General features: G+C 39.4%; 54 protein-coding genes and 4 tRNA genes. 15 read left to right on the forward strand and 43 right to left on the reverse strand.

Annotated features, from left to right (window positions below; genetic code table 11):
* Positions 1-150 precede the first annotated feature (150 nt).
* Entirely contained in the window at positions 151-765 is a 615-nt protein-coding gene (locus ACH8JV_RS13660; protein ID WP_396521806.1) for a TetR/AcrR family transcriptional regulator, read from the reverse strand.
* A 691-nt stretch (positions 766-1456) separates the two neighbouring features.
* Here ACH8JV_RS13660 and ACH8JV_RS13665 point away from each other — a divergent pair.
* Entirely contained in the window at positions 1457-1873 is a 417-nt protein-coding gene (locus tag ACH8JV_RS13665; protein ID WP_032014965.1) for an NF045616 family extracytoplasmic (lipo)protein, read from the forward strand.
* A 53-nt stretch (positions 1874-1926) separates the two neighbouring features.
* Here ACH8JV_RS13665 and ACH8JV_RS13670 read toward each other — a convergent pair whose 3' ends face one another.
* The 4 genes from ACH8JV_RS13670 to ACH8JV_RS13685 form a co-directional block, all read right to left on the reverse strand.
* On the reverse strand, positions 1927-2418 hold the full coding sequence (locus ACH8JV_RS13670; RefSeq protein WP_032014964.1) for a flavin reductase: 492 nt from the start codon (positions 2416-2418) through the stop codon (positions 1927-1929).
* Between the two features lie 188 nt (positions 2419-2606).
* Positions 2607-3650, reverse strand: a complete 1044-nt coding sequence (locus tag ACH8JV_RS13675; RefSeq protein WP_031982493.1) for a methionine synthase — start codon at positions 3648-3650, stop codon at positions 2607-2609.
* A 21-nt stretch (positions 3651-3671) separates the two neighbouring features.
* Positions 3672-4658 (reverse strand): DUF1852 domain-containing protein, encoded by a 987-nt coding sequence (locus ACH8JV_RS13680; RefSeq protein WP_396521809.1) that lies wholly within the window; start codon positions 4656-4658, stop codon positions 3672-3674.
* A gap of 370 nt (positions 4659-5028) precedes the next feature.
* Positions 5029-5901, reverse strand: a complete 873-nt coding sequence (locus ACH8JV_RS13685; protein WP_396521811.1) for a LysR family transcriptional regulator — start codon at positions 5899-5901, stop codon at positions 5029-5031.
* 249 nt (positions 5902-6150) lie between these two features.
* Here ACH8JV_RS13685 and ACH8JV_RS13690 point away from each other — a divergent pair, with 249 nt between their 5' ends.
* The 7 genes from ACH8JV_RS13690 (at position 6151) to tcuB (ending at position 13970) form a co-directional block, all read left to right on the forward strand.
* Positions 6151-6759, forward strand: coding sequence for a LysE family translocator (locus tag ACH8JV_RS13690; RefSeq protein ID WP_396521813.1), 609 nt, complete (start codon positions 6151-6153; stop codon positions 6757-6759).
* A 117-nt stretch (positions 6760-6876) separates the two neighbouring features.
* On the forward strand, positions 6877-7806 hold the full coding sequence (locus ACH8JV_RS13695; protein WP_086496553.1) for a LysR family transcriptional regulator: 930 nt from the start codon (positions 6877-6879) through the stop codon (positions 7804-7806).
* A 278-nt stretch (positions 7807-8084) separates the two neighbouring features.
* Positions 8085-9395, forward strand: a complete 1311-nt coding sequence (locus ACH8JV_RS13700; RefSeq protein ID WP_191000678.1) for an MFS transporter — start codon at positions 8085-8087, stop codon at positions 9393-9395.
* A gap of 86 nt (positions 9396-9481) precedes the next feature.
* A complete protein-coding gene (locus tag ACH8JV_RS13705; RefSeq protein WP_396521815.1) occupies positions 9482-10276 on the forward strand; it encodes a substrate-binding domain-containing protein in 795 nt (264 codons plus the stop codon).
* A gap of 131 nt (positions 10277-10407) precedes the next feature.
* Positions 10408-11337: a LysR family transcriptional regulator gene (locus tag ACH8JV_RS13710; RefSeq protein WP_396521817.1), complete on the forward strand. Its 930-nt coding sequence runs from the start codon at positions 10408-10410 to the stop codon at positions 11335-11337.
* Positions 11338-11440: 103 nt separating this feature from the next.
* Positions 11441-12847 (forward strand): FAD-dependent tricarballylate dehydrogenase TcuA, encoded by a 1407-nt coding sequence (gene tcuA / locus ACH8JV_RS13715; RefSeq protein ID WP_396521819.1) that lies wholly within the window; start codon positions 11441-11443, stop codon positions 12845-12847.
* Positions 12837-13970, forward strand: a complete 1134-nt coding sequence (tcuB, locus tag ACH8JV_RS13720) for a tricarballylate utilization 4Fe-4S protein TcuB (protein WP_396521821.1) — start codon at positions 12837-12839, stop codon at positions 13968-13970. Before tcuA ends, tcuB begins: the two co-directional genes overlap by 11 nt.
* Positions 13971-14047: 77 nt before the next feature.
* Here tcuB and ACH8JV_RS13725 read toward each other — a convergent pair whose 3' ends face one another.
* Positions 14048-14581 (reverse strand): HPP family protein, encoded by a 534-nt coding sequence (locus ACH8JV_RS13725; RefSeq protein ID WP_396521823.1) that lies wholly within the window; start codon positions 14579-14581, stop codon positions 14048-14050.
* Positions 14582-14678: 97 nt separating this feature from the next.
* On the opposite strand from ACH8JV_RS13725, the gene ACH8JV_RS13730 reads away from it, so the two are divergent.
* Entirely contained in the window at positions 14679-15227 is a 549-nt protein-coding gene (locus ACH8JV_RS13730; protein WP_396521825.1) for a TetR/AcrR family transcriptional regulator, read from the forward strand.
* A gap of 14 nt (positions 15228-15241) precedes the next feature.
* Entirely contained in the window at positions 15242-15901 is a 660-nt protein-coding gene (locus ACH8JV_RS13735) for a VOC family protein (RefSeq protein WP_396521827.1), read from the forward strand.
* An 85-nt stretch (positions 15902-15986) separates the two neighbouring features.
* On the opposite strand, the gene ACH8JV_RS13740 is transcribed toward ACH8JV_RS13735, so the two are convergent.
* The 3 genes from ACH8JV_RS13740 to ACH8JV_RS13750 all read right to left on the reverse strand — a co-directional run bounded on the left by ACH8JV_RS13740 (position 15987) and on the right by ACH8JV_RS13750 (position 20037).
* Positions 15987-17216: a CaiB/BaiF CoA-transferase family protein gene (locus ACH8JV_RS13740; RefSeq protein ID WP_280007687.1), complete on the reverse strand. Its 1230-nt coding sequence runs from the start codon at positions 17214-17216 to the stop codon at positions 15987-15989.
* Between the two features lie 51 nt (positions 17217-17267).
* On the reverse strand, positions 17268-18590 hold the full coding sequence (locus ACH8JV_RS13745) for an MFS transporter (RefSeq protein ID WP_396521829.1): 1323 nt from the start codon (positions 18588-18590) through the stop codon (positions 17268-17270).
* Positions 18591-18816: 226 nt separating this feature from the next.
* Positions 18817-20037 (reverse strand): acyl-CoA dehydrogenase, encoded by a 1221-nt coding sequence (locus ACH8JV_RS13750; protein WP_017393219.1) that lies wholly within the window; start codon positions 20035-20037, stop codon positions 18817-18819.
* A gap of 245 nt (positions 20038-20282) precedes the next feature.
* On the opposite strand from ACH8JV_RS13750, the gene ACH8JV_RS13755 reads away from it, so the two are divergent.
* Complete coding sequence (locus ACH8JV_RS13755) at positions 20283-21230, forward strand: LysR substrate-binding domain-containing protein (protein WP_001254614.1); 948 nt, start codon at positions 20283-20285, stop codon at positions 21228-21230.
* A gap of 89 nt (positions 21231-21319) precedes the next feature.
* Here ACH8JV_RS13755 and ACH8JV_RS13760 read toward each other — a convergent pair whose 3' ends face one another.
* The gene (locus ACH8JV_RS13760) at positions 21320-22495 is read right to left on the reverse strand and encodes a zinc-binding dehydrogenase (protein ID WP_396521832.1); all 1176 of its coding nucleotides are present in this window, start codon (positions 22493-22495) and stop codon (positions 21320-21322) included.
* A gap of 403 nt (positions 22496-22898) precedes the next feature.
* Between ACH8JV_RS13760 and add the strand changes: the two genes are divergently transcribed.
* Positions 22899-23894 (forward strand): adenosine deaminase, encoded by a 996-nt coding sequence (gene add / locus ACH8JV_RS13765; RefSeq protein ID WP_396521834.1) that lies wholly within the window; start codon positions 22899-22901, stop codon positions 23892-23894.
* Between the two features lie 178 nt (positions 23895-24072).
* On the opposite strand, the gene ACH8JV_RS13770 is transcribed toward add, so the two are convergent.
* From ACH8JV_RS13770 to rpe, 14 genes are all read right to left on the reverse strand, one after another.
* Positions 24073-24149, reverse strand: a tRNA-Pro gene (locus ACH8JV_RS13770).
* A gap of 4 nt (positions 24150-24153) precedes the next feature.
* Positions 24154-24229: transfer RNA gene (locus ACH8JV_RS13775), tRNA-His, on the reverse strand.
* A gap of 33 nt (positions 24230-24262) precedes the next feature.
* A tRNA-Arg gene (locus tag ACH8JV_RS13780) sits at positions 24263-24339 on the reverse strand.
* 56 nt (positions 24340-24395) lie between these two features.
* Positions 24396-24472, reverse strand: a tRNA-Pro gene (locus ACH8JV_RS13785).
* A gap of 142 nt (positions 24473-24614) precedes the next feature.
* Positions 24615-25679, reverse strand: a complete 1065-nt coding sequence (nadA, locus tag ACH8JV_RS13790; RefSeq protein ID WP_024433993.1) for a quinolinate synthase NadA — start codon at positions 25677-25679, stop codon at positions 24615-24617.
* A gap of 145 nt (positions 25680-25824) precedes the next feature.
* Positions 25825-27045, reverse strand: coding sequence for a bifunctional glutamate N-acetyltransferase/amino-acid acetyltransferase ArgJ (gene argJ, locus ACH8JV_RS13795; protein ID WP_396521836.1), 1221 nt, complete (start codon positions 27043-27045; stop codon positions 25825-25827).
* A gap of 136 nt (positions 27046-27181) precedes the next feature.
* Positions 27182-27661, reverse strand: a complete 480-nt coding sequence (locus ACH8JV_RS13800) for a methylated-DNA--[protein]-cysteine S-methyltransferase (RefSeq protein ID WP_100192885.1) — start codon at positions 27659-27661, stop codon at positions 27182-27184.
* Between the two features lie 11 nt (positions 27662-27672).
* Positions 27673-27993, reverse strand: a complete 321-nt coding sequence (locus ACH8JV_RS13805) for a multidrug efflux SMR transporter (protein ID WP_002050323.1) — start codon at positions 27991-27993, stop codon at positions 27673-27675.
* Positions 27994-28142: 149 nt separating this feature from the next.
* Positions 28143-29138 carry a cation transporter gene (locus ACH8JV_RS13810; protein WP_396521839.1) on the reverse strand — a complete coding sequence of 332 codons (996 nt, stop codon included), beginning with the start codon at positions 29136-29138 and terminating at the stop codon, positions 28143-28145.
* A 28-nt stretch (positions 29139-29166) separates the two neighbouring features.
* Complete coding sequence (locus ACH8JV_RS13815; RefSeq protein WP_396521841.1) at positions 29167-29922, reverse strand: copper resistance protein B; 756 nt, start codon at positions 29920-29922, stop codon at positions 29167-29169.
* Positions 29909-31891, reverse strand: coding sequence for a multicopper oxidase domain-containing protein (locus ACH8JV_RS13820; RefSeq protein WP_396521843.1), 1983 nt, complete (start codon positions 31889-31891; stop codon positions 29909-29911). Before ACH8JV_RS13820 ends, ACH8JV_RS13815 begins: the two co-directional genes overlap by 14 nt.
* A gap of 40 nt (positions 31892-31931) precedes the next feature.
* Positions 31932-32324 (reverse strand): hypothetical protein, encoded by a 393-nt coding sequence (locus tag ACH8JV_RS13825; protein WP_311070526.1) that lies wholly within the window; start codon positions 32322-32324, stop codon positions 31932-31934.
* 101 nt (positions 32325-32425) lie between these two features.
* Entirely contained in the window at positions 32426-33247 is an 822-nt protein-coding gene (locus ACH8JV_RS13830) for a Cof-type HAD-IIB family hydrolase (RefSeq protein WP_396521845.1), read from the reverse strand.
* 436 nt (positions 33248-33683) lie between these two features.
* Positions 33684-34370, reverse strand: coding sequence for a ribulose-phosphate 3-epimerase (gene rpe, locus ACH8JV_RS13835; RefSeq protein WP_019456697.1), 687 nt, complete (start codon positions 34368-34370; stop codon positions 33684-33686).
* 184 nt (positions 34371-34554) lie between these two features.
* On the opposite strand from rpe, the gene ACH8JV_RS13840 reads away from it, so the two are divergent.
* On the forward strand, positions 34555-34827 hold the full coding sequence (locus ACH8JV_RS13840) for a DUF2218 domain-containing protein (protein WP_000843452.1): 273 nt from the start codon (positions 34555-34557) through the stop codon (positions 34825-34827).
* Between the two features lie 3 nt (positions 34828-34830).
* Here the strand turns inward: ACH8JV_RS13840 and fghA are convergent, their stop codons facing one another.
* The 6 genes from fghA to ACH8JV_RS13870 form a co-directional block, all read right to left on the reverse strand.
* Positions 34831-35676 carry an S-formylglutathione hydrolase gene (gene fghA, locus ACH8JV_RS13845; protein WP_396521847.1) on the reverse strand — a complete coding sequence of 282 codons (846 nt, stop codon included), beginning with the start codon at positions 35674-35676 and terminating at the stop codon, positions 34831-34833.
* Complete coding sequence (locus tag ACH8JV_RS13850; protein WP_396521849.1) at positions 35645-37096, reverse strand: C13 family peptidase; 1452 nt, start codon at positions 37094-37096, stop codon at positions 35645-35647. Before ACH8JV_RS13850 ends, fghA begins: the two co-directional genes overlap by 32 nt.
* Positions 37097-37232: 136 nt before the next feature.
* Positions 37233-38024, reverse strand: coding sequence for a class I SAM-dependent methyltransferase (locus ACH8JV_RS13855; RefSeq protein ID WP_396521851.1), 792 nt, complete (start codon positions 38022-38024; stop codon positions 37233-37235).
* Positions 38025-38035: 11 nt separating this feature from the next.
* Positions 38036-38701, reverse strand: a complete 666-nt coding sequence (gene tsaB, locus ACH8JV_RS13860) for a tRNA (adenosine(37)-N6)-threonylcarbamoyltransferase complex dimerization subunit type 1 TsaB (RefSeq protein ID WP_396521853.1) — start codon at positions 38699-38701, stop codon at positions 38036-38038.
* 132 nt (positions 38702-38833) lie between these two features.
* On the reverse strand, positions 38834-39361 hold the full coding sequence (locus ACH8JV_RS13865) for a gamma carbonic anhydrase family protein (protein WP_114253416.1): 528 nt from the start codon (positions 39359-39361) through the stop codon (positions 38834-38836).
* Positions 39362-39383: 22 nt separating this feature from the next.
* On the reverse strand, positions 39384-40010 hold the full coding sequence (locus ACH8JV_RS13870) for a CoA pyrophosphatase (protein WP_396521855.1): 627 nt from the start codon (positions 40008-40010) through the stop codon (positions 39384-39386).
* A gap of 114 nt (positions 40011-40124) precedes the next feature.
* Here ACH8JV_RS13870 and ACH8JV_RS13875 point away from each other — a divergent pair, with 114 nt between their 5' ends.
* The gene (locus ACH8JV_RS13875) at positions 40125-40673 is read left to right on the forward strand and encodes an NUDIX hydrolase (RefSeq protein WP_396521857.1); all 549 of its coding nucleotides are present in this window, start codon (positions 40125-40127) and stop codon (positions 40671-40673) included.
* Positions 40674-40713: 40 nt separating this feature from the next.
* Here the strand turns inward: ACH8JV_RS13875 and ACH8JV_RS13880 are convergent, their stop codons facing one another.
* From ACH8JV_RS13880 to ACH8JV_RS13905, 6 genes are all read right to left on the reverse strand, one after another.
* A complete protein-coding gene (locus tag ACH8JV_RS13880; RefSeq protein WP_396521859.1) occupies positions 40714-42732 on the reverse strand; it encodes a protein FilF in 2019 nt (672 codons plus the stop codon).
* Between the two features lie 18 nt (positions 42733-42750).
* Entirely contained in the window at positions 42751-43992 is a 1242-nt protein-coding gene (filE, locus tag ACH8JV_RS13885; protein WP_396521861.1) for a putative pilus assembly protein FilE, read from the reverse strand.
* Between the two features lie 14 nt (positions 43993-44006).
* A complete protein-coding gene (locus ACH8JV_RS13890; RefSeq protein WP_396521863.1) occupies positions 44007-45671 on the reverse strand; it encodes an OmpP1/FadL family transporter in 1665 nt (554 codons plus the stop codon).
* 12 nt (positions 45672-45683) lie between these two features.
* A complete protein-coding gene (locus tag ACH8JV_RS13895; protein ID WP_396521865.1) occupies positions 45684-46868 on the reverse strand; it encodes a hypothetical protein in 1185 nt (394 codons plus the stop codon).
* A 44-nt stretch (positions 46869-46912) separates the two neighbouring features.
* Positions 46913-47746, reverse strand: coding sequence for a C39 family peptidase (locus tag ACH8JV_RS13900; protein ID WP_017393200.1), 834 nt, complete (start codon positions 47744-47746; stop codon positions 46913-46915).
* Between the two features lie 298 nt (positions 47747-48044).
* Positions 48045-48893 (reverse strand): DUF6160 family protein, encoded by an 849-nt coding sequence (locus ACH8JV_RS13905; protein ID WP_263612971.1) that lies wholly within the window; start codon positions 48891-48893, stop codon positions 48045-48047.
* A 318-nt stretch (positions 48894-49211) separates the two neighbouring features.
* Here ACH8JV_RS13905 and ACH8JV_RS13910 point away from each other — a divergent pair, with 318 nt between their 5' ends.
* Positions 49212-50600, forward strand: coding sequence for an anthranilate synthase component I family protein (locus tag ACH8JV_RS13910; RefSeq protein WP_396521867.1), 1389 nt, complete (start codon positions 49212-49214; stop codon positions 50598-50600).
* 3 nt (positions 50601-50603) lie between these two features.
* Here ACH8JV_RS13910 and hisC read toward each other — a convergent pair whose 3' ends face one another.
* From hisC to ACH8JV_RS13945, 7 genes are all read right to left on the reverse strand, one after another.
* The gene (hisC, locus tag ACH8JV_RS13915) at positions 50604-51689 is read right to left on the reverse strand and encodes a histidinol-phosphate transaminase (RefSeq protein ID WP_396521869.1); all 1086 of its coding nucleotides are present in this window, start codon (positions 51687-51689) and stop codon (positions 50604-50606) included.
* Between the two features lie 70 nt (positions 51690-51759).
* Positions 51760-53049 carry a histidinol dehydrogenase gene (hisD, locus tag ACH8JV_RS13920; RefSeq protein ID WP_311086376.1) on the reverse strand — a complete coding sequence of 430 codons (1290 nt, stop codon included), beginning with the start codon at positions 53047-53049 and terminating at the stop codon, positions 51760-51762.
* Between the two features lie 105 nt (positions 53050-53154).
* On the reverse strand, positions 53155-53838 hold the full coding sequence (hisG, locus tag ACH8JV_RS13925) for an ATP phosphoribosyltransferase (protein ID WP_311070517.1): 684 nt from the start codon (positions 53836-53838) through the stop codon (positions 53155-53157).
* Positions 53838-55094 carry a UDP-N-acetylglucosamine 1-carboxyvinyltransferase gene (gene murA, locus ACH8JV_RS13930; protein WP_311070520.1) on the reverse strand — a complete coding sequence of 419 codons (1257 nt, stop codon included), beginning with the start codon at positions 55092-55094 and terminating at the stop codon, positions 53838-53840. Before murA ends, hisG begins: the two co-directional genes overlap by 1 nt.
* A 6-nt stretch (positions 55095-55100) precedes the next feature.
* Positions 55101-55352, reverse strand: a complete 252-nt coding sequence (gene ibaG, locus ACH8JV_RS13935) for a BolA family iron metabolism protein IbaG (protein ID WP_002050455.1) — start codon at positions 55350-55352, stop codon at positions 55101-55103.
* A 138-nt stretch (positions 55353-55490) separates the two neighbouring features.
* Entirely contained in the window at positions 55491-55829 is a 339-nt protein-coding gene (gene hpf / locus ACH8JV_RS13940) for a ribosome hibernation-promoting factor, HPF/YfiA family (RefSeq protein WP_001167461.1), read from the reverse strand.
* Positions 55830-55998: 169 nt separating this feature from the next.
* Complete coding sequence (locus tag ACH8JV_RS13945; RefSeq protein ID WP_396521872.1) at positions 55999-57447, reverse strand: RNA polymerase factor sigma-54; 1449 nt, start codon at positions 57445-57447, stop codon at positions 55999-56001.
* Between the last annotated feature and the right edge of the window lie 224 nt (positions 57448-57671).

Here is a 57671-nt window from a genome sequence, read left to right on the forward strand (position 1 = left end):
CTTTTTATCCTCCAAACTCCTTTAAATCTTCATATGAAATAAGCCGAAATTTTCAACATTATCCTTTCGTATTGCTATAGTTATTCTTAAATGATTAGACACGATTTTCTCTTTTAAGTTTCACAATATTTGTTTGATGCAATATTACCATTAAGTTACTTTTTTATAAGGTGAAATTATGCCATTACGACAAATAATGTCGTTTATAAAACTATTTCCCCTCCCCCAAAACCTCTCCACCACCACATCCCGTTCATCCAAACTGTTAGAGCTTAAAACCTGTAGTAGCAAACCATCGATCAGGTTTACCACCATATTGGCATCGAATTTTGGCTCGCGGATTTCCCCGCTAAAAATCAGGTCAAAAATTTCATGGCGCAGCCACTTTCGGTATTCAACCGCCATACGGTAGGCCTGTGGGTAAAGCAGTTTTATTTCAAAAATGGCTTTAAGTAAAAGGTTGTACAAGCTGTTTAAATTGGTATGTAAGACAATAATTTCTTTGAGTTTATCTTTTGAAGTGTAGTAACGGCTTGAGTAGATGATAGAGAGTACTTCTTCTCGGAGCAGGCTTTTTTGAAAGGCAATGCACATTTCGATCAGGTGTTCTTTCGAGCCAAAGTATTTATAAAACGTAGACTTGGTGATGTTGGCTTCTTTAGCAATCAGGTCTACGCCTGCGGTGTGAAAGCCACGAGTGGTAAAGAGTTGGATTGCGGTTTGAATCACTTGTAATTTTTTGGAAGATATTTCTAAAGTTGGCATAGTTTTACCTTTTTAAATTCTTGTTGTGTCTAAATGAGATAAAAAGCCCGTGCCCTTTTTGGGAGAAAAAAAGGCACAGCAAAGCCGCAAGACGGTGCTTGGCACATCTCAAGTTTTGTTGTCGCTAAGTTTTAAGTAAAAATGACGTAAAGCCTGAAAACCCTACGGCGTTCAAGCTGCTGTAATTTTTTAAGCTGTGTCGTTATAGCTTTTGGCGCTCAAGGCCAAGAAATGATGGATGTGCATAGCCAACTCCTGATTTATGGAGTTCTGCCAGAGCATTTATTTGGACTTATGGTGGCAGAACGAAAGGGGGTTAGCAGACTGGCTCAAGACCCAGCACACCCGAAGGTGTCCCCCTTCCGTCCTACCGCTACAAAAAGGGGGGACGAGTGAGTCTACATCAAAAAAATGAATTTTTTCAATGTTCTTGAGCACGGTCTGCTAAAACCGGCTGGCAATGTGGCCAGCACGCAAAGCATAATCTGAGAGTTTAGATGTGTCAATGTCGCTTTTATGACAAGTATTTAAATTTCTTATTGTTTTTCATTAGATTAACTTAATTATTATTTTAAATATTATATTTAATTGTATTTATTAATTTTTTAAAAAGAGTCAGATACGGTAAGCTAAACCTCATAAATTTTACTTTTTGATTTTGAATATTTTTTAGAACTTTACGAGAACATAAATGATAAGACTATCTTCAAAGTCCATTTTAATATTAACAACTGGGTGTTTGTTAAATGGCTGTAGCCAAGGCCCTCTTCCATTAGAAGTTACACTACATCAAGATTATGTATGTGCCTTTACCAATAAACCTCCAAAAACCACTTATCCTGTTGATAATAGTTTTTTGATTTATATGGGGAAAATCGACAATAGAAACGCATATTCAAGTTCTTATGAGAAGTTTTACCCAAGCGGTCCGTTACCAATAGAAGAAAAGGATTGTGCAAAAATTCCTCTAAAAGAGTTTGAAAAGAATGTGGTTTATGACATTACTTTGGATACATATAAAATTTTTGATACACGTATTTGTGTAGTAGAACAGAACAATAAGCTAGAAATTCGAGAGCCTGAACTCGGTGAGACAACTTGTAAATAGAATTGTTTCTAGGCTCTCATTTCGCTATTACAGAAACAACAAAACGAGTGGGATTAGACAATCTCGGTCTGCCCCACTTGGTGATAAGCGCGATTAAAATAAACCAAACTTTGGTCATGCTGGCTTTGTTTAATCGCCACAATCGGACATATAAAAATCGTGTGTGTGCCGACTTGTTGAATTTGTTCAATCTCACAATCGAAACTGACCAAAGCATCATCTAACACAGGTGAACCCGTTTCTAACTCAATCCATTCGCCATGTTTAAAGCGTTCTTCTGGTGTGAGTTTAGATGAAAATGCTTTTGAAATATGTTCGTGATGCGCACCTAAAACATTTACCGTTAAGATTTTGTTATCTAGGAAATGTGCATGTGAACTCGCAGATTGGTTCATACACACCAATAATGTCGGCGGTGTGTCAGTCACACTACAAACAGCAGAGGCAGTAAATCCAAAACGGCCAGACATGCCTGCCGTGGTCACAACGCTAACCGCACTTGTGAGTAAAGACATTGCATTTCTAAAGTCTGTTGCTTGAACCATGACATTATTCCTAAATTGAACCGTACCTTTTCCTGTGTGTTCGCTATACCACCCAACTCCATCAGGAAGGCACTGTATCGACATGAGTCCTGTTTAGAACTACATGTAATAAGTGAAATGAGGGTTACTGCTTTGATTATCAATAGCCATCAAAAAAGTAACCCTTTATACCATTGTATTGGTAAATATTAAGCAGTAAGTTCAAAACCAGTTAGTTCTCGGCGAACAATTTCTGCACCTGCCGTTAAAGCATTTAACTTGCCACGTGCCACTTCACGAGAAAGAGGCGCCATACCGCAGTTTGTGCAAGGGTAAAGCTTGTCAGAGTCTACAAACTGAAGGGCTTTACGTAGTGTGTTCGCCACTTCTTCTGGTGTTTCAATCTGGTTAGATGCGACATCAATTGCCCCCACCATGACTTTTTTACCACGAATGAGTTCAAGCAAGTCGATTGGCACACGCGAGTTGTGACATTCTAACGAGATGATGTCGATGTTAGAAGTTTGAAGTTTCGGGAAAGCTTCTTCGTACTGGCGCCATTCTGAACCGAGTGTCTTTTTCCAGTCAGTGTTGGCTTTAATGCCGTAACCATAGCAAATGTGTACCGCAGTTTCACATTTTAGACCTTCAATTGCACGCTCTAAAGTCGCAATACCCCAGTCATTTACTTCGTCAAAGAAGACATTAAATGCAGGTTCATCAAACTGAATAATGTCTACACCAGCAGCTTCTAACTCACGCGCTTCTTGGTTCAAAATTTTAGCAAATTCCCACGCAAGTTTTTCACGGCTCTTGTAGTGACCATCATAAAGCGTATCAATCATAGTCATTGGACCAGGTAATGCCCATTTAATAGGTTGATCAGTTTGCTGACGTAAGAACTTCGCATCTTCAACAAACACAGGCTTTTGACGAGAAACCGCACCTACCACAGATGGCACGCTTGCATCGTAACGGTCACGAATACGAACTGTTTCGCGCTTCTCAAAATCTACGCCATTTAAGTGTTCAATAAACGTGGTCACAAAGTGTTGGCGGGTTTGTTCGCCATCGCTGACAATATCAATGCCCGCAAGTTTTTGTTCATGCAAAGCTAAACGTAGCGCGTCTTTTTTACCTTCAACTAAGCCTTCGTTTTCAAGTTTCCAAGGAGACCAAAGCTTTTCAGGTTCTGCAAGCCAAGACGGTTTTGGTAAGCTGCCAGCAGTTGAAGTCGGTAATAATTTTTTCATGTTAAATGACCTGTATGTTGATTAATTAGGAGCGTAATTCGCAGACCACTGCTCAAGAATCGCTTGGTATGGTTTGATAAATTGCTCTTCAACAAACTTCCCCTGCTCTATAGCCAAACGGCTACGTTCTTCACGGTCATACACAATTCGAGTAAGTGAGTAATCTTGGTTCTTTAAGCTTGGTTGATAAGACTTTCCAGCCACTGAATTTGCGTTGTAAATTTCAGGACGGTAAATCTTTTGGAAGGTTTCCATCGTGCTGATGGTACTAATCAACTCAAGATTGGTGTAATCACTCAACAAATCACCAGTAAAATAGAACGCTAACGGTGCAACGCTATTTGGCGGCATGAAGTAGCGAACTTTTAAGCCCATTTTTTGGAAATATTCATCGGTTAATGAATAGTCTTCTTGCTTGTATTCAACACCTAAAACAGGATGTTCGTTTTCAGTACGGTGGTACTCTTTAGTCGTCGAAACGCTTAGGCAAATCACAGGCGCTTTTTTAAAGTTGGCTTTATAAGTTTCCGAGTTAATAAAGCTCTTAAACAAGTTGCCGTGCAATTCACCAAACTTTTCTGGCGTGCTAAAAGTAGACTTGTTTTTGTTGTGATCTAACAACAACACACTAAAGTCATAGTCACGTACATAAGACGAGAAGTTATTACCTACAATGCCTTCGATGCGTTCATTAGTCTTTTTATCAACAATATTGGTTTTCAATATTTCGATGAGAGGAAGCCCGCTGGTACGGTTTTCAGCATCAATGTTCATTTCAACTGAAATGATTTCAAGTTCAACCCCATAGCGGTCGCCCTTAGGGTTGTCCCAATGAGCTAAGGCATTGAAACGATTGTCGATCATTCGTAATGTATTGCGCAAATTTTCTTCGCGGCTCATCCCTCTCGCCAAGTTAGCAAAGTTGGTGGTAATACGCGTATTGTCTGCTGGACGATAGTTCTCATCGAAACAAATACTCTTAATCGTAAATGTAAATTCTTTACTCATTTTGATCAGTACCCTAATTTCTGAGATAAAACCTAAAAAAATTTCGAGCTCTTTTTTGAACTTTCCAGCCTTGTCAGTTTTGTGCCTTATGGTCTTATCAAAAAGTGAATTACTGGAGCGCTTCAGAGCATGAATAGATTTATACCGCAATCACAACATGAATAAAAATGATTTAGTCTCATTCAAAACTGAGTGAAATTCATGTTTAGAGTTTAATAAATAAGTAGGAAGTTAAATATTTTTCATCTTAGGGAATTTTAGACAGCATAAACGAGACATACGGTACTCATGTTTTAATGCCTATAATTTTTATAATTTATGATTATTTTCAATAAACTAAACAATTTATCTTTAAATAAAAATCCTCAACCTAAAACAATTTATGTTGAATCTCGCTCATCTCTGCTTTTAGCCATTCTAAAAATATAGTTTTGCGTGGATCTTCCTCAAAAGCGCTATGAGAAAGTAAAAAATAAGCTGAGCCGTCTTGAACGATTGGTGAAATTTTCTGTATTGCGTTCCACTCAAGCTCTTTTTCAATCATATAAATTGAGATGACTGTTGCACCAAGTCCAGCCAAACAACCTTCTAAACATAAATAAAAATGCTCAAGCTCAACTTTGGTGTAGCCTTTTAAACTTTGCTTTAACTCAGCAATGCGACTCATGTTTTTGAAAAAATTTGGCCTAGAGGTCGAAATGAGTACGTCGTTTGTGTCGGGTGGCTTGGTTGCTTGAACTAGAGCGATATATTCATCGGCAATTTTTTCGCTATAGATATGCTCTCCCCAATCAAAATCATTTCTACGAATCGCGATATCAATATTATCATTTTCAAAGTCGACCACGCCGCCTGCTGTGAGTAGCACAACCTCAAAATCATGACCGAGCTTTTTAAATTTTGATAACCGCGGAATGAGCCATTTCATGGAAAGCGTCGGTTCACACGACAAAACCAGTTGCTTGTTGTGAGTTTTGGGTTGACTGAGCTCTATTAAACATTCATCGAGTTGACCAAACACCTGATGGCAACAACTCAGTAAAATTTCACCCTGCTCGGTCATCACGAGCGTTTTATTCTTTCGGTCGAATAAAGTCGCATTTAAAGCTTCTTCTAAATTATAAATCTGTTTACTGACCGCACTTTGCGTCACAAATAATTTCTTTGCAGCTAAAGTCACGCTGCCATACTTCGCCACAAAGTAGAAAAATTTTAATGAATTCAGCGATATTCTTTCTATCATTCCAAAAACTCATAGATGTGTAGTCGTTTTTATCGATTTTTATTTTTAGGTTTCTGTTCAAAATAAAAATCATCTTGATTAAACACCATTTTAGATGATGAAAAACATATTGAATATCTATCTTTGTAAACCTAAAGCCCCCACATTTCCCGCGAAAAGAATAGCAACTATAGGTGGTTCTTCCGCTCTCTTATATACATTCCAAAAACTACAGATTAGCTCCCTTATTTTTAGTGAAGGTACAAGATAATGGCAGAGTTTATTGCGGTTATTCTCATTACGATTTTGGCAGTAGTAAGCCCCGGCGCTGACTTTGCGATTGTCACCAAAAATAGTTATCTGTACGGTAGAAGAATAGGTGTGTTCACTTCACTCGGAATATCGCTTGGTGTGTTGGTGCATGTCACCTACACACTTGTAGCTGTTGCCTTTGTGATGACATATACGCCGCAAATTTTGAATATTGTTAAGTATATTGGCGCGCTTTATTTGATTTATATTGGCTATAAAACTTTTACTCAAAAACCTGTTTTAGACACTGCTGCGTTAAACGCTATAGGTACTTTTCAAGCGATAAAATACGGCTTTTTTACCAACGCCCTGAACCCTAAAACCACGCTATTTGTAATTAGCACCTATACGCAAATTGTGAGTTTAACGACACCTGAAAGCGTTCTTTTGGCTTATGGCTTGTTTATGTCTTTTGCCCATTTTGTATGGTTCTCACTAGTGGCAGTGCTTTTCTCTTCAATGCTCTTAAGACAGAAAATGTTAGCCAAACAAGCTCAGATTAATAAGGTAATTGGTTCTATTTTATGTGTGTTGGGTGTGATTCTGCTTTTTACTAATTTTCAGTAGAGGCACTTAATTTTTCAGAACCTTTTTAATGTATTACTGTTAATATAAAAATACATGATAGATTTCCCAATCCTTCATATCTCTATAAATCAAGGATGATGAGCGAATACATTTATTATGGAAATCAAGCAAATAAAGTATTTTTTGACAGTCGTTGAATCGGGCAGTATCGGTAAAGCTGCCCAAAAACTTGATGTCGGTGCTTCGGCGATTAGTCAGCAAATTAGTAAGCTCGAACAAGAGCTAAGCATTCGCTTATTACAGCGTAATGCCTTTGGTGTGACCCCAACACCTGCTGGCCTTGCCTTTTTAAAGCACTCTCAACTTATTTTGCGTCAAGTGAACTTCGCCATAGATGCTGCACATTCGGCACGCTTGTCAGGTCATGTCAGCCTTGGTTTTCCACCGACCATTACCGCTTTAATTGGTATCCCTTTAATGAAACTGATGTCTGAACGCTATCCAGACATTCGCTTAGAGATTGTGGAAACCCTGTCAGGTAACCTGATTCAATACATTAACTCGCGTCAGCTTGATATCGCGATTATTTTTACTAATGAGATTGATAAGCAGTGGTCTATACAGCCTTTGGTACGTGAGCAAATGTATTTAATGGCGCGAAAAGAAGTGCTCGAAAAATACGGTCTTGCCGATTGCATTAAAAGTGGAATTATTCAGTCGCAGCAAATTGGCGATATTCCGCTAGTGTTGCCACGTCAACGCCATAGCTTAAGAAAACTGCTTGAACACAAGATTGGACAGCTTAATGTCGTCTATGAAATTGATGGCTTACACTTGCTTATGGACAGTCTAATTCACCTCGATCTTGCCAGTGTGCGTCCCGGAAGTGCCTGCCTGCAAGAATACAAACATCAGCTGCAATTGCTTAAAGTGATTGACCCAGAAGTGGAACGGATTAACTACTTGGTAAGCCTTGCCGAAGAAGAATTATCACCCGCTGCACTTGCTGCCAAGTCAGCCATTAAGGCATGTGTGAAAGAGTTGATTCAAAACCAAATTTGGCCGTGTTCTGAAATTATTGTTTAAAGGGTCATTAATTTTTCTAAATACCTAATTAATTTTCGCCTCTCACTCCTCCCTGCTTTTTAAGATTACATTTTTATACGAATGATAAGTGGTTTTCTGTTTATCGAAATATAGATGTGTAGTTTTAACTGGAAACAAGGCATCACATTTTCTACCAAGGACACTTTTAAATCTCATCTCTAACCCATTTCCTATTTAGGTTTATTGATTGAATCAATTTACGTCCAAACTTTGAAGATCGTGAATGTTTCCATTTTGTCAGGCCAAGGAGGTCTCCAATGGATGTCGTTAATAACCGTAGGGCTACTTTTAAAAAAATATTAAATGTAACGAGTGGCAACTTTTTAGAACAGTACGATTTTTTTCTTTTTGGTTTCTATGCCACCTATATCGCAGCAAAATTTTTCCACTCTGAAAATGAATATGTCTCTTTAATGATGACATTTACCGTGTTTGCTGCGGGCTTTCTTATGCGTCCTCTCGGCGCTATTTTCTTGGGTGCTTATGTCGACAGAATTGGTCGCCGTAAGGGTTTGATTGTGACTTTAAGCCTCATGGCTATTGGTACGATCTTAATTACCTTTGTACCGGGTTATGACACCATTGGTATTATGGCCCCTATTTTGGTGGTCATTGGACGCCTGTTACAGGGCTTCTCGGCAGGTGTTGAATCTGGCGGTGTGTCTATTTACCTCGCAGAAATTGCAACCGATAAAAACCGTGGTTTTATCACAAGCTGGCAGTCTGGTAGCCAACAAATTGCGGTGGTGTTTGCTGCGTTATTTGGTTATTGGCTCAACACCGTCTTAACTCACGCGCAAGTGAGTGAATGGGGCTGGCGTATTCCTTTCTTAATTGGTTGTTTAATCATTCCTTTAATCTTCTTATTCCGTCGTACTTTAGAGGAAACTGAAGCATTTAAAGCACAAAAAACTCATCCTTCAACCAAAGAAATTTTCAGCACATTGGCGAGCAACTGGCGCATTGTACTTGCAGGTATGATGATGAGTGCAATGACCACAACGACGTTCTATTTCATTACGGTTTACACCACAGTATATGCAAAACGTACTTTAGAAATGTCGGTCACAGATAGCCTGTTAGCAACCGTTTTTGTGGGTTTATCGAATTTCTTCTGGTTACCAATGGGTGGCTTGCTTTCAGACAAGATTGGTCGCCGTCCAGTATTAGTGGGTATTACAACTCTTGCGATCTTTACCAGTTATCCAGTTTTAAGCTGGTTGGTGAGCGACATTAGTTTTTCAAACTTACTGATCACGCTTGCTTACTTCTCGTTCTTCTTTGGTATGTACAACGGCACTATGGTGGCAACACTTGCCGAAGTAATGCCGAAACGTGTTCGTACCGTTGGCTTCTCTTTAGCGTTTAGTCTTGCAGCCGCTATTTTTGGTGGTATGACGCCAATGGCGTGTACTTACCTTGTGGAAAACACAGGCAATGCAAGCACACCAGCGTACTGGCTGATGCTCGCTGCGGTATGTAGTCTCATCTCAAGTTTATATCTATGTCGCGGTTCTAAACAGAACAAATCTGACGCGATTGCTGAACCTGCAAAGGTTAGCGCTTAAAACAACTCCTTAACCTGAAATTTTAATGAACAGTACGGCGCATGTTGCAGCCGTACTGTGCTCTCCTGTCATTAAAGCGAGATACTATGAAAAAGTCCCCTATCTTCATAACCATTTGCCTAGCTGGTGCAGGCTTAGGCTCAACCCTTGCTAACGCAGATACCCTCGAAGTGATTAGCTCAGGCGGTTTCTATTCATCTATGGAAAAACTCATTCCAATATTTGAAAAGCAAACTGGCCACACGGTTCACCTTTCGTCTGGTTCATCTATGGGCGCATCGCCAACGGCAATTCCAAACCGACTTGATCGTGGTGAACGTTTTGATGTCGTTGTGTTGGCTGCTCCTGAACTGAACAAGCTTGCAGAAAAAGGTTATGTCGACCCAAATTCACAAAGCGCTTTAGTCAATTCAAGCATTGGCATGGCTGTACCTAAAGGTGCGCCAAAGCCAGACATTAGCTCTGCGGCAAAGTTTGAAAAAGTTTTATTAAATGCCAAGCACATTGGCTATTCAGCAAGTGCGAGCGGCACGCATCTTGAAAAAGATGTTTTCCCAAGCTTCCCACCTGTCGAGTACAAAGTAATTGCTGGTAAAGCAGAAAAAGTAGTCGGTGACCGCGTTGCGAAACGTATTGCTGAAGGTCAGTTTGATATTGGTTTCCAGCAAATTAGTGAAATCAAACCTTTTACTGGCCAATATGGTCAAGTTGATTTAGTCGGCCCAATTCCTGCCCCTTATCAAAAAGTCACCGTGTTTGCTGCTGGTATTGGTAAAAACTCTGAACATGCAAAAGTCGCAAAAGAACTTATTCAATTTGTGAAATCGCCTCAAGCCACACAAATTATTGAAGAACAGGGTCTTGAGCAGGTTAAACAATAAAAGCTCTAAAAGGCAACATTTTGAGAGGGTGTTGCCTTTACTCTCTAGGCGGTTTACGTAGCGTAATAGAACAAAATGTATAGCAATAAACCAGTGTAGAATAACCAATAAAGGACAATGTAGTATTTGCCGTGGAACTCAAACAATTAAAGTATTTTATTGCAGTGATCGAGTCTGGAAGCTTGGGTAAAGCTGCAAAAAATCTCGATATTGGAACTTCTGCATTAAGTCAGCAAATCTCAAAATTAGAAAGCGAGCTTTCTATTCGCCTTTTACAACGTACTGCTCTGGGTACGGTTCCCACCCCTGCAGGTTTAGCTTTTTTTCAACAAGTTCAACTGGCGCTTAGGCACTTAGACCATGCTGTAGATTCTGCACACTCTTCACGTTTAAGTGGTCATGTCACCGTCGGTTTTTCGCCAAGTGTCGCGTCGGTTATAGGCACACACTTTTTAAAACTCATGAGAAACCGCTATCCCGATATTAAAGTCCGTTTAATTGAAGGCTTATCGGGTGACCTCAAAGCACTGGTCAATGCAAGGCAGCTCGATGTTGCCATCATCTTTAGTGACGATGTCGACCCACAGTGGGCCATACAGCCTTTAGTCAAAGAACAGATGTTTTTAATCTCGCCTAAAGAAGTACTAAGTCAGTACCATCTTGAAAGCTGTATCGACACTCAAACCATTACTCATTTACAGCTTAAAGAACTTCCCCTGATTTTACCGAGCCAACGACATGGACTGCGCTTGTTGCTTGAACAGAAAATTCATCAACTTAAAGTGGCCTATGAAATTGATGGGCTGCATTTGTTAATGGAAAGTATTAGCCAACTCGAAATGGCAACCATTCAACCTGCGGGTGCATCGTTAAACTCGCGGCAAGACCTGTGTTTACTGCGCGTTGTAGAACCTGCCATTGAACGCATTAACTATTTAATTAGTCTTTCTGAAGAAGAACTCTCGCCTGCTACTTTAGCCACCAAAGTAGTAATTCGTGCCTGTATCACTAACCTGATTAATGAAAAGCGTTGGCCTGGTGCGGAACTCATAAACACTTAAGAGCTTAGTGTTTATTTTTACTAAACACCCATTCAAGCTTAGCCTCTCACTTCACCTGCTCTTTTAAAGCTACATTAGCCTTAGCTGAGAAAGGGAGAAATCCATGCATGATGTAATTGTAATTGGTGGTGGGAATGCCGCACTGTGTGCCGCGCTCACGGCAAAAGAAAGTGGCGCGTCTGTGCTTGTCATAGAAGCAGCACCTAAAGAATGGCGTGGTGGTAACTCACAACACACTCGTAACCTCCGTTGCATGCATGATGTTCCTCAAGATGTATTGGTCGATGCCTACCCCGAAGAAGAATATTGGCAAGACTTACTGAAAGTCACTGCTGGCAAAACCAATGAACACTTAGCTCGTCTGGTTATTCGTAGCACGGCGACTTGCCGCGACTGGATGCGTAAACATGGCGTGAATTTTCAGCCACCCCTATCGGGTGCTTTGCATGTTGCACGTACCAATGCCTTTTTTATGGGTGGCGGTAAAGCCCTCATTAATGCCTACTACCGTAGCGCTCAAGAACTTGGTATCGAAATTTTATACAACACAAAAATTAAAGATCTAAAGTTAAACCAAGGACATTTTGAAGCTGCAATTGCGGAAGATGGTCGTGTGTTTGAAGCGAAAAGCTGTGTATTGGCCGCAGGTGGTTTTGAGTCAAATCTGGAATGGCTAAGAGAAGCATGGGGACAAAACGAAAACGGCGAATGGCCTGCCGATAATTTCATTATTCGTGGAACCCGCTTTAATCAAGGCAACTTACTCAAATTTATGATAGATCAAGGTGCCGATATTATTGGTGACCCATCGCAATCGCACTGCGTCGCTGTAGATGCAAGAGCACCGTTATATGACGGCGGCATCTGTACCCGAATTGACTGCGTTTCACTAGGGATTGTGGTCAATAACAAAGCCGAACGTTTTTATGATGAAGGCGAAGACTTCTGGCCAAAACGTTATGCGATTTGGGGCCGCCTTGTAGCTAAACAACCTCAGCAAATCGCCTATTCGATTATCGACTCAAAAGCCATTGGCCGCTTTATGCCCCCTGTATTTGCGGGTGTGAAAGCAAATAGCATTCAAGAACTGGCCGAAAAAATCGGGTTAGATGCAAAAACTTTATGTCACACCGTAGAAGAATTTAACCAAGCCTGTGTGCAAGGCACCTTTAACCACACGGTTTTAGATGACTGCACCACCGAAAATATTGTTCCCAACAAAACCCATTGGGCGGTTCCTCTCGATCGCCCGCCGTTCTATGCCTATGCGCTTAAACCCGGCATTACCTTTACCTATTTAGGCTTAAAAGTCGAAGACGATGCTGCTGTGCGTTTTAACAATAAAGCCAGCCGCAACCTGTTTGTGGCAGGTGAAATGATGGCAGGTAACGTACTCGGTCAGGGTTATACCGCAGGCGTTGGTATGTCGATTGGCACAACCTTTGGACGCATTGCCGGAAAAAATGCAGCCCACTATGCACTTTCACAAGGAGTTGAACATGAATGCTAGTACTAAAGTCCTAATTCCAGTTGTTCAGCTCTCTGACCATGAGCAGGAAGTTCAAAGAGCCTTACAGATTTGTAATGCTTGTCGTTACTGTGAGTCGTTTTGTGCCGTGTTTGCGGCCATGACCAAACGTCTTGAGTTTAATCAAGCCGATATTCATTACCTCGCAAACCTTTGCCATAACTGTGGTGCATGTTTACACGCTTGCCAATATGCCCCGCCGCATGAGTTTGGTGTAAACATTCCAAAAGCGATGGCACAAGTACGTTTGGAAACTTACCAAGAGTTTGCGACACCTCAGCCTTTAGGCCGACTTTATAAGTCTGTTGGGATTCCTTTTGTTTCGGCATTATCAGTTATTTTCTTTTTATGCATGTTAGCTGTGGTGTGGTACAAAGGCACCGACCTGTTTGCAGGCTATCAAGGTAATTTCTATGCGATTTTCCCACATAACTTTTTAGCTCTACTGTTTGGAGCGACCTTTACAGTTGCGATTGTTTTACTCGGTATTGGAATTAGTAAATTTTGGCGACAGACGTCTAAAGTTATTCACGGCAAAGTTGAGAAACCAGATCTTATACAAGCCTCTCAAAATGTTTTAACGCTTAAATATTTAGATGGTGGACATGGCAAAGGCTGTAATGAACAAGATGACCGTTACACACAAATCCGCCGCGTGTTCCATCACCTGACGTTTTATGGCTTTATGCTTTGCTTTGCAGCCACAGGCGTAGCGACTTTATATCACTATTTCCTTAACCTGCATGCACCTTACCCTATCTTTAGCTTGCCTGTGATTTTGGGTACTCTGGGTGGAATTGGCTTAGTAGCTGGTCCATCTGGCTTGCTCTATTTAAATCTTAAGCGTCATCCGTTGCATGGTGACCGTGAGCAAAAACCTGTAGATCGAGGCTTTATTTTCCTTTTAATTTTAGTCAGTGCTTCGGGCTTAGCTCTCATGGCATTTCGCAATACACCTTACATGGCACTTTTACTAATTTTCCATTTAGCCACGGTCATGACGTTTTTTATTACTATGCCATTTGGAAAGTTCGCACATGGTTTTTACCGCAGTGCTTCTTTACTCAAATTTGCCATCGAAGAACGTATTTCTAAGAAATCATAATTTCATTCAAAAGTATTCACTATCTTGGCGTAGTGAATACTTTCATTTTTTTAAGCTCAAAATACTTCATAGCTTGCCTACTTTTTACTATTTAAAATTCCCAAGCCATACATCGGCCACTTGGTACTCGCTTTAATGTTATTAATCAGCATCGCTACCAAAACTAAAGACACTGCACCGACCAAAACAGGGAAAATTAAGAAACTCCACTCATAATGTATGCTACTCGCGGTGAGTAAAATAACCAAAGGATTAGCCCCAGCAGGTGGATGAACACACTTAAACACTTGCATGAGTGCAATGGCACAACCTACTGATAAAGCAATTGTAAAAATAGAAACACCGACAAATTTTAGAAAAAACAATCCTACAAAAGCCGAAATAAGATGCCCAAATATAATATTTCTCGGCTGTGCCAAAGGTGACTGCGACACGGTATAGAGCAACACACAGGTCGCACCAAACGGCGCCATGATAAAGATATTGTGTGTGAACTTACTCAACCACAGAAGTATAAAAATACTAAGCGTCCCCCCAATAAGACTTCTTAAAATATCAACTTTACTGGGCGATGGAGCCAGTTTTTCTTTGCCATAAAAGATCGAGAACATGTTTTTTTCCTCAAACAAAAATTTGCTTTTTAAAAAGCATATAGATAAAATTTCAAATAGTACAGATCTGTACTATTTTATTTTTTGGAAAAGACACATGTCAAAATCTGCCTTAAAAATATTAGATACAGCCGAGAAGTTATTTAATGAAAATAGTTTTGTCGGGGTTGGCGTTGACTTGATTCGCGATGAATCTGGCTGCTCTAAAACCACTATGTACACGTACTATAAAAATAAAAATCAACTGGTTAAGTCTGTACTCGTTGCACGTGATGAGCGGTTTAAGCAAAGCCTTCTAGGTTATGTAGGAGATGCAACAGAATTAGAAGCCATCAATAAAATTCTGGACTGGCACACCAATTGGTTTAGACAAGATTTTTTTAAGGGCTGTTTATTTGTAAGAGCGGTCGCTGAATCTAACCAAGATGATCAAGACATTATTTCTATTTCTAAAGCCCATAAACAATGGATTAAAGTATTGATTGCGGAAAACTGCAATATACCGAATGGTGAAGCTTTATCTGAGCTGATCTATACGGTAATTGAAGGATTAATTAGCCGCTTTTTAGTCGATGGTTTCGATGAAACACTCGCAATAAACATGAAAAATTCTATTAATCAATTATTTAATATTCATCAACATTAGCATGAGAACTTAAAATGGAAGTGGACCATATTTTTATTTGTGTACAATCAGGCGCTCCCGAAGCTGAAACTTTAAAAAAATTCGGTCTAACAGAAGGTTCATCCAATAAACACCCGGGTCAAGGTACAGAAAACAGACGCTTTTTCTTTAAAAATAGCTTTATCGAATTAATCTTTTTAAATAATCCAGAAGAAGCTTCAAGCGATCTCACCAAACCCACTCTGCTCTTTGAACGACTAAGTACTCAAAATAATATCGCGTCCCCTTTTGGTATCTGTTTTCGCCCTAAAAATAAAGATGATAATGGTGCAAAATTTCCTAATTGGGTTTACAAGCCAAGCTATTTACCAGCCAGCTTAGAAGTAAATGTTGCCAAAGATTCTGTGGTATCTGAACCAATGTGGTTCTTCCTTTCATTTGCTTCACGACCAGACCTTGCTGCGAAAGAAAAACAACAACCACTTGTGCATAGCAAAGATTTATCAGAAATCACTTCAATTAAGGTTTCTGTTCCAAACCTAGAGCAGCACCCTACTTCGTTGCTGTTCAATACAGTTGATAATTTTGAAGTCACCGATGGATCGGAGCATTTAATGGAAATTAGTTTTGATCATGAGCCTCAAGGAATAATTCATGATTTCAGACCAGAACTGCCGCTTATTTTTAAATATTAAAACGCTTACTTTTTAATAAAAAAACTGTGATTTATTGCAAATCACAGTTTTTATTTAAATTGAATCACATTAAAAAAGTAACAGCTTAAGCAATTTTCCCATCAATAATGCCCTTCTCTTTTAATGCAGCTAGTTCTTCTGCTGTTTTAAATCTTGATAAGATTTGAGCGGTATGTTCACCTAGTTCTGGTGGTGCATGATGATATTCAACTGGAGTATCAGACAGTTTGATTGGTGAGCCAATGGTTTGGAAGTTTTCATTTAAACGATGAGGAATGTTCACCACCAAGTTGCGATGTACAATTTGTGGTTCAGCTAAAGCATCTTCAATAGAATTGATAACACCTACGGGTACTTTTAAGGCATGAATCATGTCGACCCATTCTTTAGCAGTTTTCTGCAAAAAGTGTTCCGACAATAAAGGTATCAGTTCATTTCGATATTTTACGCGGTCTTGGTTGCGCACAAACTTTTCATTTTCGAGCAACTCTGGATAACCAATCGCAATACACAAATCTTTAAACTGTTTGTCGTTGCCACAAGCAATAATAAATTCTTTATCTTTAGCCTTAAAAGTTTGATACGGCACAATACTTGGGTGTTGATTACCCATGCGTTGTGGCGCTTTACCTGAAGCTAAATAATTCATTCCCTGATTTGCCAGTGCCGCGACCTGTACATCAAGGAGTGACATATCAATATACTGACCACGCCCTGTGTGCGAACGTGCAATCAAGGCAGCTTGAATGGCAATGGTGGAATACAATCCCGTTTGAATATCTACTACAGCCACACCAACCTTTTGCGCCCCACCACCTACCACATCATCAGGCTCACCAGTAATGCTCATTAAGCCAGACATACCCTGAATAATAAAATCATAACCGGGTTCTTCTGCACGTGGGCCATCTTGCCCAAAACCAGTAATCGAGCAATAAACAATGTTCGGGTTCAACTCACTTAATGACGCGTAGTCCAAACCATATTTAGCCAAAGACCCTGTCTTATAATTTTCAATCACGACATCGGCAGTCTTGGCAATTTCATAAATTAAGGCCTGACCTTCGGGTGTGGTTATGTCCACTGCAACCGAATATTTATTGCGGTTGGTACACTGAAAATAGCCAGATTCACGAGTCATGTTTCCGTCTTGATCGGGCATCCATGGTGGTCCCCACATACGGGTGTCATCACCGACTCGAGGACGTTCAATTTTAATCACTTCCGCGCCAAGGTCTGCCAAGATTTGCCCACACCAAGGCCCCGCAAGCACACGACTTAAATCTAAAACCCGAATCCCTTGTAATGCACCCATAACGATACCCTTATCTTTTAGAAGGCACTCAACGCACCTTCTTTTCATTGTTTATGATTGTCTTTGTGGATCGTACTGACGATCTTTAATAAATAAGCCCGGCAATACACCCGCAACAAAATATGCAGCGCCCATCACAATAAAGGCCATGGTAAACGTACCGCCCGATGCCAAGAAACCAATGGTAGCTGGTGCAATAGCGGCTCCGACACGACCAATGTTATAGGCACCGCCAATGGCTGTTCCGCGCACATCGGTTGAAAAACTTTCAGCCATATAGGTCGCGTTTACACCATATGGAATGCCATATAAGAAGCCAAAAGTGATCAATAAATACAAAATATTGCCAGGAGTATTGAAGAAAATAATGATTGGCAAGAACACTGCGCTGGCTATTGTTCCAAACACAAAAACAGCACGGCGGTTAAATTTGTCAGCAAGATACCCTGCTAAAATTTTTCCTAGAATCATTGCTGTATATGAACCCACCATATAACTGGTTAAGTTTTTAAAGTTCATATGCACTTCTGTTTCTAAATAACTTGGCATCCAGTTGTTAATGCCGTAATAACCAAACTGTAAGAAGAATGCTGTCGTCATCCACAACAAAAACATTTTACGGTGCTTAAAGTTATTAAAGATTTGCTTATAAATGCTGCTACTTTTTGGCTTTTCAGCTACTACTCTTTCTTTAGGCTGTCTGTTACCTTGCAAGCTTTCAATTTTGGTAAGCTGCCAAGATTTTGGCTCTGGTACAAACCGTTGCAGGAAAATATTAACAAAAGCAGGCACCACGGTCAGGAAGAATAAAACACGCCAGCCATGATCTGGAATAATTGCCCCTGCTAAAAGGGTTGCCGCAATATAACCTACAGTCTGACCCGTCTGTAACGTGCCCAATACCGTTGTACGGTACGTGGTTGGCACATATTCAGCCATTAAGGTATTACAGGCCATATAGAGTGCTCCAATACCCAAAGCACCAATAAAACGTAAAGCCATAAATTGCTCGAAGCTTTGCGTAAAGCCCAATAAACAAGTCGCTACAGAAAAGAAAGTCACCGAGTTGGCAATGGTTCTTACACGACCAAACTTGTCACATGCCCAGCCACCCAAAATACCGCCAATCCCCATACCTGCCAAGGAAGCACTGCCTAAGGCACCCGCTTGAAAGGTAGTTAATCCAAACTCTGCCTTTAAACTGGTCAAGCTATAAGACAGCAGCATAATATCAATGCCATCGACCACCATTGCAAAATAGGCAAATAACAACGCCCATTTCCATGTATGAGGTCCAATCCTTTCGTATGTTCCAAGGTTACTTGGAAATGTATTTCTTAATTCTTTCGATATTACTTGAACGTCATTGTTCATCTTTAGTTCCTCATTTTCCCAAATGAGTCATCGGTAGCCTACTTATGTTTTCTGCATGACTTAATCTTCTATATTTTCATCATCTTATATTTAATTTTAAGTACACAGAGGCACATCTTTACATGAGTATCCTTACGATGAATCTTGTCATTTTCCATAAATTTTTGCGTAAAAATCTCTAAAGGTGCTCCCGAAAGAACACCTCTATCTTTTAAAAATTAATGAGTTAGTTACTAAATGCTGCGATGCCTGTTTGTGCACGACCTAAAATCAAGGCATGAACGTCATGTGTACCCTCGTAGGTATTTACGACTTCAAGATTGACCAAATGGCGTGCCACACCAAACTCATCACTAATGCCGTTTCCACCCATCATGTCACGTGCCATGCGGGCAATATCAAGCGCCTTTCCACAGTTGTTACGCTTAATGAGAGATGTACCCTCAACTGATGCAATGCCTTCATCTTTCATGCGGCCAAAACGTAAAGCTGCCTGTAAACCCAAAGCAATTTCAGTTTGCATATCTGCCAGTTTCTTTTGAATCAATTGATTTGCAGCCAGCGGGCGACCAAATTGTTTACGGTCCATGGTGTATTGATGTGCAGTATGCCAGCAGAACTCGGCAGCCCCCATTGCGCCCCATGCAATACCATAGCGGGCGCTATTTAGACAGGTAAATGGGCCTTTTAAACCTCGAATTTCAGGAAATGCGTTCTCTTCAGGTACAAAAACGTTATCCATCACGATTTCACCCGTAATCGAGGCACGTAAACCGACCTTGCCATGAATAGCTGGCGCAGATAGCCCTTCCCAGCCCTTTTCTAAAATGAAGCCGCGAATATCACCGACATTACCTTCAGCAGAAACTTCTTTTGCCCAAACCACAAATACATCTGCAATTGGACTGTTGGTAATCCACATTTTGGCGCCACTTAAACGATAACCACCGTCAACTTTTTTAGCACGTGTAATCATACTGCCCGGATCTGAACCATGATCAGGTTCGGTCAAACCAAAACAACCAATGTATTCACCAGTAGCAAGTTTAGGTAAGTACTTCTGCTTTTGCTCTTCAGTACCAAATTCATGAATCGGAACCATCACCAATGAGCTTTGCACGCTCGCCATAGAGCGGTAGCCCGAGTCGACATATTCAATTTCACGCGCAACCAAACCGTAACTCACATAGTTCAAACCCGCGCCACCATATTGCTCAGGAATGGTTGGACCCAGTAAGCCAAGCTCTCCCATTTCACGGAAAATAGATGGATCTGTTGTTTCATGACGAAATTGTTCAAGTACACGTGGTTGTAAACGTTCTTGACAATAGGCATGAGCCGCATCACGAATCATGCGCTCATCTGGGCTAAGCTGTTGCTCAATTAAAAATGGGTCTTGCCAATTAAATTGAACTTTTGCTTTTTTTGTTGTCACCATGTGATTCATCGCATCCTCTGCTTGATTTGATCTTCTTTATTTAACTCGATGTTATGCGTGAAAAATTCAGTAATCAAACGATAAATGTTCATGCAGATATGCGACTTACGCATATTTAAAATGGGTCGCATTAAATTTAACTATTTAATCCGTTGTATTTCATTAAAAATGGCTTATTTTTATACTAAACTCGGATATCTGCATTTAGGTCATATGCTGTTTTGAAATATGATGACAAATAAAAGGATTTGTTTATGCGAAGAAGTATCCCGTCCATTCAGGGTCTAATTTGCTTTGAAAGTGCAGCAAAACATCTAAGTTATACCTATGCTGCCCAAGAGTTATGTATTACCCAAAGTGCAGTCTCGCGCCAAATTCAGCAATTAGAAGATTTCTTGGGCGTTGAACTCTTTATACGTACTCGGCATGGTGTTGAACTCACCATTGCAGGTCAGCAGTATTTTAAAAGCATCAAGCCCTACTTATTAGGACTAGAAAAATGTACGGCCGATGTGATTTCTCATAAAGGTTTAGGTGGAACATTAAAGTTAGGTGTAGTACCTACCTTTGCAACGCGCTGGCTGTTACCCAAACTTCATCTTTTAAATCAAAAACACCCTGAAATTACGGTTCACTTAGAAACCAGTACCAAACCTTTTTTATTTAACGACAATATTTTTGACGCTGCTATTTTTGCAGGAACGCAGCAGCAAATTGACCATTGGCCCGGCATACAAGCACACTATTTAATGGATGAAGAAATTGTACCTGTATGCTCGCCAAGGCTAATCGAAAAGTATTTTCCAGATGCTGTGATGATTAATGAAAATACCTATGATTTAAGCTCGGAAGATTTGCTGAAAATTCCTCTACTGCAACAAACCACTCGGCCTAGCATTTGGCAAGAATGGTTTCTAACTCATCAGATGCAACACCCTAAACCTTTTGATGGACAACGCCATGAGTTATTTTCAATGCTTGCGGTTGCTGCAAGCCATGACATGGGAATGGCCTTAATTCCACAAATGTTGATTGAGTCTGAACTACAAAAAAAAGAACTGGTGATTGTTTCCAATAAGAAACTAAAAGGTAGCCGAAAATACTATCTCATCCATTCAAGCCAAGACATAACCCCAACCATTCAAAAATTTGTTGAATGGATTTACCAAGAACTAGAACTACTAAAGAGTAATTCAAATTAGCTGAGCCACTTTGTTCGATCTATACGCATAAAAAAAGATTGTGATTGATAAGATCACAACCTTTTAGTTAAGCATAAATGACTTTGAAATTAATGACTCATTAATTGAATATCTGAACCGCTACGTTTCGGGTCAATCAAGATTTTGGCATGCTGTTCAGGATCACGTAACGCTTCAAATGCATTAGTTACACCTTCTAGGCCAACAACACCCGTAATGAGCGGTGAACAGTTCACTTTCCCTTCTGCAATCATGTGTAGCGCATCTCTAAACTCAAGCGGTGTATAGCCCAACACAAACTGAATTTCTAACTCTTTATTAATTGCAAGTGCGGGTTCTATTTTGTCACTTTGCATGCACACGCCCACCCCAACAATTCGGGAAAACAAAGGTGTACCTTCAATAATTTGCTGCAAAACACCCGGTACGCCTACACACTCAAAAATAACAGGACGTTTTGGTAGAGCGCCTAATTTGTCAATCATGCGCCATCCATGCCACCACGGTAAGCGTGTCGCTTGCAACTTATCAAACAGCCCCATGCCCATGTTAATCGCATCGGAAACATTGCCAAGCAAACCAAACTCTTTCCAGTTGGCAAATGGTGATGTCTCTTTAGGGTCTACCACAATATCCGCACCACATTGCTCGGCAAGCTTACGGCGATTTGGTGAAAAGTCGCTGGCAACCACGGTTTTAACCCCAGCTGCTTTAAGCATTAATATGACACCTAACCCAACAGGACCACAACCAATCACAATCGCAGGTTCACCAGTTTTCACACGGCTACGGCGAACAGCATGTAATGCAACCGCCATAGGTTCAGTCATGGCAGCACTATCTGCATCTAGACCATTAGGTACTTCAAACATCAAACTTGATTGAGCCAATACTTGCTCGGCATAACCACCCGAAGCATTTGGGGAAAGCCCTGTAGACAAATAACCATGCTGATCTACATTTAAAAGCGGCATTGCACAAACAAGTGTATCTGCTTTAAATTTATGACGTGTTTTTGGACCATAATCCAAAACCTTGCCACAGAACTCATGTCCTAGTACAAACGGATCTGTAGACTTCGCTAAACCATTAAACCCTACACGTGCAGCCAAATCATGCATGTGGTCACAGTGGTGCTGCATATGTAAATCTGAACCACAGATCCCACATCGCACCACTTCCAATAAAACCTGCCCTTTTGCAGGCGTTAAGTTCGGTTGGTCCACGACTTGCAATATTGCTTGATGACAAAGTACCGACTTCATTTGAGCGCTTCCTATTTCTTCTTTTTCATTTACTTGCCAGAAATAGATTTCTACAGATAAATTAATCGCTTTATCAGTTTGATCTTTAGCAAGCCTTTATTCATCTTTACAAGTAAAAGCCAAAATACCAATGACCATTCTTCAGCCAATCTACTCTTGAAGAGTCAACAAAAAAACAGGCTCAGCGAAATTAAAAACAATAAAAACCTTGGTGCTTGTATCTTACACAGACTGTGTTGTCTTCTTAAGCCAGAACAATGTCATCAAAATTAAAACTTATACAAATATAGTAAGTTCAAAAAACTCAACTCAACGCTTTTCACAAAAACATAGCAAATCCAAACTTTTATCAGCAGTCCTAAACAGGCATGATGAATTAAGACAAATTGATAAGAAGAAATCTATGATTACCAAAACACTTCCGCTTACAGATATACACCGCCACCTTGATGGCAACATCCGCATTCAAACCATTTTAGAATTGGGCCAACAATACCATTTAGATTTACCTGCTTACGACATTGAAACGTTACGACCACACGTACAAGTTATGGATAACCAACCTGACTTATTAAGTTTTTTATCTAAGCTCGACTGGGGCGTAAAAGTATTAGCGAGTTTAGATGCCTGCAAACGTATTGCTTTTGAAAACATGCAAGATGCAGCACAGCAAGGCTTAGACTATGTAGAACTACGTTTTTCACCGGGTTATATGGGAATGACACATCAACTTCCACTTGAAGGTGTTGTTGAAGCAGTTATTGCGGGCGTAAAAGAAGGCAGTCAAGCTTACGGGGTAAAAGCGAATTTAATCGGCATTATGAGTCGTACTTTTGGTCAAGAAGCCTGCGAAAAAGAATTAAACGCCCTACTTGCCCATAAAAATGATATTAAAGCGTTGGATCTCGCTGGAGACGAGCTTGGTTTTCCTGGTAATTTATTTATTGATCACTTTAAAAAAGCACGTGATGCAGGTTGGCATATTACAGTACATGCAGGTGAAGCTGCTGGCCCAGAAAGTATTTGGCAAGCTATTGAAGAATTAGGTGCCGAACGAATTGGACATGGCGTTAAAGCAGTTCAAGATTTAAAACTTTTAGATTATTTGGCAAAACATCAGATTGGTATTGAATCTTGTCTCACCTCAAACATTCAAACCAATACAGTGCGGTCTTTAGCAGAACATCCGTTAAAAACTTTTTTAGAACATGGTGTGCTTGCCACCATTAATACGGACGACCCAGCAGTAGAAGGCATTGAGATACAACATGAATATTTAACTGCTGCCCCATTAGCTGGTTTAAGCCCTGAGCAAATTTATACAGCTCAAGAAAATGGACTAAAAATCGCATTTTTATCAGATCAAGATAAGGATGAGTTAAGGCAAAAATATCAATAACAGAGAACAGAGAACAGAGAACAGAGAACAGAGCTTATATAAAGAAGTTCAAATATTGGAGTGTGTATGAATTAAAATTTAAATATATAAAAACAAAAAAAATTCCCTCCACCTTTAAAGCTAGAAGAAATTCTTTTCAATATTTGGGATATTTCAAAGCTTGAACGCTTTTAAAATATGGTCGGAGCAGTAGGATTCGAACCTACGACCCCCTGGTCCCAAACCAGGTGCACTACCAGGCTGTGCTATGCTCCGAAATTGGGGTGAATGACGGGATTCGAACCCGCGACAACTGGAATCACAATCCAGGGCTCTACCAACTGAGCTACATCCACCATCAAATAAGTTCTATGTACCAAGCTACCAAATGGCGCGCCTGACAGGATTCGAACCTGTGACCATCCGCTTAGAAGGCGGATGCTCTATCCAACTGAGCTACAGGCGCTTAACCGATGATGCTTATCATGCGATACTTCGCCGATCTTAAAATATTATTTTAAGTGGTCGGAGCAGTAGGATTCGAACCTACGACCCCCTGGTCCCAAACCAGGTGCACTACCAGGCTGTGCTATGCTCCGATCTATCTCAGCTTTTGCTGTATCGCACATCGTGCGGTACGGTGTGCATTCTAGGCGCGACGCCCTCAGACGTCAACACCTATTCTCAAAAAAAGTTAAAAATCCTTATCAAATGTATATTTAACAAGCATTTTGAGGTTTTTTAACGTTTTAACGATGCACTAAAGGCTAACATTCGATCTAAAGGCATTTTGGCACGTTCAGCCAGCGCTGGATCAACGTGTATTTCCTGATCACCTTTTTGTAAAACTTCTAAAATTCCGTCGAGTTCATTCATTGCCATCCACGGACAGTGAGCACATGAACGACAAGTTGCCCCCTCACCCGCTGTTGGTGCTTCAACTAAAATCTTATTTGGTACCGCCTGCTGCATTTTGTAGAAAATACCGCGGTCAGTTGCCACAATGAGTCTTTCATTTGGCAAAGTCTGCGCAGCTTTAATCAGTTGAGAAGTACTGCCTACCGCATCGGCAATTTCTACAACCGACTCTGGCGACTCTGGATGTACCAATACAGCCGCATCTGGATACAGTGCTTTCATGTTGGCAATACCACGTGCACGGAATTCTTCATGCACAATACATGCACCATCCCAAAGCAACATATCTGCACCGGTTTTCTTTTGAATATAGCGACCTAAGTGCTGATCTGGTGCCCAAATAATTTTTTCGCCTAAGCTATCTAGATGCTCAACAATTTCAACAGCACAGCTTGAAGTCACTACCCAATCTGCACGTGCTTTAACAGCAGCAGATGTATTGGCATAAACCACTACGGTATGGTCAGGGTGTTGATCACAAAATGCCGTGAACTCATCAACTGGACAACCCAAGTCGAGTGAGCAGGTTGCTTCAAGTGTTGGCATTAAAATTGTTTTTTCAGGAGACAGAATTTTAGCTGTTTCTCCCATAAACTTTACACCAGCCACAACCAGTGTAGAGGCTGCATGGTCTCGTCCAAAACGAGCCATTTCTAAAGAGTCAGAAACGCATCCACCTGTTTTTTCAGCAAGTTCTTGTACATCCGGATCGCAATAGTAGTGAGCAACAAGGACAGCATCACGTTTTTTGAGCTCTGCTTCGATCTGTGCAAACTTTTGTTGTTTTGCTTCTTCACTTAGGCGGTTGTCTTTTGGCTCACCTAAACGGTCTAAATGCGCTTGTACAATGTTTTTTGCATCGTTGGCAATTAAAGTCGCATCACTCATAAAACGTCTTCTCTATCCTTCATGCTGGCATACCTGCTCGCATATAACGTTACTGCTTAAATGATTTACGGATTGAATCATTTAATATCAAAAGTTGGGGCTAATAAAAAAGCCTCTTTGTCGAGGCTTGATTATAACTGAATATTTACGAACGGTAATCTGCATTAATCTTGACGTAGTCGTAAGATAAGTCACAGGTGTAGACTGTATCTTTGGCTTGACCGCGACCTAAATCAACACGAATGGTAATTTCCGTTTGTGCCATAACGCGCGCACCAGCTTCTTCGGTATAGTCCTCTGCCGCACCACCATCTTTACAGATTTGTACGTCGTCTAACCATACCTGAATTTTAGATACGTCTAGGTCTTTCACTCCAGCATAGCCAATTGCCGCTAAAATACGTCCCCAGTTCGGGTCAGATGCAAAAAGTGCAGTTTTAACGAGTGGAGAATGCGCAATGCTATACGCAATGTCACAACACTCTTGAATGTTACCGCCGCCCTCTACAGCAACAGTAATAAACTTCGTTGCACCTTCGCCATCACGAATAATTAACTGCGCTAAACGGTTCATGACACGAGCAAGCACTTCTAATACTTTCGCGTAGCGTGCATCGCTTTCTGATGTAATTTCAGTGCCACCTGCCTGACCAGTCGCCACAAAAATACAAGAGTCATTTGTTGAAGTGTCACCATCAATGGTAATACGGTTAAATGAATGCTCAACCGTGGTCTTTAATAGCTTTTGTACTAAATCGCGGCGAATAGGCGCATCTGTAGCTACAAAGCTCAGCATCGTTGCCATGTTTGGACGAATCATGCCTGCACCTTTACTAATACCTGTCATGGTATAAGTAATGCCATCAAGTTCAAATTTTTCAGATGCACCTTTAGGCACAGTGTCTGTCGTCATAATGCCAGTTGCAGCATCATTCCAAGCAGCATCTTGTACGCTATTTAATGCAGGCTGAAGACCAGCAAGTAAACGCTCCATTGGAAGCTGCTCACCAATCACACCTGTAGAAAATGGCAGTACTTCAAAACTGTTCACACAAGCAAGCTCAGCTAACTTCGCGCAAGTGTCTTGGGCATTTTTTAAGCCTGTAGGTCCTGTACCCGCATTGGCATTACCTGTATTAATTACTAAATAACGAGGGTTGCCTTGAGCAAGATGAGCTTTTGATACATGAACAGGTGCAGCACAGAATGCATTTTGGGTAAATACACCCGCAACGTTTGAACCTTCTGCAAACTCAAAAATGACTAAATCTCGTCGGTTTTGGTAACGTACATATGCTTCTGTTGAGCCAATTTTTACACCTTTTACCACATGCATTTGTGGCATTGTTACGTCGCCGACAGCCATTTTTAGAACATCCAGAGTTTGTTATGAAAAGATTAATATTTCAGAAAATAGCGATGCAAGAAAAGCCGCTTTACATGAAATATCAGTGTTGACAGCTTATTAGAAAAGCCTGAAAAAATCGAGCGCTAAAAATAGCTTATTTTTGCTCTAATTTTAATAAAATATCTTTCTTATCAAGACCACCAGCAAAACCGACCAAGGCACCGCCTGCCCCAATGACTCGGTGACAAGGTGCAATAATTGAAATCGGGTTTTTACCATTGGCAGCACCTACTGCACGCACGGCTTTTTCATTACCAATTTGAACAGCAATCTCTTTATAACTTCTTGTTTCACCATAAGGAATGCTGAGTAATGCCGCCCATACCTGTTTTTGAAATGCTGTACCTTCAAAATCTAATGGCAATGTAAATTCACGGCGCTTGCCTTCAAAATATTCTTTTAATTGTTGTTCAGTTTTTAATAAAACTGGATGCTCAGTTTGTTCGACCAGCTCTGCCAGTCGAACACGTTTTGGATTTTCATTGTCCCAAAGTACTGCTACCAAAGCATTTTCATTCGCAACTAGTTTTAATTGCCCAACAGGCGAATTGATATACTTATAAGACAGCAACATACTTTATCCTTTTAAGATGGAGACGAAATTTTCATTAGAACCAGTCCCGAAACAATCAGTACAGCGGCAATCATTCTCATCGCACCAATAGGTTCATTAAGAAAAAATATACCCACTAAGAATGATCCAATTGCACCAATGCCTGTCCAAACCGTATAAGCAGTACCAAGGGGTAAAGTTTTCATGGATATTGAAAGCAGAACTACACTCAAAATCATAAAAACTACGGTAATAACACTAGGGGTTAAGCGTGTAAAACCTTCGGACATTTTCATAGAATATGCCCAAATGATTTCAAATACACCTGCTAAAATTAAAATAGCCCAAGCCATAACATTCACTAATTTTTATAGTGTCAGGTCGTCCTGACATGATTACCCATTATGGGGGAGGTCGTTCCTCCTGTATGTGGAGACTCAGTTTACTTTAAAATAAAAAATGAAGGCAAACCCGAACCCAAGCTTACCTCTATCAGAAAATATTATTCATTTTTGAGTTGTAGAATTTTCCGAGCACCATTTAAAACAAACAAAACAATAATCAATCCAATAATTAAATCAGGATAACGAGAACCTGTGATTGCAACTAATATTCCCGCAATAATGACACCTAAGTTTACGATGACATCATTTGCAGAAAATATATAACTCGCCTTCATATGTGCCCCACTCTCCTTATGGTCTCTCATTAAATAAAGGCAACTAATATTGGCTGCAAGTGCCAAGCCACCAATTAAAATCATGAGAATTGAAACAGGTTCACTGCCGTAAATAAAACGGCGCAATACATCAACCAACACAATCATGGCTAAGCCAAACTGAAACCATCCGGAAATATGTGCAGCCTTTAATTGAGCATTGAGGTTTTTACCCACCACAAATAAAGCAATGCCATAAATTGCCGCATCGGCAAACATATCGAGCGAGTCAGCAATTAACCCAGTTGATGACGCAATAATACCTGCCATAAATTCGATGAAAAACATCACAGCATTAATGAGTAACAGCCACTGTAAAACCTGTTTTTGTGCTGCATGGTTTGAAGAGCTAGCACGTACCTTTTTAGGTTTTTCAACAGGTTCATAGTGTGGCTGGGTTTGTTGCAACTCTGCCCCTAAACCTAGGCGTTGCAGGCTTCGGGTAATTTTTTCAGCGTCTGTACTGTGATACACCGCTAAATGACGAGTAGGTAAATCAAATTCAAGTTCTTGAATATTTGCAGCATAAGGGACTAAAGCCATTCGCACCATTTGCTCTTCTGCTGCACAATCCATGTGAGGAATATGGTAATAACTCACCCATTGGATTTTATTCGCCATAGGTTCACTCGGCATAGAATAGTCCTGAGTTGCTACGCTTGAGCACCCACAGCTTGAACAGCTTTTATTTACATTTATTTGATTCTCTTGTTTTTCTAAAGCCATCTTTGCACCATAACTGACACAAAAAACAATGCCATCAGTATAAACCAATGGCATGTCATTAAGCTTAATTTTTGTTCGGCAATTAGAATTTAAGTGTTAACCCTACACCATAATACCAACCATGTTCAGAGTCGGTTCCAGTTTGCCAAGCAGTTTGTTTTAAACCTTTTTCATAACCATAACCGACATCAACAAATGGCATGACCTTTTTATTGATTTCATAACGGGTTTGAAAACCAGCTTGTAAACTCGATAATCCCGTTTTACTGGCATAGCGAGATTCATCTTGTAAAACAACATCTGCTTTTAAATAAGGTTTACCAATTAGCTTTTGGGTAAAGAGTAAGTCTCTTTCCGTTTCCAAACTTAACTTCCATAGTTGATCTTCACCTGCGTAAAGATATGCATCGGTTTCAAAAAAGTAAGGTGCCATGCCGTGTAAGCCCACTACACCAGCCCAGCGATCTTGCTTTTCAGCTTCCCGTTTTAAACGCTCGTAGTTTACCCCAGCCTGCACATCCCAATAGTCAGCTATATTTCGGCTATAAAGTACTGAACCGCCATAATTGGCATCTTCCGACTCAGCTTTTTCAACGTGGGCTTTAATGAACAGTTTGTTTTCATCAGTTCCCACCCAGCTTTCCAATTCAGAAGAAAAACGTCCTTCCCCTTCTTCATTTTGAGTCCAGCCAGTATCAATTTTTGTTGCTTGATAAACCTGTCCACCATGTTCACGTAAATGATCATGAGTTAAAGGTTCTTGAGCAAAAGTAAATACAGATATACCTGAAAAAACACCGCAACATATCATTTGAGAAAATAACTTAGTGATGCGCATGACTAGCTCCTTTTTCATTTTCAGATTGAACAGGTGCTTGAGATGCATCTACTACTCCATCATTTACTTGAGCCACAATCAACTTATTCATCATCCCTGCACTCATGTGATAAAGCAAATGACAATGAATCGCCCATTCTCCTAAGGCATCGGCTGTCAACAACGCAGTAACGGTTTTTCCGGGTGGAACAATAACGGTATGTTTATTTGGTAAGTTTTCAGCTTGTTGGCCATTTTCTAATTGCATGAACATGCCATGTAAATGCATTGGGTGAGCCATCATGCTGTCACTCACGAACTTCAAGCGAATACGTTCGCCATACTTAACTTGTAATGGTTCAGCTTCGTTAAATTTTTTGCCATTAATGGTCCAGATATAACGCTCCATGTTGCCGCCTAAACGAATAACAAGCTCTCGTTCTGGCGCACGTGTGTCTGGTTGAGGCGTCAAAGATTGCAAATCACTATATTGCAGTGCTTTCATACCCGCTGGTGTTGAAGCATTTGCCCAGCCATAAACAGGCTCATTATTTTTAGTCTTATTCTCAGATTGAGATGGCATCTCATGCTTCATTTGCATCATAGAGGGATCATGTTCACCAGATGACATATTTTTCATGTCATGATCCATTTCCATCATATGATTATGACTGGCATGGGCATCCTGATTTTTCATTTCAGGCATGGCCGACATGTCGTGCTTCATTTGCATCATAGAGTGATCATGTTCTTCAGATGACATATTTTTCATGTCATGATCCATGTTCATCATTGCATGATGATGGTTAGCACTATCTTGAACCGCCTCTTTTTTCATTTCAGGCATTGATGACATGTCATGTTGCATATTCATTTGATGACCAGCATGATCATCACTTCCATCACCATGACTCATGCCCATATCGTCCATGGTTAACAAAGCACGTGGGCGTGGTGTTGGCATTTGGACTGGCCCCACAGCCTGTGTATTTTCATTGTGCAAAGTGCCGATAGCGAAACCACTACGGTCAATAGACTCTGCTTCAATCTGATAATTTGCTTGTTTAGGTTCTACAATGACATCGTAGGTTTCCGCTGTACCAATACGAAACTCATCAATTGCTACAGGCTTAACTGGCTGTCCGTCTGCACTCACAACAGTCATTTTCAAATTTGGAATTCTGACATCAAAAAATGACATTGCTGAAGCATTAATAAATCGTAATCGAACCTTATCGCCAGCTTTAAAATTACCTGTCCAGTTTTGCTCTGGTGTCTTGCCATTAACTAAGAAGGTATAACCCGTCACATCAGACATATCGGTTTTTAACATCCGCATCTGATTCCACATGGAACGATCTTGCCAAGTTGCCTTTAAGCCTTGTGCTTTAACTTGCTTCCACACATCAGATACGGTTTCACGGCGGTTTTGATAATACTCAGCAGATTTCTTTAAATTCTTTAAAATACTATCGCTAGAAGAGTTATGAAAATCTGAAAGCATCACCACATAATCACGATCAGTTTTTTCATGTGCCGCAACTGGTATTTTCCCTTTGGGGTAAATTACGAGTGGCCCATATAAACCATCTTGCTCTTGGCCTTTACTATGCGCGTGATACCAATATGTGCCATTTTGTTTCACCTTAAAACGGTAAACAAAATCTCCGTTTGGCGCGATTCCTTTGAAATTATTAAAACCCGGTACACCATCCATTAACCCTGGCAGTAACAACCCATGCCAATGCAAAGACGTATCTTGATTCTTTAATTGGTTATGAACATGAATAACAGCCTCATCCCCTTCCTCAAACTCAAGAAGTGGGGCTGTAAATTTTCCATTTACGGTAATTCGTTTGAGCGGCTGACCAGTAATATTGACCTGTTGTTCATTAATATTAAGGTGATATTCCTTAATTGCCGCGAGAGTCCATGGTGAAACCAATAGACCAAATACAGCGACGAGGCTGCTAATTGTTTTATGAGACATTGCTGTAATCCTTTGAACTAAAAAAATAAGTAAGAAAGGATTAAGCTTTTGGAGGACGTAAAATTTCTTGCCAGTATCCGGCTAAATGCTGAGCCTGATAAACACTACTAAATTGAGATGAAATAGGAATAAATGATGTTTCAACGTCTGGTACAGCTTGCTGCAAAGCCAGATTCAGCATCTGACAATGGACTGGGTTACAGTCTTGGCAGTGTTCACCATGTTGAGAAACTTTCACCATAGATTGATGGCACATCGCCTGATCATCAGCTTGACCCTGCATAGTATGATGTGTCATTTGCTTACTATGACATGGCATCGTATGAAGATCATGCTGCATAGGCATCTGAGCAACAGACACACCACTCCACCCAACGACCAAAGTCATTAGGAACACAAACCAAGCATACTTGCGTAAGTGTTGCAGTGTCATCATTTATTGCCTTGAGCAATCCATTTATCTATGGTGTATTAGCATAACCAAGTTTTAAATCAGATACAATTTTACATCTTAATTGATTGTTTTTACGGTCATTAGGCAAACGGGGGTTGATGCTGAAGGACTAAATCAATCACATCTAGTGCACCTTCTTGTTCATTACTTACAGTTGCATAAGGTGCCACTGCTTTTAAAGCTTGAACAGCATTTTCAACCGCAAACCCATAACCGACTGCTTTAATCATCTGAATATCATTATTGTTATCACCTATCGCCACCACTTGATCAGGTTCAATCTGCCATTTTTGTAGTAATAGCTTCAAACCATGCGCTTTATGCTGATCAGGAAGAATTAAATCGATAAAACCAAAACCACTTGAAACAGGCACTAAGACTTTGTCTGCAACAAAACTTTTTTTCTGAAAATGTTCAAAAATCGCAAAGCTTTCGTTTTCCTGAGCAGTAAAAGTAATTTTACACACCAAGTCATCTAGTGCATAAAAATCATCAATAACTGTTAGCTTTTCAAAGTATCGAGCGACTTTGGCATAGTCCTCCGCATTCATGCTGCTATGCACATAAGCACTCTGTTTCCCGCAGATCACCATAGTTGAGGTATATAAAGAGTCAATCGCTTTTAAAATCTCAATATATTGTTGGTGACTTAAATGAGCAAAAGCTATTTCTTGCCCTGCATCTACAACATGCGCGCCATTTTCTGCAATAAAAGCAATTTCATGACTAATTTCTGGAAAATAGGTAATCAGCTTTGCGAGTTGGTTACCACTGGCAACCACGAAATGAATATTATTTTGTTTAAGTTGTTCGTACTGTTTTAAAAAACGTGCTTTGTTGTACTGCTTCTTAGAATTAAGAAAAGTCCCATCCATATCTACCGCTAAAATTTTTACTGTCATTAATGATCTAGGTCTCTTACTAAAATCTTATTAAATCAAATTTAGCTTTACTTTTCATGACACTTTTACAGTTTTCTCTCTATAAGTTTTTAAAAGTTTTATACAGCCTCATCTCGTTTTTTGCACAGGTTATTTTTTAGCAAAGCTTAATAAAAAACCAGACAATAAAATATTCAATACGCATAAAAAAAGAACGCCAAAGCGTTCTTTTTTCATATATTTTGTTTAGAGAGTAAACGGTTGATCTCATTTTGTTTATTTTACCAACATCTTATCCATACGGTTATCAACACAGTTATCCATATAGTTATAAACAAAGTTATCCACATGAACGAGGGGTAGCAGCAATTAAGTATCGCTGCCCGAGTGCAAGACGAACAGCTATGCTGTGAGTGGCGAAAAGCACTTCTCACCTTATCCAAGCACAAAAAAGCTGTTAAACCTCTTTCGTCCCTACTTTAGCAAGCTCTGCACGCATTTGATCAATTACAACTTTATAATCTGGTTGACCAAAAATTGCTGAACCAGCAACAAACATATCTGCACCCGCTTCTGCAATTTCACGGATATTTGCTGGGCCAACACCACCGTCAACTTCTAAACGGATATCACGGCCACTTGCATCGATAATTTTGCGCGCTGCACGTAATTTTTCTAAAGTCATTGGAATGAACTTTTGTCCACCAAAGCCAGGGTTTACACTCATGATTAAAATTTGGTCAACTTTATCAAGCACGTAATCTAAATGGTGTAACGGTGTTGCTGGGTTAAAGACTAAACCTGCTTTAGCACCACCAGACTTAATCAGTTGTAATGAACGATCAATGTGGTGAGATGCTTCTGGATGGAAAGTAATAATATCAGCGCCAGCCTCTAGGAAATCACCAATAATACGGTCAACTGGAGACACCATTAAATGCACATCAATTGGAGCTTTAACACCATAGTTTTTTAGAGCCTTACATACACCAGCACCAAAAGTTAAGTTTGGAACATAGTGATTATCCATCACGTCAAAATGCACTACATCTGCACCTGCAGCTAACACTTTGTCTACATCTTCGCCTAAACGAGCAAAATCGGCAGATAAAATAGAAGGAGCAATCAAATAAGGCTTGGACATAGGTGGATGACCTGGCTAGAAGTTTAAGGAGAGGCTAGAAATTATAACAAAAAAGAACCTACTTAGCCCGCCCTTCCTTGTTTAAATGACAACATTTCAAACTTGCAACGTAACGTTGCTACTATAGAATGCCAAGTGCCAAACGAATTTGTTAAGGTACATTAAACCAATGTGAGGATTGATAATGAAAAGTACGACTCATCTATTAACAAACGATGGAAAACGCATTGCAAAACGTCTAGTTAATCATTGGAAACATAAGTTTGAAGTACAAGAAACTGAGCAAGATTTTAAAATCTTAATGCCTACAGCAACCATTACGCTTGCACCAGAAACAGAGCAATTAAATGTTGCCATTGATAGCCAGTTAGATGACCATGACCACTTGGAAAAAGTTGTCCTTGATCATCTAAACCGTATGGCTCAACAAGAATTTCAGGTGGAATGGCAGCACTAATTATTAGCCAGATACCTTTTCTAACTGGATTGCATGAAACTGCAAATGCTCATCCATAAAAGTCTGGATAAAATAATAGCCATGATCATAACCAGCATGTTGTCTTAAAGTTAAAGGCTGTCCTGCCTTTAAACACGCTTGCTTAAATTTTTCAGGGTGAAGTTGTTCATAAAATTGATCATCTAATCCCTGATCAACCAAAATTTCGCTAAAAACCGCACCATTTTTTGAGACTAAAGCTGTGGCATCATGGTCCAACCAGCTCTCACGATCTGCACCTAAATAATGGCTAAATGCTTTTTCACCCCATGCACATTCACTTGGCGAACAGATCGGAGCAAAAGCGGATACCGACTTAAACTTTTCAGGATATTTAAACGCTAAAGTTAATGCACCGTGGCCACCCATTGAGTGTCCAAAGACACCAACTTGCTGAGCATTTACTGGAAAGCTTTTTAAAATGAGTGGATATAACTCATCAATTAAATAGCTTTCCATCTGATAATGTTCAGACCACGGCGCTCGCGTTGCATTAATATAAAAACCTGCACCTTGTCCTAAATCCCAATTGTCACCAGCTGCTACCTGTTCACCACGAGGTGAAGTATCAGGCGTAATCAGTATAAGACTAAGCTGAGCTGCCATATGCTGTGCGTGTGCTTTAATGGCAAAGGTTTCCTCAGTACACGTTAAACCCGCTAAGTAAAACAAAGTTGAGCAAGGTTTACCTTCTAATGCAGCAGGTGGCAAATAGACACCAAACTTAGTAGAGCCTTTTAATAATTGAGAGTCGAATTGGTAGATACGCTGCTCACCTTCAAAGCAGCGGTTTTTTTGCAGGAGTTGCATCGTTTTTAGCCTCTGTTTGTGTTTGAGCAATATTTACGTTACCTGTACTTTGCTGTGGGAAAAGATATTTTTCCAACTGAGGTAGCATAAGTTCCATATTCTTACCAATCATCCATTGTGGCTCTGAAGGGTCTACACCTTGAGCTACTTCCCATTTGGTTACCGTTTGCTTGGCAGCATTAAACGAATCTTTCATTGAAGACTGCTCTCGCATCGCCAAGTCAAAGAAAGCTCGTCCAAAATAAGTATAGTCAGCTTCGTTATTACAGCCAAAAGAGGTTTTATCTGCGGCAGATGCCGTAATAATTAAAGTATCTGGTGACTGTAAAGCAGGAATAAAACTTCCAGAGTAACAAGCAGAGATGACAATCACACGCCAACGAATACCAGCTTTATCGAGTGTTTCGCGTAACCATTTCGGATCGACTTGCCCCAAATCTAAAGGCGCATTTTCAATTTCAAAATGATTTTGTTCACCGTGCGATGTCATGTATAAGAACAGCACATCACTATCGCGGTTCATTTGTTGGCCCATACGGCGTAGGGCCAACTCTATACTGGTTTTAGATGCTATCGGGATTTCAGTTCGAGTATCTGGGTTATTGACCAGCATCATTGAACGCCCAACGGTACCGAAACGTGTATCGAATTGTTCTTTAATACGGACCACTTCCGACTTGAAAACGTCTTGGTAACTATCGCCCGCAACACCCAAGAAATACCAATGGCTTTTAGCCACTTCACCATATTGGACCTGTTCTAAGGCATCATGAAGTAACTTGCTTTGTGCATAAAAAGCATCTTCGGCAAACGTAGGTGGAGAGTCTTCTACTTTCCAAATAGGCTGATCTTTTACTGAAAGTTGCCAAACCACCATGGTCGCAATAGTCGCAACCATAACTAATGCCCGCTCCCACCACGGCCACTTGAGCTCACGTGAGAAAACCCAAATGACAGCTAAACTTTGCCATACAAAAAGTGCCACAAATAGGCTTGGTAAAATACCGTTATAAATAGCATCGGGAATAAAGTTTAGATAACCATTAGAACCCAAATATTGAATTAAACATTGGATTAATAAAATATTGGTATCTAAAACCAGCCAGAGCAAAGCTGGAACTAACATTAGACGCGGCTGATTAATACGCTGTGATAGAAAAATACCAACAATAAGCGCAATAAAAGGCCAGAGTGCGTACCCAATTAAACCTTGGGAGTTAAAGTCACCCGTTTGGCCAGCAACAAGCCAGCTATAAAGCGAGTTGGTACATCCGCCTAATATCCCCCAAACAATAAGCTGAAGAATAGAGGGATGTACGATCTGTAAGGAACGTCTTGACCCCAAAAATAACCACATTCCGGCAAGCTGGTTACTTTTAAAATCATGCCAAAAGTTAATGGAAGGTTTGAGATCAATCATAAAAAGGTTTCAAAAATTTCGTTTTTGTCAGGCACCATAAGTGTATGCCTGCTAAGAATTTTAGCAATCATGCTTTTGAACTATATCACATATATTTGTGCATTATTCAAGCAATAAAACTTAACCTTACATAAGCTTACTGAAAGTAAGCATCAAAACGACAAGCATCCCCCTGCCACTGATGGGCTGGCTCTTGATTTGCTAAAAAAACAGCATGTCGTGGCCGTTTCACAATCACTCGCTTGGCAACTTTCTGAGCCAACTCAAGCAAATTATCGCCTAAATCCATTTCACCATCTTCTGGTAAAAGTAAATGCAAAAGCTGCATCTGCTTTTTGACTTGGGCTTGTTTCTTAATCGCTTGTTGGTTCTGGTCACGTTGTGGAAACATCGGGTCTAAATAAACCACATCAACCGTTTTTGCTTCTTGATCTAATTGCTGTAAATAGCTTGCAGAGTCAGCAAACACCAGTTGAATACGATCCATAAACTGACCTAAAAATGGATCATGCTGTGCCTGAGCTTTTGAATCTTCAAGTAAAGTAAATAAAATCGGATGGCGTTCAACAAGCTGAATTTGAGCACCTAAATACGCCATGAGTAAGCTGTCGTGGCCTAAACCCGCTGTTGCGTCTACAAGTACTGGTTTTTCGCCCAGCTGACAAGCACGAGCAATCATCTCTGATTTAAGACTGGCACGTTTTAAACGTGGAATTTCAGATTTCCAGTCAGGCTGCATTTTCATGCCATTTGCAGATAACCAAAGTCCGTTTTCATCTACACAAAGCGCTAAATCAGGGTTTAAACGTAAAAAACGAGCATTGAGTTTTTCAATAGGCTGTAAATCGGCTGTCACACCTCTAGAACAAAGCACAGCTTGGTAGTGCTGTGCTTGCTCTTGAAAATCTACTTCAAAATATATATGCATGAGTAGTGCCTTTACTTTGCTTTACCCTGATCCGCTATTTTTTTCCAAGCATCATCACGCAAGTAAACCGGTAAAGCATGTTCTGCATCAACCCACTGCTTTTGCGCGGCATAGACACGTGCAATCGAAGCAATGTCTTGTGCAGTGGCAGTAATTGTTTGATGCTCTGCATCGGCTTGAAGAAGCTTAGCACCTGAACCAATTAAGCAATGCTTTGCATAAGCAGCTGCTTGTTCATAGCTCATTAATTTTTCTTCATCAATACACTGCATGATGCCTTGCTCATCTAAAACAAAACTTGCAATGTAAACTTCATTCATACGGGCATCGAGTACCGCAGTCACCTGCTCTAAACCTTCAAGTCGGTAAGCCGCCTGTGCGAGAGCTTGTAAGGTAGAAACTGGAACTACAGGTAAATCTTGTGACCAAGCTAAAGCCTGAGCTACAGCAGCATTAATTCGGACACCACTAAAAGAACCCGGCCCACGGCTAAAGGCAATCGCATCTAAACCAGCAATTTCTAGTCCGGTTTGCTGTAAGCCCTGCTCAATCATTGGCAGAATGGTCTGGGTTTGTGCTTTCGCTCGCGTATCGAGTTGGAAAAATAGTTCTTGGGTTTCATCAATTAATGAAATGGAACATTGCTCGTTTGCAGTTTCCAACGCCAGCAGTTTCATGCACAACCTTAGTATTGAATCAGATTAAAAACGGAAGTAATGATACCCCACTCGGCCCTGTTAGGCGAGTTGTTCCTATCTAAATAAAAATGCCAAGCGAGTGCTTGGCATAGAAAATATCTTACTAAAATTTTAAAAGTGAAATTCTTTTAAATCAGCATAGCTTTTAAAGTGTTCAGCATAATGTAGTGCGCTCAAACGTATTTTTGCCGCGCCATCTTCATCCAAAGTTTTCACAATTTTTCCTGGTGAACCCATCACTACTGAGTTATCTGGAATCACTTTACCTTCTGGTATTAAAGCATTAGCACCGATAATACAATTTTTACCAATCACAGCCCGATTTAAAATGACGGCGTTCATACCAATCAGGCTATTATCACCAATCGTACAACCATGCAGCATGACTTTATGTCCGACCGTGACATATTCACCAATATTTAGTTCAAGGCCTGCATCGGTATGTAATACCGAGTTTTCTTGAATATTAGAAAAATTACCAATCCGAACGACACAGTTATCAGCACGTACTACCGCTCCAAACCAAATACTGACCTGACGGCCTAATTCTACTTGTCCAATAAGCGTTGCTGTTGGAGCAACCCAGCCATCCCATGGCTCATGTAATGCTTTTGGGTGCTGTCCTTGATAGCTATACATCATAATTTATCAATCCTGATCTTTATTTTTTATGAGAAAACTTTGGCATTCCAAAGGTTGGTGAGTTGAGTAAAAATGGCCAATCTTTTTGATAACCCAATCCATATTTAAATAGAGCCACCAACATACGAGCAGTTAAACCCCAAATAATTTCATTATCAATCTGCAAGCTTGGAAAATACAAAGACTGATGAGCATATCGAACTTCGTATGGTGTCGGACGCGTCTCTATAAGTTGCTGTAAGGGCACAAAGAAAATTCGATCAATTTCAGTAGGCTGAGGTATTAAATGAACCTCTGGTGGAATAAGCCCAACAATCGGTTTTACAGACAGCCCACTTCTTGCGCGCTGCATCGGCAAATCACCTAACAACTGCACATCAAACGGGTTTAAGGCCGTTTCTTCTTGAGCTTCTCTTAGCGCTACAACAATATTACTGGTATCACTGGGGTCACGCTTTCCACCCGGAAAAGAAACCTCTCCCGCATGATTGTTCATATGTATTGAACGGCGTGTGAGTAGTACTTTAGGATTATTTTCATTTGTAATCGCAATAAGTACCGCAGCTTGTGCTTCTTGTATGCGGGTGGAAAAGCGCAATCTTTGCTGTAACTTTTGTGTTAGCAAGTGCTCTTCCATACCTTTCACCTATTATTCTGTCTCTCTTTTCATCATATCTGAAAATAAAACTTAGGGAATAGAGTTGATGCGTAAGTCTAAAAATTCAGTTATGCTGAGGCATCTCTATACTCGATGATAATTATGAGTTTCTGTGTAGCGTGTGGGCATAAAACCGAACAAAAAATTCCTTTAGGTGATCATAAAGTACGCCGTGTTTGTACTCATTGTGAAAATATTCACTATGAAAACCCCAAAGTAATCTGCGGTGCCTTAGCGTTATGGGAAGACAAAGTATTACTCTGTCGTCGTGCAATTGAACCTCGTTATGGCTTGTGGACTTTGCCTGCTGGTTACATGGAATTGTTCGAAACCATGGAACAAGGTGCAGCACGTGAAACTCGTGAAGAAGCAGAAGCCGAGATTGAAATAGAACAACTTTACTGCATGTACAATATTCCTCGTATTGGTCAAATTTATGTACTTTTCAAAGCACAGCTGAAAGATGGCATTTTTGGTGCAGGTGAAGAAAGCATCGAGAGTCGTCTGTTTGAAGAGCATGAAATTCCATGGGGTGAACTTGCATTCCCTAGTGTTGAACACACTTTAAGACATTATTTTGAAGACCGTAAAAAACAAGTTTTTCCAACGCACCTAGAAACGCTAGGAACTCGTTTAGACCATACAGGCTAATAAAAAAGACCGCATTTGCGGTCTTTTTTATTTTGTTTAATTAAGATTTAATTTTGATTGCTTTACATGCTGGAATAGACTGATCAGCAAGTTTAATTGTTACCGTACCCGTTTGACGTTGTGCTAAAGCTTTTTCAGTATCTGTTGGTGCTGGGCTAATATCCTTAATATTATTATAGACAGCTTGATAAAAAGCATAGGGATTAACCCAACGTGCAGTCTTATTTTCATAATCCCTTAAATTAATACTATCACTGCTGTTTTGACCTGTTAATAAATTATAAAGGTTAATCTTAACTCCATTTACTGAAATTGAGTCATCTATATTATCATTTGGATCAGAATCCTGTTTTATTACAGTGTTTAGTCCCATCAAGATCCCGTTAAGGTTACCTAACTGTGGATTCGATAAAACCATACGAACAGGAATAGAACTGTCATTATCAGATGACTGTGTACCACCTGTAGTCCCAAGTCGATATTGTTGCACACCATTACTATCAATTAAGCTATTGTCTGCTACTGTTGCACATTGACCAGACATATCTATTGCAGTCGCATTTGGTTTAATATCCGTACGAATATTTCCTTTTTCATCAACAACAATACCTAAATCAATAGGAGCTATTCCTGTAGTATCAAAATTGAATGTCAAAGTCGCATATAATGGGAAAACATAACGTTGACCAGAACTAACATTAGCGGCTGTTTTAAAAATTTCTTTTCCAAGATAACTAATTGGGTTAACTTTAATAATATCGAGTGAGCCCTTATAATTTTCTGTGCCTACTGTTTGACGCCATAAACCATAATGCTGAGTATTTCCTGTTGTCAAACGCATTAACTGCTTATAAAAACCTTCACTACCTGCAACCGCATAATCATTTATAAACTTGCCTTGATAGACTTGCAAATCATTATTCGCATTGCCATCAATGCTCAAACGTAATGGCTGAGTCGATTGAATATCTTTTGAAATTGGATTAAGCCAACCATTTTGTTGTGCAGCAACAACCATTTGTAGTGGTTTAGCCTTAGTCCATAATAAAACTGGTGGAGCAACACCAGTTACGTTTCCATTCTTATCTTTGTATAAAGTAGCATCCCCACGCCATTGTAAGCCATAACCTATTGCATAACCTTCACGGTCAGTCAGCATGAAGATATTAGCCATCATATGGCGTAAATTACTGGTAGATTTATTAAAGCAATCTGCTAATGCTTGATTACAACCATAAAATCCAAGCGGTAGTGGAGAATTTACAGGGTCTGCAAATCCCGCATAAGTCGCTTCAGTTGCCTGAAATAATGCTGCATTTGCCAAGTTCGTGACTTGAACTACCAGTGCATAAGCTTGTGCATCAGACACTTTGCTTACATCTAACCAAGGTTCTAGAAGAGTTGCATATTGTCCATTCTTCCATTCCGTTGCGGTTATATCTTGTGGCAAATTCTTCAACAGATTTTTCTTATCTTGAGTAAATTGGGTTGGTTGTAAATCACCCACCACATTATCGCCACGTTCAACACCAATACTTTGGAACAACTTAACTAAGCCCATAGCCACTTTAATAGTTGGATCAGCGTTACTCATTGAGGCTGGAGGTTGTCCAGTTAATGCGGTCGCCATATCCAAAACTGTTAAATGAGTTACACCGTATTTTCCTAATGTATCAAGTTTTATCGTACCTAAAGCAATCTTGTGGGTATTACTTCCTTGTAAATACAAACTAACTGTTTCATCCGATTTACTGCTGCTGATGCTACAAGCTCCAGTGACAGCATTAAGTTTCTTATTCGTTTTAGGATCAACTTCTAATAGCGTAATGTAACGCTGATTAGGCGACATACTACAATCAAAATTTAAACCTTCCACTGGATAGTCCAATATAAAATTTAAACAAGTGTTGTCTGTTGCAGTACAGCCTAAACTCGACCTTGGCGGAGTATCATCTCCAACGCCTGTGTTTTCATTGATTGTCGAACTACCACCGCCACAACCATTCAGCATGATTACTAATGTGGTTAATGCAAAAGGCCATAATAATTTTTTATTCATTAGATACCCTACTTATTTTTAACGTAATACTGAAATTTGAATCTGTCCCTGATTAGATAGCTCATGTTCTTCTACATCTACAGAGGAAGATAACGGAGTTAACATCATATAACGTGCATGAGGCGGCACTCTTAAAGAACCTTGAATTGATGCATGTTGTAGTATCGTAGAAGGATAAGACTTGCTCTTGAAACCACTTGCACCCTCTAAAATACACCCCTTCTCATCTAAGAATATAGCTAAAGGCCAATAATATAGAGGCGTCAAATTACTTGCTGCAAATGACATAAGCTGTAAATATTGTACAGACGGATCTAGTTTTACTAGCTCGTATTCAAACTTTTCTTTTAGCGGCTTACGAGGCCATAAATTTACTTCTTTTTTAGATCCGAGTACTTTGATTGACTTTTTGTAGCCTTGAACAAAACACTTATCTTGCTCAAAAGTCGTTTCTAATTCTTTTTGAGACAGACGTATATAGGTTGGGGCTAACACAATCACTGCTTGATCATCTTGAGATTGCTTATTAAACAATTGTTCTAAAGTAGATTTACTTACCCCCTTTTTCCGCTCAATAAACTCTGTTCGCCCTAAACCATCTGGCATAACATAAAAGCGTTTTTTGCCTTCAAGATTAAATTCTTGGTCTTCAAGATATTCATTATTTACATACTCTACACCATCAATACTCGTAAATTTAGATAGATCATTTGGCAAATTTTGAGTTGAAACAGCTTGTGAAGTGCTTGGTACAGATGAAGGAATTTTAGCTGGGGTACTTTCTTCCTTAACAGTACTAGTTTGCTTTTTAACTTCATTCTTCTGAGTTTTACTAACTGTTAAAGGAAGCTCTGGAGTCGGTGCAGTCGGTGCAGTCGGTGCAGTCGGTGCAGTCGGTGCAGTCGGTGCAGTCGGTGCAGTCGGTGCAGTCGGTGCAGTCGGTGCAGTCGGTGCAGTCGGTGCAGTCGGTGCAGTATTTAATTTTTTTGTAACGCGTGGTTCAAACTTTTTAGGTTCTTTTGAATTATGAGAATTTTCACGAGGTACTTCTTGAACAGGTATAACAACAGATTTAGGCTGCGCAACTTGCTTCAGTGCTTCTACTCTAATACTCGATTGCTTCTGTTCGACTTTTTTACTCGGCACAATCATTGGGCGACCATCTGGACCAATGATTGTATAGAAACCATCTGCATAAGATACAGAAACGCTTGCTATCGCAATAAATAAAGCCGAGATAGCGAATCTAGGTCGAAACATCCTTTTATATTGTTTTACCATTTTGTTCTATAGCTCAAACCAAGTATTGTAACTTTTGTATTCGTTTTTACATCTAAGCCACCATACGTATTTAATAAAACATTATCGACACCACATTTATTCAATAATGTACTCGTACAAGCTGGAATATTGTCTCGACTACGCAGGAAACCTACTGAAAGATCTAAGTCCGTATCTGCATCAAAACGGTAACCTAACCCAAGACCGAATAATTGCGCATTATTTATCGGAACCATGGTATTACGTTTATCATCAGGAATAGAGCTTGCACGAGGCTCATAACCTGCCCGCAATTTCAAACGATCAGTTGCTGAGTATTCAATACCAATTCCCCAGCTCCACGGCGATGTAAACTTCAGTGGTAATGCTAAAGAATTATCCGTTACGTCATTAGATAAAAGTTTAGCCACCTTTAACAGCGAAATTTGACGGTCAAATTCAAACTTAAACTTATTCCAAGCCGCATAGTCAGTCCAGCCTACATCAAAGTTAACTTGTAAATCAGGCAATATTTTATACTTAATACCTGCTTGAAAATGTGCCGGATATTCAAGATCCATAGCAACCAAACCAGATTCAATATTAGGTATATACCCCGGTAACCCCAGAATAGCAGCTAAAATTTGTCCAGTAGCAGAGGAGTTAAGACCTTTAATAAACTCTTGAGGCGCCTTGGCATTATTAATCATGTATTTGCCTTTTAAACGCATCTTGGCAGAACTTTGATAGACCATACCAAAGCCAAAGTCATCTGTTGGTTCCCAAAGTAGACCTAGGTTATAGCTTGGACTTAATGACTGCTCTAATGAAACCTGTAATGCACCCATTTTATTAAATGGATTCATACCTTCTTGGGCATTACACATACCAAATAATAGTAAGTCCGTAATCATGTCACTATTATTTTTAAAAGGTGCACACACAACTTCATCAACCATACGCAATACACCAATCATCTCATTTGGAAAACGTAGATCAGTTTTTAATGCGATTGCGTTATAGGACATCCCGACAGAAGCACCAATTGATAAATGGTCATTTACCTGATAACCAAAAGATGGTGATAAATAAGTGATTCGCTCTACTGCAACTTGTTGCCCCATATAGTTACCAGGGTTACCATTTTCTGCTCCGAACCCTGCTACCAATGGTGCATATATTGCTGTTGCATAAGTGACTTTCGAACCAGGGGGTTTATAAGCAATACCTGCTGTCGGTGCAACTAATGGATAACCTGCCCCAAGATCAACCATTTTTTTTAGGATAGGTACATATAAGCTTGCATACTCGACATCACCATGGACCGTTCCTTTAAAGTCTGTACAAATATTGGCAGAAACTTCGGGACCATCATTACAAACAAGAGGGTCATCTGAATAACCAAAAACGTTGTAACCAGGAGGAGCCGAGAACTCACGCTGAATATCAAAGTTAGCAAGAATCCCTTGCACATCTGTTTGCAGCCCATCAATTTTTGCTAAGGCTGCGGGGTTAAAGTGAACTGCACTAATACCAGGAGGATCTGCAGTTACAGCATTTCCCATCGATAGTGAACGAATATCAACAGCTAGGTTTTGTCCTAATTGAGCATTGGCAAAGCTAGAAAAACCGGAGATAACAATTGCCGCCGTTAAAGGACATAATTTAGGATATTTCACCTGCTTATCTCCTTATTTTTGTTTTTTGTTAAAACCTAAAATATCTAACGGGAACGACAAACCAAGTGAAATATCTGGTGCATCTTCAGTTAAACCAATACCAACAGTACCGTTGACAATCGTGTCAGGCGAAACGCGAACACCTAAAGCAAAAGATAACATTCCACTACTTTGATCTGGTGACTTATAAGACTCGCCATTATTAAATTGGAATTCAGCATTCATATTAAAACTTTGCTGATATGACATTGTTAAAGACACGTCATAGTTAAATGAATAGGCAAAACCAAATGAGAAGCCACCACTAATCCCTGGATCAAAAGACTCTAAAATACGTGAACCTCGAGCTTGATTCAGGCCACTTTCTTTAAAGCCATAGTTGGCAGATGCCGAAGCGAAGAGAACGACTGGATCAATATATTTACGAGTACTCGCCCCTACACCAACTGAGTAGTAGCCCTTACCAGTCGATAGCTCATCTAAACCAATCTCATAAGGACTATCACCTGTTTTAGTAGATACACTACCAAAAAGAACAAGTGGTAACCGTCCTTGCTTTAAGGGAAAGGGCTCCCAACGTGCACCAAAAGAAATATCCCCTAAACCAGCTGCTGTTTTATCTTTTATAATTTCAGACTTTGCAACGAAAGGAAGAGTTGCTGATAAAGTCAAGTTATCTAACACCCCATATTGAAAAGTAAAACTATTTGTTAATGTATGGTTAGCATCTTCCTCAACACGTAAACGATTAAGTTGAGAAGAACTATCCGATAAAGCCAAATCAATACGGGTATCGCGGTAGTAAGTGTAATCAAGGTCATAATAAGAAGAAATTACGCCCTTCTTAATCAAAGAATATTGGCGTTCATTTGAAGTAAATACTTCTTGTAAGTTTGTTTCCTGACTCGCATCCCCTTCTTTTTTCTGTAACGCACTTGCAGCTTGATGTGCCTCACTATTCGGAGCTGGGGCTACAGCATTTGTATCTACTGCATTCGAGGTTTGCGCAGTATTATCTGTTGAGACTGAACTAGAACTAGTAGCTTCTGAAGAAGTAGAGTTTTCTATTCCCTCTGCTACAGTCTGATTCGAACTAGATACTTGTGCTTGCTGTACTTGATCTTCGGCATAGATTGTCCCTGTAATGGCACTCATACTTAAGGCCAACACACTCATCTTCATCCATCGATTATTCATGTTTTTCCTACCCAATTTATTTATTTTACTAACTTTAAAATTGACTATTTGCGTTTGTAATAAAGACGCATATAGGTTTCTATCGGCTGTCCATATGTCGGCGAATGATTATCGTTATCTAGTACACGTCTCATGGTTGAAGCTTTATTTGCTAAACGATCAAAGTTAAATGCTGGATATTGAACATCAACAAAAGCATATCTATTGACCGTGGCATCTTCTACATGGCGCATATCTGCATCTTTTAGTGCCAATAAATCTTTACGCTGTGATTCAGGAACAGAAATAACAAATAAAGTATTATTATCCCAAATTTGTTTAAAACGACTTTCATCAAAGCTGATATTCCCTAAAGCAGGATCAGCTACATATACTCTTCCATCTTTATAAGCTTTATATACGACAAAATGTTTAAAACCTGCATAAGAAATAGGCACAATTGCAGGTTGGCCGAGTTTAACTAAATCAGAAAACTCACCTCGATAACCACCACTGTCCAAACCAATTGCTGTGACAAAGCGCTTCATATCAAGTAATGAGAAACTTCGGCGTTCAATAATACGTTGATACTCACCATACTGAAGCAAACCACTCATTGTTTGCTGTTCAGTTAAACTCGTTCCAACATAGCCATTTAATAAAGTCGTAAGTGCAGCAGAGCCACAACTATAGTCATAGGCTTGTCGAACAATGCCACGAAACTGATCTTCTACAGCTGGTTTTATTGTGACAGGTTCAATATGGTTTCGATGAAATGATAAATTACGTGAATCGGCAGTCTCTGTATAATAAACAGTTCCCGGCGGCTTTTTTTCTATTTCGAAGGCTTCTGTCGCAAAGTAATACATCAATGCTGAGCCTAAAACTATCTCTAACATAAGCACTTGGTCTAAATGGTGGCCTAACCGGCCTTATTCATTTTATTCTTAGAGCAATAGCTCTACATCCCTGTGTGTTGAAGATACCTTTTTTTTTTGTAAAAAACAGCTTTTTTTTAATCTTTTTGATGAATGCATAGTTTTACATTTATAAACTGATAATTAATTCTCATTTCAAATGTTTTATATTCTTTCTTATTATATAAGCTAATATTATTTAAATAGAAAAACTTAAGATTGAGTTTTATTAAGATAAATAAAAAAGCGCGTATAAACGCGCTTTTTATCAGCCTTTAAATTAGTGTCCAGAAATAGTAATTGTAGACGTTCCTACATTTAAACCTTGGATTTCTAAATCACCAATTGAAGCATTACCCGCTGCACCTAGGTGTACGCCCTGTGCATAAACGTTCATACCTTGTGTACTGTTATTCTGGATACGTAAACCTGTAGGAACAACAGAAATGTTCGCATTTACATCCAAGTCACCAGTTGTATTACCTGAACCACGAACCATTACTTTGTCTAGGACAATTTTACCACCACCAGCAGCATCATTAATACCGAAGTTAGATAGTGTTAAACCACCTTGTAAGCTAGAGTTCACTTTGATCATCGCGCCTTGCGGAGTTGAACCTAACTGAACATTTGCAGAAATTTGACCCAAAGATAAATCTAAGCCAGAAATAATTTCAGTTGGAGCTGTTTCAGTAATACCACGTACAGCAGTAGTTGTATTTAATGAACCAGAAGTACCCACGCCAATTGAACCTACATGTACATCAACTGCGCCCACTGTTGCTGCAACGTTTAAGAAAGCACCGTTTGAGCCTGAAGCACCGTTTGTATCAATTTTTAAATCTAAAAGGTTGCCTGTACCTTTTTGAGTTACAGTAACACCACTAATTGCGATTGAGCCCGCTGTACCTGAAGACCCTGTAATACCTGTTGATGTTGCTAAACCATCATTATCATGTAGGTATAGCTTATCGATAGAAATACCACCAGAACCCAAAGCAATACCGATATTAATACCATCTTGACCTGTAGCAGCACTAAGCGCTGCATCATCCATTGATTGCATTGCCATTGCATTTGCACTGATAGCTAAAGAAGAAACTAAAGCAAGTTTAGTGAACATTTTCATTGAGCACTCTCCCAAGAGCATTTATTTTTTGACTTAACCACTCTTACTGTCTCAAGTTGCATTTTTCTTTTATGGCAACCGAAACTTCCAATCCTTGAGTAGTTTTGCTTAGCAATTACTAAATTACAGCTACGTTAATTTTTGTTCAACTACTGTAATGCATTTTTTGCCAATTACCCGACAAACGGTACAGATGCTGACTGCCTGATCACGCTTATAAATTGTCTTTAAAACTGAGATACTATTCGGTTATTTTTTCCACGAAATATTAAACTCTTTCGACTCATCCGTCTGATAGACTAGAACTTGTAGTAAACTATGTCACCTCTTCCAAGCGCTTACATGTTTAAAATGTCACAGTTAAAGAAAAAAATCTCTTTAGAAAGCTATCAATCGGCTGCCGATATTTTAAAAAAATTAGAAGAGTTAATTGGACTTGTATATCTCCATGATGATAACAACCCAATTATTGGTTTTTTGCCAAAAAAATACTTAATTATTCAAAATAATCAAAAAAAATTATTTGATAAAACTGATCTAAATCATTATAAAAACTCCTCTAATACACAAAGTCTTTTAGAATTTACTCAATTTCAAGATCAAGAACTAAAAAATAAAAGTAGAGAAAAAATAAGCTTCAATGGAGGTTATATTGGTTTTATTAGTTATGACTTTTCTGCGAATCAATTTATAAATAATCAATTACATAAACAGCCCTCTTTATTTATAGGCTCTTATTCTTCTTTTCTTAAAAATATAAATAATGAATGGTATTTTTTTAGTGATGAAGCTAATGCTATAGAAATTTTTAATTGGATTATAGAACTATTAAATAAACCTTCTAACACCCTAAACGAAAATAATTTTAAAATAGAAAAAAATATTCAACCGCGCTGGTCTAAAAATGAATATTTAACAGCTTTCCACAAAATACAAGAATATATTAAAGCAGGAGATTGTTATCAAATTAATCTTACACAAGAGTTTAGTACAACTTTTAAAGGTACATTATTAAATAAAGCAGAAGCTTTATGGAATTTAACCAATGCTCCATATTCTGGTTATTTAAAATTAAAAGATTTTGAGTTATTAAGTTGCTCTCCTGAATTATTTATTGAATTTAATACAGATAAGCAAATAAAAACCCGACCAATTAAAGGCACAATGCCCCGTTACGAAAATAAAGAACAAGATTTACTTTCAAAGCAAACCTTAAAAAACTCTCAAAAAGATCAGGCCGAAAATGTCATGATCGTTGATTTATTACGTAATGATTTGAGCATTTATGCCAATACAGGTTCGGTAAAAACAACAAAATTATTCGAAATTGAAAGCTTCAATCAAGTTCACCATATGGTAAGTGAAGTTACGGCTACACTTAAAAATGATATTAATCCTATGCAAATGTTGCTTAGTGCTTTACCAGGAGGCTCAATTACTGGTGCCCCTAAAATTCGAGCAATGCAAATTATTGAAGAGTTAGAAGGTGCGCCAAGAGGAGCATATTGCGGGACTTTGGGATATTTTAATTTTGATGGTACTGGGCGTTGGAATATTCTAATTCGTAGCTTTCAACAATATCAAAACCAGCTCTCTATTTGGGCAGGTGGCGGTATTACTATCGCTTCAGAGGCTGAAGCTGAATATCAAGAAAGTTTAGATAAAATCTCTGCTATGCTGAACTTGATGAACAGCACAGCAGAATAAATTTTAAAGAATATCTTGCTTCAAAGTTTGAACTAAACGTGTATTTTGCTCATCAGTTCCAACCGTGATACGTAAAAACTGATTAATGCGAGGCTTATTGAAATAACGGACAATAATGCCCTGCTCACGCAGCTTCTGGGCTAATTGCCCAGCATCATATTGCGAATGTGAAGCAAAAATAAAATTCGCTTTTGATGGCAAAACATTAAAGCCAAGTTCAGTTAAATCACTAACCAGTTTTTCTCGACTTGTAATAACTTTTTGACACTGCTCTTCAAAATAAGCTTGATCTTCAAAAGAAGCAACAGCCGCTGCTATAGCGAAGCGATCAATTGGATATGAATTAAAACTATTTTTTACCGCTTCAAGTGCCGCAATCAAATGCGACTGAGCAATCGCAAATCCAACGCGTAAACCAGCCAACGAACGAGACTTTGAAGTTGTTTGGCACACCACAAGATTTTCATAACGGTTTACCAAACTTACAGCTGACTCAGCACCAAAATCAACATAAGCTTCATCAATCACAACCACACGGTCTGGATTGTCTTGTAGTACTTGTTCAATCTCTGCCAAGCTGAGCGCAATACTAGTTGGTGCATTAGGATTAGTAATAATCACGCCACCATTGGGTTGTGCATAATCTTTGACATCAATCTCGAAATTATCATTAAGTGGAATTTCTTTCGTTTTTGTTCCAAAAAACTGGCTATAAACTGGATAAAAACTATAAGTGATGTCTGGATACAGAATTGGCTCATCTTGAAGGAAAAATGCTTTAAAGATATGAGCAAGCACCTCATCAGAACCATTACCCACAAAAACTTGAGATACATCAATATTTTGTTGTTTTGCAATTGCTTGCTTTAATGCTGTCGCATCCGGATCTGGATATAGACGCAAAGCATCAGCTTGACCATGTAGCACAGCTTGAACTGCGTCTACTACTTTTGGTGATGGTGGATATGGATTTTCGTTAGTATTTAACTTTAATAAATTTTGGATTTTAGGTTGTTCACCTGGCACATAAGGCTCCAACTCACGAACCTCAGGACTCCAAAAACGCATTTGTGCTGTAGATACAGTCATAGTCTTATCTCAAAAAAGGGCTGAAAAGTCAGCCCTGAATAATCATTAAAAATTCTACAAGGCTTAAAGCTTATTGATAACGATAACGAGCCGAGCGTGCATGAGCATCAAGATTTTCTTGAACAGCAAGTACATCAGCAGTTTTAGCTAATGTTTTTACACCCTCTTTTGAACACATGATCAAGCTAGAGCGCTTTTGAAAATCATATACACCCAGTGGTGACGAGAAACGAGCTGTGCCAGATGTTGGTAATACGTGGTTTGGCCCAGCACAGTAATCACCAATTGCTTCAGGTGTATAGCGTCCCATGAAGATTGCCCCTGCATGACGAATGTCTTGGCTCATCGCTTCGGCATCATCAAGACACAATTCCAAATGCTCTGGTGCAACCTGATTAATCAAATCAACTGCTTCTGCTCGGTCTTTTACTAAAACTAACGCCCCGCGATTTTCAATCGATGTACGTGCAATATCAGCTTTTGGCAACTCACTTAAGTGTTTTTCAATTGCAGACTCTACTGCTTCTAATAATGCTTCATCAGGAGTAATGAAAATGGCTTGAGCGACTGTGTCATGTTCAGCTTGAGATAATACATCCATCGCCAACCACTCAGCATTATTCACTCCTTCTGCATATACTAAAATTTCAGAAGGCCCTGCAATCATATCAATACCGACCTGACCAAATACAGCACGTTTAGCTGCTGCTACAAATCGGTTTCCAGGTCCGGTAATTTTATCTACGCGTGGAACAGTTTGAGTGCCATAAGCTAGAGCTGCAACAGCTTGTGCCCCACCAATAGTGAACACTCGGCTAACTCCCGCAAGGTAAGCTGCAGCAAGAACTAATGGATTTAATTCACCATTTGGTGCAGGTACCACCATAATGATTTCAGGTACACCTGCCACATGTGCTGGTACTGCATTCATAAGTACAGAAGAAGGATAAGATGCAAGACCACCAGGTACATAAATCCCAACTCGGTCAAGAGGAGTCACTTTTTGTCCTAAGGTATTACCCAAGTCATCTACATAAGTCCAGCTATCTTGTTTCTGAGCCTCATGGAATGTACGAATACGGTCAGCCGCAAGTTGCAGGGCTTCACGAATCTCTTGATTTAAACCATCAAACGCAGCTTTCAGTTGTTGTTGAGACAATTCTAGATCGGAAAATTGATGCGCTGGATGTCGATCGAACTGTTGAGTAAGTTTTAAAACATGATCATCACCATGCTGACGTACATCAGCAATAATTTGATCTACTGTTTGAACTAAATTAGGATCATTAACGGTTTCAAAAGCCAAAAGCTCTGCAAAAACCTGTTTGAAGTTCTGATCTTGAGTCGATAAACGTCGCATCAATTTACCCACAAGGCGAAAAAGAAAAACCAAGTTTACTCTTTTTCTAAGGCCTTGTGGGCATCATATCTACAACTATCGCAAAAGCATGATAGGAAATTACTTTTAACGTGATTGAACAGCTTGTTCAAGTTGGGAAATGATTGGGTTTAATAAAATTTGCTTACGCTTAAAGCTCGCTTTATTAACGATAAGACGTGAGGATACTTTGCAAATTTCTTCTAATGGTTCAAGCCCATTTGCTCGTAAAGTATTACCAGTATCAACTACGTCAACAATATAGTCACCTAAACCAACGAGTGGTGCTAGCTCCATAGAACCATAAAGCTTAATAACATCCACCTGCTCACCTAAGCTTGCATAGTATTGACGTGTTAGATTGACGTACTTAGTTGCAATTTTTAAACGACCTTTTGGACGTTCCATTCCTACTTTACCAGCAGTCATTAACTTACATTTTGCAATCTGTAAGTCCAGTAACTCATAAACATGTTGAGCACCATGTTCCATAAGTACGTCTTTACCTGCTACACCTAAATCAGCTGCACCATTCTCAACGTAGGTTGGCACATCAGACGCACGTAAAATCAAAATACGAACTTGCTTATGTGTTGTAGGAAAAATCAACTTACGAGATTTTTCCGGGTCTTCAAGCAAGTTAATACCTGCTGTTGCAAGTAAAGGTAAAGTTTCTTTTAAAATACGCCCTTTACTCAGTGCCAAGGTCAAACCATGATCAAAATTACCCATTACATCAAAATTAGGATCATCGTTTCTTACGTCATTCATTAACTTACTCGCTTAATTCTGGCACCTAAACCTTGAAGTTTCTCTTCGACATGCTCATAACCACGGTCAATATGGTAGATACGGTCAATTACTGTATCACCTTCAGCAACCAAAGCTGCTAAAACCAAAGAAAATGAAGCACGCAAATCTGTTGCCATTACAGGAGCTGCTTGTAGTTTTTCAACCCCAGTCACTACAGCATCATGGCCTTCAACCTGAATATTAGCACCCATACGTGACAATTCAGGAACATGCATGAAACGATTTTCAAAAATGGTTTCAGAAATCGTTGCAAATCCACGACCAATTGCATTTACGGCCATAATTTGCGCTTGCATGTCGGTTGGAAATTCTGGGTGAGGTAAAGTTCTAAAGCTTACTGCTTTAGGTCGCTTACCTAACATATCCAATTCAATCCAGTCATCACCACGAGTGACTTCAGCACCCATTTCTTCAAATTTGTCTAAAACAGATTCAAGTAATGAAGGATCTGTATGTGTTGTTTTTACACGACCACCAGTAATAGCCGCTGCAGCTAAGTAAGATCCCGTTTCAATACGGTCTGCAACAACTGCGTATTCACAACCATGTAGACTTTCCACACCAGTAACAACTAGTGTATCTGTATCTATACCTTCAATTTTTGCGCCCATTTTAATAAGCATTTGAGCAAGATCAGTAATTTCAGGCTCACGCGCAGCATTACGAATAGTAGTTACACCATCCGCTAAAGCAGCCGCCATTAAAATATTTTCTGTACCACCTACAGTGACCATATCGAAAACCACTTCGCCGCCTTTCAGACGACCATCAACAGTGGCATGTACATAACCATTTTCAACTTCGATATGTGCACCCAATGCTTCTAGGGCTTTTAAGTGTTGATCTACTGGACGAGAGCCAATAGCACATCCACCAGGTAATGAAACCTTGGCATTTCCGTAACGTGCCAATAATGGCCCTAATACCAAAATAGATGCACGCATTGTTTTTACAAGTTCATAAGGCGCAAACTGGTTATCTAAAGTAGAGGTATCAGCTTTGACCGTATCGTTCTCATAACTGATCGTGACGCCTAAACCACCAATTAATTTCACCAAAGTATTTACATCTTTAAGATTTGGAACATTGGTTAATGTAATTGGAGAGTCAGCAAGAATCATTGCCGCAAGTAATGGTAAAGCCGCATTTTTAGCACCAGAAATGCGTACTTCCCCTTCGAGCTTAACACCGCCCGTAATTAAAAATTTATCCATTAATATTTAAGCTCCGAAAAGGCTTGCTTTGCGCCATTCATCTTTGGTCATCGCACGAATTGTTACGGCATGGACTTCGCCACTTGCAATATAAGTATTTAATGGTGCATAAACTGCTTGTTGACGGGCAACAGTACGCTTACCTTCAAATTGATCATCCACAATACGGAGGTCAAATTTTCCAGCCTGTCCGCTCACCGCTACTTCCGCTTCAGGAAAAGCTTCTTTTAAAATTTGAGTGAGCTGTTCACTATTCATTGCAAAGACCTCTGGCACAACCTACGGTGTAAAACGAAGTATTTTACTATAACTTTTTCAAAGAATTCAGTACGTGTTTATATTTTATCAATAAAAAAGAGGCTATATTTCAAGCCTCTCTCAATTATTAAAAACTTATTAAATAGAAACAGCAACTTGTGAATACGTGCATTGCATTTTTCGATACTTTAACAATTGTTTTTTTAATTTTTCAGTCAGTTTTTTAATTGAAGTATACATATCATCTGCTGTTGCTTGAGCAAATAGTTCAATTCCAGGTAACCGGACTATCGCTTCGGCCACATGATTAGAGCTACCTTTATGCGAGCGCTTATCAATCTGATGATCTTTCGTTAATTTAATCTGCATACTATTCACCTGATCAAGATGTTTCGTTAACTGATTAAATTTTGCTTTAATATTTTCTTCTATAGCTGGTGTAATTGCTAAATGATGTCCACGAATCGTTATTTGCATAATTCTATCCCTCACCTTTTTGGGTTATATAAAGAAGAACTAAAACGATTTAATGCAATCTAAAAAAGATGATTTGGGACAATTAAATCATTTTAGCTACTCCTCTTGGTGAAATTGAAATTTCATTATTTCGTCATAATGAATATCTAGAATAGTCATACTTCAAAATTTAGATCAAGACTTTTCTTTCGGATGACGAGGGAATATGTAACGATTCACGATATTTTGCTACAGTCCTTCTCGCTACTTCTATCCCTTCATCTTTTAAGAAATTAGCAATTGCATTATCAGACAACGGTTTACGTGGATTTTCATTAGAAACTAACTTTTTAATCATAGCCCGAATTGCGGTAGAGGAAGCCTCCCCTCCAGCTGTTGTTCCCACATGACTAGAAAAGAAATATTTCAACTCAAAAAGTCCACGTGGTGTCAGCATGTATTTATTTGTTGTAACCCGAGAAACAGTAGACTCATGCAACTCCACTTCTTCAGCAACGTCCCGTAGTACTAACGGCTTCATTGCTTCAGGACCTATTTCAAGAAATGCTTTTTGATGCTCAACAATACAAGTAGCGACTTTTAATAAAGTTTTATGTCGCTCATCAATACTCTTTATAAAATTTTTGGCTTCAAGCATCTGATTACGCAGATATAAATTATCATCACTCTGATCAGCCCTACGAATCATACTCGAATAAAAAGAATTAATTCTTAGTTTTGGCATAACATCAGGATTTAACTGAACTTGCCAATGTAAATCCTTCTTAGCGACTACTACATCAGGAATTTGATATTCTGATTCTTGCTTTTCAAAATCCATACCTGGGTAAGGCTTTAATGTCTTCAGTAAATCAACTGCAAACTTTAACTGATCTTTAGAAAGACCTGTTTGCTTTAATAATTTATTGAGATCGTTCGCAATCAATAATTCGTAATATTGAAGTAGATTTTTAGCCTCTTGTAAATATTCGGTCTCTTTAGGCAAAAACTCTAACTGAACTTTTAAGCACTCAGCAAGATTACGAGCTCCAATACCAATTGGATCAAGGCGTTGAATATGCTTTAAAACAACTAAGACTTCATCTTCCTCGACTTCTTCCTCAACATCCATGTCATTTAATAAATGTTGTACAGCTAAGATAATCTCTTCTACCTCAGCATCTAAAAAACCCTTATCGTCTAACGCATCCACAATGCAATAAGCAATCAACTGATCTATTTTTGAAAAGTGCAGTAAGTTGACTTGTTCTAACATATGCTCTTTAAGTGTCATCTGAACTTGACGGTTATCCTCACGCTCTTCAAATTCAGGGGTACCCAAAGCTGTAGACTGATGAGTATAAATATCGTCCCACTCAGTATCCACAGGCAAGTCATCTGGTAAATGGTTTGCATTTAACTCTGTAGTAAGATCATCTGCTTCTTTTTTTTCTAAATTGGATAAACTTTCTATTAGTGATTCGTCTTCCACTTTTTCAAGTAATGGATTACTATCTAATTGAATTTGAATTTCTTGCTCTAATTCTAAACTTGAGAGCTGCAATAATCGGATTGCCTGCTGCAATTGAGGCGTTAACGATAAAGAATTCGCAACTTTCAATCCAACAGATAATTTCATATATTTCTCTTTCCAAAAACAAGCAAAAATCATGCCTATTCATTATTTATAGCATATAGTAATGGTTTATCCTATATATTGACTCAGGATTTCATGAGAAAAATAGTAATTTATTCCTTTAAAGTAATATTAAATTTATTTCGAGCTATGCCTAATAATCTATTTTAATTATGGGAAAGATTTATTATTTAATGGATTAAACTTGACTTTATTCCCACGCATAA

It is taken from the genome of Acinetobacter sp. ABJ_C5_2, from assembly GCF_044538485.1.
Classification (GTDB): Bacteria; Pseudomonadota; Gammaproteobacteria; order Pseudomonadales; family Moraxellaceae; genus Acinetobacter; species Acinetobacter nosocomialis_A.

What these genes read in the sequence shown, in the direction of transcription:
- ACH8JV_RS13900 (WP_017393200.1), bottom strand. Translation starts at nt 47,746, where the DNA reads ATGTTAGAGATAGTTTTAGGCTCAGCATTGATGTATTACTTTGCGACA.
- ACH8JV_RS13855 (WP_396521851.1), bottom strand. Translation starts at nt 38,024, where the DNA reads ATGCATATATATTTTGAAGTAGATTTTCAAGAGCAAGCACAGCACTAC.
- ACH8JV_RS13880 (WP_396521859.1), bottom strand. Translation starts at nt 42,732, where the DNA reads ATGAATAAAAAATTATTATGGCCTTTTGCATTAACCACATTAGTAATC.
- ACH8JV_RS13805 (WP_002050323.1), bottom strand. Translation starts at nt 27,993, where the DNA reads ATGGCTTGGGCTATTTTAATTTTAGCAGGTGTATTTGAAATCATTTGG.
- ACH8JV_RS13670 (WP_032014964.1), bottom strand. Translation starts at nt 2,418, where the DNA reads ATGGTTCAAGCAACAGACTTTAGAAATGCAATGTCTTTACTCACAAGT.
- hpf (WP_001167461.1), bottom strand. Translation starts at nt 55,829, where the DNA reads ATGCAAATAACGATTCGTGGACATCATTTAGCAATTACACCAGCTATA.
- ACH8JV_RS13760 (WP_396521832.1), bottom strand. Translation starts at nt 22,495, where the DNA reads ATGAAGTCGGTACTTTGTCATCAAGCAATATTGCAAGTCGTGGACCAA.
- ACH8JV_RS13730 (WP_396521825.1), top strand. Translation starts at nt 14,679, where the DNA reads ATGTCAAAATCTGCCTTAAAAATATTAGATACAGCCGAGAAGTTATTT.
- ACH8JV_RS13895 (WP_396521865.1), bottom strand. Translation starts at nt 46,868, where the DNA reads ATGAATAATCGATGGATGAAGATGAGTGTGTTGGCCTTAAGTATGAGT.
- murA (WP_311070520.1), bottom strand. Translation starts at nt 55,094, where the DNA reads ATGGATAAATTTTTAATTACGGGCGGTGTTAAGCTCGAAGGGGAAGTA.
- ACH8JV_RS13700 (WP_191000678.1), top strand. Translation starts at nt 8,085, where the DNA reads ATGGATGTCGTTAATAACCGTAGGGCTACTTTTAAAAAAATATTAAAT.
- ACH8JV_RS13875 (WP_396521857.1), top strand. Translation starts at nt 40,125, where the DNA reads ATGAGTTTCTGTGTAGCGTGTGGGCATAAAACCGAACAAAAAATTCCT.
- filE (WP_396521861.1), bottom strand. Translation starts at nt 43,992, where the DNA reads ATGTTTCGACCTAGATTCGCTATCTCGGCTTTATTTATTGCGATAGCA.
- ACH8JV_RS13830 (WP_396521845.1), bottom strand. Translation starts at nt 33,247, where the DNA reads ATGACAGTAAAAATTTTAGCGGTAGATATGGATGGGACTTTTCTTAAT.
- ACH8JV_RS13755 (WP_001254614.1), top strand. Translation starts at nt 20,283, where the DNA reads ATGCGAAGAAGTATCCCGTCCATTCAGGGTCTAATTTGCTTTGAAAGT.
- ACH8JV_RS13945 (WP_396521872.1), bottom strand. Translation starts at nt 57,447, where the DNA reads ATGAAATTATCTGTTGGATTGAAAGTTGCGAATTCTTTATCGTTAACG.
- ACH8JV_RS13850 (WP_396521849.1), bottom strand. Translation starts at nt 37,096, where the DNA reads ATGATTGATCTCAAACCTTCCATTAACTTTTGGCATGATTTTAAAAGT.
- ACH8JV_RS13825 (WP_311070526.1), bottom strand. Translation starts at nt 32,324, where the DNA reads ATGACACTGCAACACTTACGCAAGTATGCTTGGTTTGTGTTCCTAATG.
- fghA (WP_396521847.1), bottom strand. Translation starts at nt 35,676, where the DNA reads ATGCAACTCCTGCAAAAAAACCGCTGCTTTGAAGGTGAGCAGCGTATC.
- ACH8JV_RS13820 (WP_396521843.1), bottom strand. Translation starts at nt 31,891, where the DNA reads ATGTCTCATAAAACAATTAGCAGCCTCGTCGCTGTATTTGGTCTATTG.
- ACH8JV_RS13750 (WP_017393219.1), bottom strand. Translation starts at nt 20,037, where the DNA reads ATGAATCACATGGTGACAACAAAAAAAGCAAAAGTTCAATTTAATTGG.
- ACH8JV_RS13680 (WP_396521809.1), bottom strand. Translation starts at nt 4,658, where the DNA reads ATGAGTAAAGAATTTACATTTACGATTAAGAGTATTTGTTTCGATGAG.
- ibaG (WP_002050455.1), bottom strand. Translation starts at nt 55,352, where the DNA reads ATGAATAGTGAACAGCTCACTCAAATTTTAAAAGAAGCTTTTCCTGAA.
- ACH8JV_RS13665 (WP_032014965.1), top strand. Translation starts at nt 1,457, where the DNA reads ATGATAAGACTATCTTCAAAGTCCATTTTAATATTAACAACTGGGTGT.
- ACH8JV_RS13815 (WP_396521841.1), bottom strand. Translation starts at nt 29,922, where the DNA reads ATGCGCATCACTAAGTTATTTTCTCAAATGATATGTTGCGGTGTTTTT.
- ACH8JV_RS13840 (WP_000843452.1), top strand. Translation starts at nt 34,555, where the DNA reads ATGAAAAGTACGACTCATCTATTAACAAACGATGGAAAACGCATTGCA.
- argJ (WP_396521836.1), bottom strand. Translation starts at nt 27,045, where the DNA reads ATGGCTGTCGGCGACGTAACAATGCCACAAATGCATGTGGTAAAAGGT.
- rpe (WP_019456697.1), bottom strand. Translation starts at nt 34,370, where the DNA reads ATGTCCAAGCCTTATTTGATTGCTCCTTCTATTTTATCTGCCGATTTT.
- ACH8JV_RS13725 (WP_396521823.1), bottom strand. Translation starts at nt 14,581, where the DNA reads ATGTTCTCGATCTTTTATGGCAAAGAAAAACTGGCTCCATCGCCCAGT.
- ACH8JV_RS13685 (WP_396521811.1), bottom strand. Translation starts at nt 5,901, where the DNA reads ATGATAGAAAGAATATCGCTGAATTCATTAAAATTTTTCTACTTTGTG.
- hisD (WP_311086376.1), bottom strand. Translation starts at nt 53,049, where the DNA reads ATGCGACGTTTATCGACTCAAGATCAGAACTTCAAACAGGTTTTTGCA.
- ACH8JV_RS13740 (WP_280007687.1), bottom strand. Translation starts at nt 17,216, where the DNA reads ATGGGTGCATTACAAGGGATTCGGGTTTTAGATTTAAGTCGTGTGCTT.
- ACH8JV_RS13800 (WP_100192885.1), bottom strand. Translation starts at nt 27,661, where the DNA reads ATGTTGCTGTCTTATAAGTATATCAATTCGCCTGTTGGGCAATTAAAA.
- add (WP_396521834.1), top strand. Translation starts at nt 22,899, where the DNA reads ATGATTACCAAAACACTTCCGCTTACAGATATACACCGCCACCTTGAT.
- tcuA (WP_396521819.1), top strand. Translation starts at nt 11,441, where the DNA reads ATGCATGATGTAATTGTAATTGGTGGTGGGAATGCCGCACTGTGTGCC.
- ACH8JV_RS13660 (WP_396521806.1), bottom strand. Translation starts at nt 765, where the DNA reads ATGCCAACTTTAGAAATATCTTCCAAAAAATTACAAGTGATTCAAACC.
- ACH8JV_RS13735 (WP_396521827.1), top strand. Translation starts at nt 15,242, where the DNA reads ATGGAAGTGGACCATATTTTTATTTGTGTACAATCAGGCGCTCCCGAA.
- ACH8JV_RS13810 (WP_396521839.1), bottom strand. Translation starts at nt 29,138, where the DNA reads ATGCCATTGGTTTATACTGATGGCATTGTTTTTTGTGTCAGTTATGGT.
- ACH8JV_RS13905 (WP_263612971.1), bottom strand. Translation starts at nt 48,893, where the DNA reads ATGAAAATGTTCACTAAACTTGCTTTAGTTTCTTCTTTAGCTATCAGT.
- ACH8JV_RS13865 (WP_114253416.1), bottom strand. Translation starts at nt 39,361, where the DNA reads ATGTATAGCTATCAAGGACAGCACCCAAAAGCATTACATGAGCCATGG.
- hisG (WP_311070517.1), bottom strand. Translation starts at nt 53,838, where the DNA reads ATGAATGACGTAAGAAACGATGATCCTAATTTTGATGTAATGGGTAAT.
- ACH8JV_RS13690 (WP_396521813.1), top strand. Translation starts at nt 6,151, where the DNA reads ATGGCAGAGTTTATTGCGGTTATTCTCATTACGATTTTGGCAGTAGTA.
- tsaB (WP_396521853.1), bottom strand. Translation starts at nt 38,701, where the DNA reads ATGAAACTGCTGGCGTTGGAAACTGCAAACGAGCAATGTTCCATTTCA.
- ACH8JV_RS13695 (WP_086496553.1), top strand. Translation starts at nt 6,877, where the DNA reads ATGGAAATCAAGCAAATAAAGTATTTTTTGACAGTCGTTGAATCGGGC.
- nadA (WP_024433993.1), bottom strand. Translation starts at nt 25,679, where the DNA reads ATGAGTGATGCGACTTTAATTGCCAACGATGCAAAAAACATTGTACAA.
- ACH8JV_RS13675 (WP_031982493.1), bottom strand. Translation starts at nt 3,650, where the DNA reads ATGAAAAAATTATTACCGACTTCAACTGCTGGCAGCTTACCAAAACCG.
- hisC (WP_396521869.1), bottom strand. Translation starts at nt 51,689, where the DNA reads ATGACTGTATCTACAGCACAAATGCGTTTTTGGAGTCCTGAGGTTCGT.
- ACH8JV_RS13910 (WP_396521867.1), top strand. Translation starts at nt 49,212, where the DNA reads ATGTCACCTCTTCCAAGCGCTTACATGTTTAAAATGTCACAGTTAAAG.
- tcuB (WP_396521821.1), top strand. Translation starts at nt 12,837, where the DNA reads ATGAATGCTAGTACTAAAGTCCTAATTCCAGTTGTTCAGCTCTCTGAC.
- ACH8JV_RS13745 (WP_396521829.1), bottom strand. Translation starts at nt 18,590, where the DNA reads ATGAACAATGACGTTCAAGTAATATCGAAAGAATTAAGAAATACATTT.
- ACH8JV_RS13705 (WP_396521815.1), top strand. Translation starts at nt 9,482, where the DNA reads ATGAAAAAGTCCCCTATCTTCATAACCATTTGCCTAGCTGGTGCAGGC.